The following is a 57671-nucleotide window of genomic DNA, read 5'->3' as shown; positions in this document are numbered from 1 at the left end:
TACTGATACCTTATGGCCCGATTTTGATAAACACGAATTGAATAAGGCTTTGCATTTTTATGCGCAACGAGAACGACGATTTGGATGCACTAGTGAACAACTCGCAGAAATAAATGCTTAAACTTAGAATTTTAACTGCACTTATATTGATTCCTTTAGTTATCGTTGGAATTTTTTACGCATCGACATTTTATTTTAAATTGATTACTGCGGCTATTATGCTACTCGCTGCTTGGGAATGGTCACGTTTGAGTGCTTACAAGGATTTGATTAAGCGTTTTTTATATGTAGGAGTACAAGCAGCAATCTTATTTCTAATTTTACCTTATGTAGCTTACGACTGGCTTTTGAAGCTAGGTTTAGTTTTGTGGCTATTATTAAGCGTTTATTTAATTTGGGCACGTAGTAAACCAGTATTGCCAAGGATAAGTCCTACAATAACAGCTAGCTTAGGTTGGTTAATTATTAGTTTATGTTGGGTTTCCTTACAAAAACTGCAACTGACACCGGTTTATTTAATGTTTATGTTATTGATTATTTGGTTAGCTGATACTGCCGCATATATCAGTGGTCGATTATGGGGACAGCATCTATTGGCACCGACCTTGAGCCCTAAAAAAACCTGGGAAGGTTTTTTTTTCGGATTATTGTTTACTTTTTTTTCAGCAATGCTAATGCTCTATTTTTTTCAAGGGATTAAGCCTTCTTTTTGGCAAATGTGGATACTGGTATTATTGACGAGTTTAGCGGCGGTAACAGGAGATTTATTTGAAAGTCAACTAAAACGACTTCGAGGACTAAAAGATAGTGGCCAATTATTACCTGGTCATGGTGGAATTTTGGATCGAATCGATAGTTTATTAGCTGCAGCGCCCGTATTTACCGGATCTTTATTACTGCTAGGTTTAATAATATGAAATCTTTAAGTATTTTAGGTGCAACGGGCTCTATAGGGGTTCACACCTTAGATGTGATTAGTGAACATCCCACACGTTTTAATGTAATTGCTTTAACGGCACACTACAACATTGATTTGTTATTTCAACAGTGCCTAAAATTTATTCCTACTTATGCTGTCGTTAATAGTAAAAATTTAGCTGAAAATCTTCAGCAACGCCTACGAGCCGAGTCTTTGAAAACCGAAGTGTTATTTGGTAGGGATGCATTAGCTTTTGTTGCCACTCTCGACGAAGTGGATACGGTGATGGCGGCTATTGTCGGTGCCGCAGGTTTATTACCTACTTTAGCGGCCATTAAAGCTAAGAAGCAAATACTATTAGCAAATAAAGAAGCCCTAATTATGGCAGGGCCTTTATTTATAGAAGAGGCGCAATGTGCCCAAATTTCCTTAATACCGGTAGATAGTGAACATAATGCTATTTTTCAATGTTTGCAGGGTCAAGTGACGCCAGGCGATAGCGGTCAGAGTCTTTCGAAAATTATTTTGACCGCATCAGGCGGTGCTTTACGTCATAAGTCCTTAGATCAATTGCAAGCGGCTACACCGGTACAGGCTTGTCAACATCCAAATTGGAGTATGGGGCGAAAAATTAGCGTTGACTCGGCGACACTCATGAATAAAGGTTTTGAAGTCATAGAAGCCTATTTTTTGTTTGGATTGACACTCGATCAAATTGAAGTGGTTTTACATCCACAAAGTATTATCCATTCATTAGTAGAATATTTAGATGGGTCTCTCTTAGCGCAACTAGGGAGTCCTGATATGCGTATTCCTATTTCTTATGCATTGGGCTTCCCAGAACGCATTAATAATTCAGTCGCTTCATTGGACTTATTAAAAATTGGGCGTTTGGATTTTTTATCGATTGATGCGGAACGTTATCCTTGTTTAGATTTAGCTTACCTTGCATTACGTATTGGTGGGACAGCAACAACTATTTTAAATGCGGCGAATGAAATCGCCGTACAAGCGTTTTTAGATGGAAAGATCTATTTTACCGATATTGCTAAGCTAAATCGAGATGTATTGGAAAAAATTCATTCACGGCCTGTTTCTAATCTCAGTGTTATATTGGAGGATGATAATTTAGCCCGCGAGATTGCTAAAGAGATGATTTTAAAGCATTATAGCACGATCAGAAAAAATGCGGTAAAAATCAGTCATCCGTTAGGATGTGTCACAAAAGACACCGGTTAGTTCTTTTGCAAACTTTTTTTATATAATCACAGCAATTGTATTTTTGGTAAGTGCCGCGAAAAGTATAGAGTGTTTTATAAATTGGCTAAAAAATAACGACTATGTTGCGACTTTTATTGAGAGTTTTTTTAATAGGATCATTATCGATCCTTGTTTTTCCCGCTTTGCCCGTGCAAGCATTTCCCATTAATAGGATTGAGATTGAGGGGCTACAGGGGATCAGTCGTGATACGGTTCTGAGTTATTTGCCGGTTAGAGCAGGACAATCTTTTCAATCTTATCAATCCTCTGCGGTCATTAACGCGTTGTATGCGACAGGATTTTTTAGCAATGTCACGTTAGAAGAACAAGGCAATTCCTTGATCATAAAAGTGGTTGAAAGGCCGACTATTAGTGAAGTTGATATTACGGGTAATAAAGAAATTCCTAAGGATAAATTAAAACAAATTGTAAAAAAAATTGGTTTAGTTCGTGGACGTTTGTTCGATAAAGCCACTTTAGATCGTTTTATTGCTCAGCTACGGTCGCAGTACGACAATATAGGTAAATATTCAGCACGGGTAACCCCACTCGTTACACCACAATCTAATAATAGAGTATCGGTACGAATTCTTATTTCTGAAGGGCTTACCGTAGAGATTGCTGATATTGATATCGTCGGTAATCATATTTTTAGTGAAAGAACATTGCGTTCCGCCTTACCATTGGGCACGCATCATTTTTGGTCATTTTTTACTAATAGTGATCAATATAGTCAAGCTCGATTATCGGCTACGTTAGACGCACTACAATCTTATTATATGGATCGAGGTTATCTTAAATTTAAAATAGATTCTACGCAGGTTACTTTAACTCCCGATAGGAAACAGGTTTATCTTATCATCCATGTCACCGAAGGTCCTATTTACAAACTCAGTGGTTATCAACTCACAGGCAATGTCATCATTTCACAAACTAAATTGCAAAAACTTTTAGCCTCGTTGCAAAGTGGTAAGATATTTTCACGTGAAAAAATTGTAGCGGCGGAACAAGGCATCAAAAAAGCTTTAGGTGACTTTGGTTATATATTTGCAACCGTAAATACGGTTCCGCAAGTTGATGAGAAAAATAAAACCGTCTTTTTAACTTTCTATGTTGATCCGGGTAATCGCGTGTATGTACGGCACATCAATATATCCGGTAATCTAAAAACTCAAGATTTAGTATTTCGTCGTTTGTTGCGCCAACAAGAAGCGAGTGTGATTTCAGAATCCGATATGAAGGCATCTTTGAGACAGCTCAATCTTAGCGGTTTTCTTGAAGGGGAGCCACAATTAATACCCATTCCTATTGCCGGATATACTGATCAAGTTGATTTGGATATCAATCTAAATGAAGCGCATGCGGCACAAGCTTTATTTAGCTTAGGTTATGGCACTAACGGCCCTGTAGTCGGTGCATCGCTGAACCAAAATAATGTTTTCGGAACGGGTAATCAATTAGGCTTAAATTTCAATAATACTCGTGCCGCAACGATATATAGTATTAGTTATAACAATCCTTATTATACCTTGGATGGGATACAACGCGGATACGATCTGTTCTATCAGCGATCGACACCCAGCGATTTAAATACTACGACTTACAATACTAATACCTATGGTGGTGATCTTCACTATACTATTCCTTTTGATGAACGTGGGGATAACTTACTGGTTCAAGGTGGATTACAAAGATTACAACTTAATTTGCCACCTACTAATCAACAATCACTGGAAGTACAAAAATTTGTCACAGAACATGGTGTACAATTTAATCAATTTTTATTTACGTTGGGTTGGTTGCGCAATAGCTTAGATCGCATGGTATTCCCTAACAGTGGGATCTATCAAACTGCCAATGCCCAACTCGCTTTGCCGGTGGGTGGTCAGCCTTTATACTATTATAAGGCGAATTACTCAGCGGTCGGTTATTTACCGTTTAAACATAATTTTATTCTGCAAAGTCGTCTAAGCTTAGGCTATGGAAATGGTTTTGCTTCTACTCGGGGATTGCCTTTTTTCTCCAATTACTATGCGGGAGGTATTGGCACCGATGGGCAGGTTAGAGGTTATGAAATCAGTTCTTTAGGACCTAGAGATACGCATGGTTATCCTCTCGGAGGTAATGTGATGACAGTAGGTAGTTTAGCTTTAATTATACCGAACCCAATATCCGATAAATTAAGGACTAGTGTTTTTGTCGATGCAGGTAATACCTATTCTACTTTAGGTGTCACTCATTCGAATCCGCCTCCTCCTAATGTAAGAGGAGGTACGGCCTCGGGACCGTTGCGATATTCCACCGGAATAGATGTAGATTGGCGAGTTCCGGTTTTTAATGTAACATTAAGCTTTAGTATAGCGAAGGCTATAAATCCTCGACCAGGGGATCAAACCCAAGTATTCCAATTTAATATTGGAACAGGTCTTTAATTTTAGCTTATTTAAGGAGCTGATAATGAACAAAGTTTACTTAGTATCTATCGTGGCGTTAATGACGAGTCTGTTGGCTATATCGGCTCAAGCAGCTGAAGTAAAATTAGCAGTCGTTGATATGCAAGCGGTATTACAAAAGGCTCCACAAATTGCCAAAATTAACGAAGCACTAACCCGCCAATTTAAAGGTCGGCAAGATAGTATCGTTAAAGCGCAGAACGAGCTACAGAAAGAAGCAAGCAATTTGCAAAAAAATGCAGCAGTCATGAAAGCTGACGAACGGAATATTTTAGAAAATAAGCTTATGACCGATCAGAATAAAGTCAAATCGATGATCGCCTCTTTTCAAAGTGATTTATCTAAAAAACAAAGCGAATCATTACACAGTTTTAGTCAGCAATTAGACGGCGTGGTTAGTAAAGTAGCGGTGCAATCCGGTTATGATTTAGTCATACAAAAAGGTAGTACCTTATATGCTAAAAATGATCTTGATATTACGCAACAAGTTTTAGATGCTTTAAAAAGAGCTTAAAAGCGCTAAAAAGTTTTTTATAAAGCGTAGAGTTGGATATGCAGCGTCAACATTCATTACAAGAAATTGCCCATTTAATTGATGCTAATCTGAAAGGCGATCCAGATTGTTCCGTCAGCGGTATTATGTCGTTGCAAAGGGCACAACCGGGACAAATTTCCTTTTTAGATAATAAACGTTATCTAAAATATCTAGCGGCAACACAAGCCTCAGCGGTTATTCTACGTGAAGAATGTTTAAAACATGCGCCAAGTAATGCTTTAGTGGTTGCCGATCCTTATCTTGCTTTTGCTAAAGTAGCTAAGTTATTTGAACGAACCTCGCAAGACGTTCGCGAAATTCATGCAACGGCCATCATTGGTGAAAATTCTCGTATTCATCCTAGCGTGAGCATCGGTCCTTACGTTGTGATAGGAGCCAACACGTGTTTAGATGAAGGTGTAGTGATAGGAACTGCGTGTGTGATTGGCGAAAATGTGGTCATCGGTGCCCATACACGTTTAGCGTCGCATGTCAGTGTGTGTGCGGATACGCGAATAGGCGAACGGGTGATTATTCATAATGGTACAGTCATAGGCAGTGATGGTTTTGGTTTAGCCAAAGAAAATAATAAATGGATTAAGATTCCTCAATTAGGAAAAGTACAAATAGGTCATGATGTCGAAATCGGCGCTAATGTCAGTATCGATCGGGGTGCGTTGGATGACACCCTCATTGGTAATGGTGTGAAATTAGATAACCAAATACAGATAGGTCATAACGTTCAAATTGGTGAAAATACGGCTATTGCAGGATGTACTGGGATAGCTGGAAGTACGCATATTGGAAAAAATTGTATGATTGGCGGAGGGGTTTGTATCAACGGGCATATAGAAATTGTAGATAATGTTTATATTACAGGCATGTCGAGTGTGGTGCAGTCTATTTATAATTCTGGAGTGTATTCTTCTACGCATTCGGCTCAACCACACCGAGAATGGCAAAAAAATAGCGCCAGGTTTCGCCAACTGGATCAATTGGCTAAAAGATTGCGAAAAACCGAAGCATTATTGGATAAGAAATCGATCGTTAGTGATTAAAAAAATAGCAATAAAAAAGAAAAGCATACAGCGTGGGTTTTTAGCAAATCGCAACATAACAAAAATTCAAGTGTGGAGTATATGCTATTGAGAAGACCAAGTATTTTTTTAGCTCAATATGGATACTTATTGAGGAACCGAGTGCAGTGGGAAGTACCTGAATACCCGAAATAATTATCCAACGAAGAATAAAACAAAAGATGAAGGTCCTGTAATAGAAAAAATAGTAGGTAAGAAATTTATGAGTGATGTTATGGATATCCAAGAAATACTAACTTATTTGCCCCAGCGTTATCCTATTTTAATGATCGACAAAGTCATTTCAATAATTCCTGGTAAATCGATAGTGGCTATAAAAAATGTAACTGTTAACGAACCTTATTTTTTAGGCCATTTCCCCGGTAATCCTATTATGCCCGGCGTACTTATTTTAGAAACGATGGCGCAAGCGACAGGTATTCTTGCTTTGCATGCGAATAGAGCAAATAAAGAAGGTTTTTTATATCTTTTTGCGGGTATTGATGACGCCCGTTTTAAACGACCTGTCGTGCCGGGAGACCAGTTATTAATAGAAGCTGAAGTCATCAAGGTAAAAGGGAATGTTTGGAAATGCAAAGTCACAGCAAAAGTAGACAGTGAGCTGGCTTGTGAAGCAACGCTCATGGGTGCTGGGAGAAAATGCTAACTATGATACATGCGCTCGCTATTATTGATCCTGCTGCAAAGCTAAGTCTTGATGTGACTGTTGGACCTTGGAGTATTATTGGACCTGAGGTAGAGATAGGTTCTGGTACTATCATTGGTTCCCATGTTGTATTGAAGGGCCCTACACGTTTAGGCGCACATAACAAAATTTATTCTTTTTCTTCGATCGGCGATGATCCTCAAGATAAAAAATATCGAGGAGAAAAAACCTATCTAGAAATAGGCGATCATAATGTTATTCGCGAATATTGCACGATAAATCGTGGCACTGCCCAAGATAAAAGTTTAACTAAAATTGGACACCACAATCTTTTTATGGTGGGTTCTCATATTGCACATGATTGTGTCATTGGCGATCATGCTATTTTTGTCAATAACGTGGCTTTAGCAGGTCATGTTACCATCGGAAACTATGCTATTTTAGGTGCCTATAGTGCGGTGCATCAATTTTGTCATATTGGTGATCATAGTTTTATTGCTGCTTCAAGCATGGTGCGACAAAATGTTTTGCCTTATATTTTGGTAGAAGGTGGGCATGAGGCCCGTGCTTGTGGTCTTAATAAAGAAGGTTTAAGAAGAAATGGTTTCACCGATGAAGCGATTAGTAGCTTACGTTGTGCTTATAAACTCATTTTTCGTAAAAATTTAACCGTGGAACAAGCCTTAGAGGAATTAAAACCTCTAGAGCTCAATTCTCCTCAGGTAAGATTAATGGCAGCAGCACTTAAAAATTCTGAACGTGGCATCATTCGTTAAACTTCCTATTCGTATTGGTATCGTAGTCGGCGAGACGTCAGGTGATTTGTTGGCTGCCGATCTTTGCAAAGAATTAAAACGTAGACAAATTCCATTTAGTGTTTCAGGAATTGCAGGTCCAGCTCTGCAGCAAGAGGGCGCATACTCTTTATATCCTATGGAACGCTTATCTGTTATGGGTATAGGTGAGATCTTTAAACAGTTGCCGCAGCTGCTGCGTTGCCGTCGAGAAATGACTGAATATTTTATAAACCAACCTCCTGACGTATTTATTGGTGTTGATGCCCCCGAATTCAATCTAGATTTAGAAAAAAATTTGAAAAAACAGGGGATACGTACCATACATTATGTTAGTCCCAGTGTTTGGGCGTGGCGTCGCGGGCGTTTAAAAAAAATTGCCAAAGCAGTTAATTTAATGCTATGCCTTTTTCCTTTTGAAAAATATTTTTATCAGCAACATCGAATTCCTGTGCAATTTGTTGGCCATCCTAGTGCAGATGAAATCCCATTAACTATCGATAGTTTAGTTGCCCGTAAAAATTTGGGCTTATCCGAATCTTCACCCATCGTTGCGATACTGCCTGGCAGTCGTCGTAATGAAATTAATTATTTGGGCACATTATTTCTTCAGACAGCCATGCGTTGTTATCAGCAAAATTCTAAGCTTGTTTTCGTTTTGGCTGCCGTGAATGAAGAAAGGGAGCAACAATTTATTAAATTGGCTAAGCAAATAACACCGACTCTTCCTTTCCGCATTATACGCGCTCAATCTCGTCAAGTAATGGCTGCAGCGAATGTGGTATTGTTAGCCTCTGGCACAGCAACCTTAGAAGCGATGCTATTAAAAAAACCGATGGTTGTTGCTTATAGAATGAGTAGATTATCCTATTGGATGGCAAAGCTTTTAATTAAAGTGGATTATATTGCTTTACCTAATTTATTAGCTAAGAAATTATTGGTTCCGGAATTTATTCAAAAAAAAGCTAACGTTGATAATTTATCACAAGCAGTTTTTTATTATTTGAACAATCCAGATATTGTGAGTAAACTAGAAAAAGAATTTTTAGTGCTCCATCAACAGTTACGTTGTCACGCAAGTAAACAAGCAGTGGATGCAATATTAAAAATTTTAAATACGCACGTACGCGCGTCTAATTAAAATAGTTTTTCTAGATGTGATTTAATTTTTTTTAATAAGCTTCTGTCATCATGGAAAAGCAATTGATATACTCTCAGAAATTGGATTTTTGGCAAGGCGTCGTAAAAATGAGCAACCGGAGTGTATTAATATACATGAGGATTGCAAATTGAGCGACAACACAGAAAAAAATTCAAGTGCGAAGAGTATAGCAGGTGTTGACGAAGCAGGACGTGGCCCTTTAGCCGGTCCAGTGTTTGCGGCCGCGGTTATTTTGAATAGCAAAAAATCCATTGCGGGTTTAGCAGACTCGAAACAATTAACCGCACAAAAACGTGAGTATCTTGCGAAAAAAATTCAAGAAGAAGCAAAAGCCTGGGCGGTTGGTCGTGCTGAAGTGGAAGAAATTGATCGCTTAAATATTTTTCAAGCCAGTTTGTTGGCTATGCAACGTGCTGTGTGTGCATTAGCATTAATACCGAGCTTAGTCTTAGTCGATGGGAAATATTGTCCTAAGCTAAATTATCCAACCAAAGCCATTATTAAAGGCGATGAAAAAATTGCCGTCATTAGTGCAGCCTCTATTTTAGCGAAGGTTCATCGTGATGCCAGTATGGTATTGTTAGATGCCGAATATCCAGGTTATGGTTTAGCACAACATAAAGGTTATACCACCCAGCAACATTTACAGGCTTTAAAAAAATTAGGTCCCAGCCCTATCCATCGGCGCTCATTTGCACCTGTTCGACAATATGAGCTAATGGTTTAAGCTATATTTCTTGTTTTGAGCCAGATGATGATACTCCCTATTTTTTTTAGTGCTTTGGTACAAAGGATAAGGGCTAGAACTAACCTTTGTTCTTAGGGGGTTGTTATTTTTAGAGGTTGTTGCTAAAAAAGAAACAGTATTTTCAGGGATAGTAAGATGGTTAGTCTCTGTGACGGAGTTATTTAATTTGTTACTAAACCAGGTATTGCGTATATGCTGTATCAGTGCCCTAAACCAGTTAATAATTTTTTCCATTAGACTTTTCTTTATGGGATTATTGCTTAGATTTTCATTGACGGGGTCTTTATTTTCATAAGTGGATGATTGATCGTTATGACAGCTATTGGGATAATTTATAAATTCTTCAGCGTCAAAAAATTTATCTTCTTCGTCATCTTCACAGGATAGATAATCATCCCTATCTGATACAGTTCTATTGTTTATTTCAATTAATCTTTTTTTGGCCATATTTTTATGATACGTATTTAGTTTCTCCTGTAGCATAGGAATATCGTTATTGAGCAACGCTTTTTTTAACTCCCCGCAGTGGGTGCCATTAAGTTTTAAAAATGCGTTGGCTAAAAAGGGATAGCTGGCATTAGCGACATTAGGAAAGTAATTGTTTATCAGTGTTTCAGTTATTTTCACTAAATCCGAATTTTCATCTAATGTCGATTCCAAAAAATGACCTAAATTATCTAAAAAAATATTAAACTTTAGTTTAGTGATTGACGTAAATTTCTCTAAAATGCGTGTATGAAGTGTCAGTTTCCAGGAAGACAGTTTAGGTATAAAAATAAAATAAGTCAGTTTACTGAAATCTATAAATTCACTCAGTTGCTTTTTAATCTGATTAGGTGTTAAGGATGATTTACTCTCAAGATTAATTTTTGTAACAAGCTCGCTTGCTTTGTTTTGATAGTTTGGATTAATTAACCCTTGAATGACTTCGGAAGTAAGTTGTTGTACTAAGGTATTCTCTTGCTGTAGTTTGGTGTTGATATGCCTTAATAATTCATCCGTAGTGGTTTCTGGTGAAATGAATTCTGATCGATAAAAACTGTATGAATGGTTAATGCTAAATGTTTTTTCGAGTATCTGATAAGTTTCTTGGATGGAATAGGTTGAAATCAGACTGTTTGGCATTTAACAAACCCATTACTTAATTATTTATAGTAAAAAAATTATACTTTATATTTATGTTTATCACCATCATGTATTATCTATATAGTTTCTAAAGTTACGTAGGAATAAACAGAAAAATTAGTGTTATATGGTTAATTTCTTTACCAATTAATGGTATACTAGACCTAGTCTACTTTGATAAAAAAGATAAATTAACTTAAACAATTAATTTATTTCAGAGTACTTAATTTTTCTAGAAAAATATTTAAAAATTTTTAGTGCTTGACAGAAAAGATGTATGAGGTAGAATTCGCGGGCTCTTGAGTTTTTGGCTTGAGGGAGAGAAGAGAAACTTAGGAAGTACTTAGAATAAAAAGCTAAGAAGCGCCAAAGAAAATCTTAAAGAAGTTCATTAACAAATTAAAGCAGTAAGCAAAGTGTGTGGGCGCTTGGCAAGAGCTGATATGAGGGCTATTAGAAGCAATTTTGGTAGTTATAAGTATTAGCAAACCGAGCGCTGAGATTGTGAGAGATCATAATTTGAGTGAGACGGGATTAAACAAAAAAGTGAAGAGTTTGATCCTGGCTCAGATTGAACGCTGGCGGCATGCCTAACACATGCAAGTCGAACGGCAGCACAGTAAAGATTTCGGTCTTTATGGGTGGCGAGTGGCGGACGGGTGAGTAACGCGTAGGAATCTGTCCTGGAGCGTGGGATAACCCGAGGAAACTCGGGCTAATACCGCATGATATCGAGAGATCAAAAGCAGGGGACCGAAAGGCCTTGCGCTCTGGGGTGAGCCTACGTCGGATTAGCTAGTTGGTGGGGTAAAAGCCTACCAAGGCGACGATCCGTAGCTGGTCTGAGAGGATGACCAGCCACACTGGGACTGAGACACGGCCCAGACTCCTACGGGAGGCAGCAGTGGGGAATCTTGGACAATGGGGGCAACCCTGATCCAGCGATGCCGCGTGTGTGAAGAAGGCCTTCGGGTTGTAAAGCACTTTAGGTGGGGAAGAAAGGCAGTTGTTGAATACGCAACTGTTATGACGGTACCCGCAGAATAAGCACCGGCTAACTCTGTGCCAGCAGCCGCGGTAATACAGAGGGTGCAAGCGTTAATCAGAATGACTGGGCGTAAAGGGCGTGTAGGTGGTTAATTAGGTTTGATGTGAAATCCCCGGGCTTAACCTGGGAATTGCGTCGAAAACGGATTAACTCGAGTGAGATAGAGGGTTGTGGAATTTCCGGTGTAGCGGTGAAATGCGTAGATATCGGAAAGAACATCAGTGGCGAAGGCGACAACCTGGATCTTAACTGACACTGAGGCGCGAAGGCGTGGGGAGCAAACAGGATTAGATACCCTGGTAGTCCACGCAGTAAACGATGAGAACTGGCTGTGATGTGTAGGGAGCAATCTCTGCATGACGTAGCGAAGCTAACGCGTTAAGTTCTCCGCCTGGGGAGTACGGCCGCAAGGTTAAAACTCAAAGGAATTGACGGGGGCCCGCACAAGCGGTGGAGCATGTGGTTTAATTCGATGCAACCCGAAGAACCTTACCTACCCTTGACATCCTTGGGAGAAGGCAGAGATGCCTTTGTGCCGAAAGGAACCAAGAGACAGGTGCTGCATGGCTGTCGTCAGCTCGTGTCGTGAGATGTTGGGTTAAGTCCCGTAACGAGCGCAACCCTTATCCTTTATTGCCAACAGGTTATGCTGGGAACTTAAGGGAGACTGCCGGTGATAAACCGGAGGAAGGTGGGGACGACGTCAAGTCATCATGGCCTTTATGGGTAGGGCTACACACGTGCTACAATGGGTCGTACAGAGGGAAGCCAACCCGCGAGGGGGAGCCAATCCTTTAAAACGTCTCGTAGTCCGGATTGGAGTCTGCAACTCGACTCCATGAAGTTGGAATCGCTAGTAATCGCGAATCAGCAAGTCGCGGTGAATACGTTCTCGGGCCTTGTACACACCGCCCGTCACACCATGGGAGTGGGTTCTACCAGAAGGCGGTAGATTAACCTCGCAAGAGGGGATCGCCGACCACGGTAAGATTCATGACTGGGGTGAAGTCGTAACAAGGTAGCCGTAGGGGAACCTGCGGCTGGATCACCTCCTTATGAAAATAAGATAATAAACCCTAAACGCCTAAGCGCCCACACACATTGCTTACTCTTACTAGATGAATCTTCGGATTCTCAAATAAACAGAATAGACATAAAACCGAATTAGTGGGCCGAGTATTTTGATTTGGTTCAAGGCGGACGTGCTTTGAGAAGCAGAGTGTACTGGAAAGTACATGAGCATTCGAAAAGCAAGTCCAACGAAGAAATAAAACAAAAGACGAAGGCCTTAAAAAGATTGAGGGTCTGTAGCTCAGTTGGTTAGAGCACACGCTTGATAAGCGTGGGGTCGGTGGTTCAAGTCCACCCAGACCCACCAGCTTAAGACTAAATTAAAAAAGGGCAAAGGTAGTCTTGGGTACAGAACTAAAAGGCCGAGTATTTTGTTTGAGTTCAAGGCGGGCGAGCTTTGAGAAGCGGAGTGTACTGGAAAGTACATGAGCATTCGATAAGCAAGCGCAACGAAGAAATTAAACAAAAGACGAAGGTCCTACGTATTAAGGGGCCATAGCTCAGCTGGGAGAGCATCGGCTTTGCAAGCCGAGGGTCGTCGGTTCGATCCCGACTGGCTCCACCAATACAGGCCCGAAAAGAATTGAAAGAATATAAGGAAGAGAAGGAAAAAAATAAGAAGCCAGGAAGGTAAAAGGAGATCATAGTCGTCTTTGGCGGCTATAGAGAAGTTCATTAACAAAACAGAAATCTGTAAGAAGGCGCGAAGATATAAAAGAAGTAAAATTTTTTTATGATCTTCCAAGAATGAAATAATGAAATTGTTGTAAAACAATTTCAGGGTATGTTGCATTCAGCGAAAGAACCAGAAAGAGAGGAATCCAACGAGTCAAAGCTTGCAAGCTTTACACTTAAGTTGGCGAGAAGCTTTTATGTTGCTCTTAAAAAAGTGAAATAAAAGCTGATCTAGAAAATCAAGTATTTTAATTTAGTTCGAGGCGGGCGTGCTTAGAGAAGGGAGTGTACTGTAAGGTACATGATCATTCGAAAAGTAAGTCCAACGAAGAAATAAATTAAAAGACGAAGATTGTTCACCGATAAGAGTAACGAGTTGGGTTCTCAAATCAAGTAAATAAGCGCAGAAGGTGGATGCCTTGGCAGTCGAAGGCGAAGAAAGACGTGGAAGCCTGCGAAAAGCTTCGGGGAGCTGGCAAACAAGCTTTGATCCGGAGATATCTGAATGGGGAAACCCGATCTATTTTAGATAGGTCATTGTTAACTGAATTCATAGGTTGACAAAGCGAACCGAGGGAACTGAAACATCTAAGTACCTCGAGGAAAAGAAATCAAATGAGATTCTGCAAGTAGCGGCGAGCGAACGTGGAAGAGCCTTCACGAGCTAGTTAATAGGTTAGCCAAAAGGTCTGGAAAGGCCTGCCATAGAGGGTGAAAGCCCCGTCGGCGAAAATCTGTTAATGAGACTAAGCGTGAAACCAAGTAGGGCGGGACACGAGAAATCCTGTTTGAAGATGGGGGGACCATCCTCCAAGGCTAAATACTCTCGACTGACCGATAGTGAACCAGTACCGTGAGGGAAAGGCGAAAAGAACCCCGGTGAGGGGAGTGAAATAGAACCTGAAACCGTCTGCGTACAAGCAGTAGGAGCTCCGCACTTAAATTACTTTGTAGACCAGTGAATAGAAATATGAAACTGAAAAATAAAGAAGACTATTAGAAGTAGTACTCGCAGCAATGGGATTTTTGACAAGGCGCCGTGAAAATGAGTAACCGGAGTGTATTAACCATACATTAAGATTGCGAATTGAGCGGTAACGCAGAAAAAAATTCAAGTGCGAAAAGTATATTTTAGATAGTACACAGAGTAATTAAAGTGCGGAGTGACTGCGTACCTTTTGTATAATGGGTCAGCGAGTGACTTTTAGTGGCAAGCTTAACCGAATAGGGTAGGCGAAGGGAAACCGAGTCTGAATAGGGCGTTGAGTCGCTAGGAGTCGACCCGAAACCGAGCGAGCTAGCCATGTCCAGGGTGAAGCTTGGGTAACACTAAGTGGAGGCCCGAACCCACATCTGTTGCAAAAGATGGGGATGAGGTGTGGCTAGGAGTGAAAGGCTAAACAAGCTCGGAGATAGCTGGTTCTCCTCGAAAGCTATTGAGGTAGCGCCTCGTGTTAACGACTAGGGGGTAGAGCACTGTTTCGGTAAGGGGGTCATCCCGACTTACTGAGCCGATGCAAACTTCGAATACCTAGTTCGTGATGCACGGGAGACACACGGCGGGTGCTAACGTCCGTCGTGAAAAGGGAAACAACCCAGATCACCTGCTAAAGTCCCAAAAGTTAGGTTAAGTGTGAAACGTAGTGGAAAGGTTTAAACAGCCAGGAGGTTGGCTTAGAAGCAGCCATCCTTTAAAGAAAGCGTAATAGCTCACTGGTCGAATCGGTCTGCGCGGAAGAATGAACGGGGCTCAAACCTAATACTGAAGCAGTGAATGTCATTGGTTTTTGACCGATGATGTGGTAGAGGAGCGTTCGGTAAGCCGTTGAAGGTGACCTGTAAGGGTTGCTGGAGGTATCCGAAGTGCGAATGCTGACATGAGTAACGATAATGCGGGTGAAAACCCCGCACGCCGAAAGTCCCAGGATTCCTGCGCAACGGTAATCGACGCAGGGTGAGTCGGCCCCTAAGGCAAGGCGGAAACGCGTAGTCGATGGGAAACAGGTTAAAATTCCTGTACTTTTATAGACTGTGATGGGAGGACGAAGAAGGCTAGGTTAGCCGGAGACTGGTAGTTCCGGTTTAAGCGAGTAGAGAGAAGCTCTAGGAAAATCCGGAGTTTCGTTAATCTCGAGACGTGATGACGAGTTGTTAACCTCGGTTAATGACGAAGTAATTGATGCCCTGCTTCCAGGAAAACTCTCTAAACTTCAGGTCTATAGGAACCGTACCGCAAACCGACACAGGTGGACAGGTAGAGAATACTAAGGCGATGAGATAACTTGGGTGAAGGAACTAGGCAAATTGGCACCGTAACTTCGGGAGAAGGTGCACCTTTTTTGGTGATTGGGTTTACCCCAAAAGCTGAGGGAGGTTGAAATAATCAGGTGGTTGCGACTGTTTACCAAAAACACAGCACTCTGCGAACTCGAAAGAGGAAGTATAGGGTGTGACGCCTGCCCGGTGCCGGAAGGTTAATTGAAGTGGTTAACTTGCGCTGAGATGGCTTTTGACAATGAATTAGAGAGAAGAATAATTCGAAGAGAAAAGTCAAAAGTCATGTCAGCGCAGGTGAAGCTGCGGATCGAAGCCCCGGTAAACGGCGGCCGTAACTATAACGGTCCTAAGGTAGCGAAATTCCTTGTCGGGTAAGTTCCGACCTGCACGAATGGCGTAACGACAGCCACACTGTCTCCACCCAAGGCTCAGTGAAATTGAAATCGCTGTGAAGATGCAGCGTACCCGCGGCAAGACGGAAAGACCCCGTGCACCTTTACTACAGCTTTACACTGGACTTTGAATTTAACTGTGTAGAATAGGTGGGAGGCGTTGAAGCGAGTTCGTTAGAATTCGTGGAGCCGACCGGTGAAATACCACCCTGTTAAAGTTGAAGTTCTAACCTAGGACCCTGAACGGGTTTGGGGACAGTGTATGGTGGGTAGTTTGACTGGGGCGGTCTCCTCCTAAAGAGTAACGGAGGAGCACGAAGGTACCCTCAGCGCGGTCGGACATCGCGCATTGCGTGTAATGGCACAAGGGTGCTTGACTGCGAGACAAACACGTCGAGCAGGTGCGAAAGCAGGTCATAGTGATCCGGTGGTTCCGAATGGAAGGGCCATCGCTTAACGAATAAAAGGTACGCCGGGGATAACAGGCTGATACCGCCCAAGAGTTCATATCGACGGCGGTGTTTGGCACCTCGATGTCGGCTCATCACATCCTGGGGCTGAAGCAGGTCCCAAGGGTATGGCTGTTCGCCATTTAAAGTGGTACGCGAGCTGGGTTCAGAACGTCGTGAGACAGTTCGGTCCCTATCTGCCGTGGGCGCTGGAGATTTGAGAGGAGCTACGCCTAGTACGAGAGGACCGGCGTGGAGGTACCGCTGGTGGTCCGGTTGTTTCGCCAGAAGCATAGCCGGGTAGCTACGTACCGACAGGATAACCGCTGAAAGCATCTAAGCGGGAAGCCTCCCTCAAGATAAGATCTCCCGAGGATTTATTCCTCCTAAAGGTCCGTTGAAGACGACGACGTAGATAGGTGGGGTGTGTAAGTGCAGCAATGTATTGAGCTAACCCATACTAATTGACCGTGTGGCTTGATTTGAGAATCCAACTGGTTATTCTTAGGAATCCATTTTGGAGCTGAATAAAGCATATCCACACATACTTTTTACAGATTTTTTAGTTTTGATAAAGATTTTCGCTAAGCATTAATTTAGCGAATTAAAAGTAATGAATTGGCGCCGTTGATAAAGGAGCGGTGAATTTTATTTGACATCAAGGCGGGTTAACTTTGAGTAGCGGAGTGTACATGCGAGTACATGAGCAACGGAAAAGTTAATCCAACGAAGAGATCGGATAAAAGACAAGCGACTTGGCGCAAAATGAATGCCTGGCGACCTTAGCGAGTAGGTCCCACCTGATCCCATTCCGAACTCAGACGTGAAACTACTCTGCGCCAATGATACTTTGGGGTTCCCCCATGGGAAAGTAGGGCATCGCCAGGCTACTGTACGACTAAAAACCCGCTAACTGCGGGTTTTTTCTTTATAAGCCGCGGCTTTTTATTTTTTTTCTTTTTATTGTGCTTTATGTTGAAAACTCAATTTTAATAAACTTTAAATTTAAATGCATTCAGATTCCCACCTGATACTCTGACTGAAAACTCAAACTTATCAGGAAAGTCTTCGTTAAATTTTTGCTTAAAAAAAATAGCATAAATATTGGTATCTGCTATATCATCATTTTTGTATAGAATAGAACTCGATGTGTTTTCTTTGTTTCCAGATGTGATGCTAAGTGGTATTGTCTCTTGTTGGTTAGGCATAGTGTTCCTTAGTTAATGGGTAATTAAAAAAATTTATCCTAATGAAGAAAAATGAAGAAAAATGTTTATATCGAATTAAATAAAATGCTAATACTTTTTCTTGTATGGGCATAAGTTCTTCTAAAAATTAAGCATCGTGTTTATCGTATTTTATGTACAAGCTTCAATAATCTTTTTATACTAGCATAACTATTAATTTAGCAGAGAAAAAAATATTTTTTTTAATTTTAATATATGAATTAATTTTTATTTTTATCAGTGTTTTTTACGCGTAAAAAATCAAAATTTGATTTCATTTTCTGATGTCCATGTGCTACTGCTTTTCTAGAATTTGTCTTATTACTTGCGGATAGCTTTAATTAAGATTTGTTAGGCTCTATAATGAACTTTTATTTATTCTTGCGCTTGAGTTTTTATGTCCTTAAAAGAAAATTCAAAGATTAAAGTAGCAGTTCTGTATGGTGGTCGATCCGCTGAACATGAGGTTTCACTGTTATCTGCCGCATCAGTGATTAAGCATTTAGATAAAAATAAATTTACCGTTATCCCTATCGGGATCGATAAACAAGGACGCGGTTATATCAATGAGTATCAGCATCTGTATCTTAATGATGGAATTATGTTAAAGACTAAAAATGCTGAGCGCTTACATAGTTTATCAGAACTAACTCAGCATAAAAAAAATCTTCCTGATGTCGTTTTTCCAGTATTACACGGGACTTTTGGCGAAGATGGTACGATACAGGGTTTATTAGAAATATTAGGTTTGGCTTATGTCGGTGCGGATGTATTAGGCTCGGTAATCGGTATGGACAAAGATGTAGCTAAACGTTTAGCTGATGCCGCGGAGATTCCGGTCGTGCCCTTTTTAAGCTTTAATTCGGGTCTTTGGTCAGTTAAAAAAGAACAGCTAATTCAAAAAATTGAGCAAAAAATACCGTATCCGCTGTTTGTTAAACCAGCGAATTCAGGTTCAAGTTTGGGTGTGAGCAAAGTAAAAAAACCAGATGATCTCGCAGCCGCCATCGAATTAGCTTTCACTTATAGTACTAAAGTATTGTTTGAGCAAGCATTTGAAATCCGTGAAATTGAAATGGCGGTATTAGAAAATCTGCAATGGGGGGCTGAACCATTAGTGAGCCGTGTCGGTGAGATTATACCGAGCCACGAATTTTATTCTTACGAAGCCAAATATTTGGATCCTAAAGGTGCACAATTAATCATTCCGGCCACATTGCAAGAAGGTCAATGGCAACAATTAAAGCATTTAGCGATAAAAGTTTTTAACTGCTTAGATTGCGCAGGGATGGCTCGAATTGATTTCTTTATTGAAAAACAATCGCAAAAAATCTATTTTAATGAGCTTAATACTATCCCGGGATTTACACAGATCAGCATGTATCCCAAATTATGGGAGGCATCGGGCCTTTCCTATCAACAACTATTGACACAGTTAATCGAATTAGCTTTGGCACGCCATCAGCGTCTTTCCTTACTGAAAAGATCGATTTAATGTTAATTTAAATACAAATAGTTTTAATTTAAGCAGCATAAGACTCTAATTTTATTTTTTGAAAAAATTCTGGTATTTGTTGTTGCAGCAGCGCATCGATCTTTAATGCACGTGGCTGATAAGTCCAAGGTCGGCGCGGATAGATTCTATCATTAACCCAATGGACTGACCAATCACTGGTGGTGTTAATGCATGCCGCAGCGAAATTTTTTAAGTGATATTTTTCTTCTATCTCTAAACATCCTGCTAGAAAAATATCGATATAAGATTCGACCAGAGGATAGCGTGCGGATGGTGGAGCCAGCAATTCAGGTTTGAGTTCATAGATCCAAAATTGTCCTTGTGGTAATTTTTTTCCAGTTAACAAGTGAATATTGCTCGGAGCAACCAGGACTCGACAGTAGTATTTTTCTCTTGCATCGTAATGTTTGATTGATTTAGGAGAGCGTAAATTGAAGATGGTGCCATTAAAATGTGCCGTTTTACTTTTAATGACGCCTAGATAAGTGGTACTAAAGCCATCCGATAAACCTTTAGAGAACCAACCCCGTTGATAGTGTGCTATCCAAACCGGTTTATTTTCGCCACTATGCCGATCGGTTGCATTTTTTGAGGCGGTTTCTATTAGTGAACCATAGGCAATAATATATTGTGGGCGATGAGAATTGACTAAAGGATGGCAGGCACAATCATTCTCTGCAAACACCGCGCGATTGAATAATAGGATTACAATAAAGATAAAAGCTTGCTTGACAATCCATTTATGCATATCAATTGCTCATAGGAAATTTTAAATAGAGAAGCTTAAGTTTATTTTAAGCACGGATAGATTGTAAAGTTTATAAGTGCATTATGATTAGCGAATTTAATTTTTTTATAGTGTATTGAAAAGTAAATGCCTAAAATTGTTACGAGGGAGATTATTTTCAAAATTATTGAAAGAATTTTGAGGTGTATTATGTTTAAACTCATTGTTTTTTGGAGATTTTCGAGCAGGAAACAGACATAGAGCAGAGGTAGGGCTAGAAATTTTTTCTGTTGTGTTCGTTAGGGTTGGCTTAAAATTTTCTGAGTATAATTTTTCTGTGTAATTTGAGCAGTGTTTTTTGAGTGTGTTCCAATCGATTTCTTGTTGGTGCCCATGCGTTTGGTTTAACAAAGTAAAAACGTTAACCGAAAATAATACTAATGAAATTATGCAAATTAAAGTAATACTGAGTGTATTTACCGGTAGCATAGCCAGTGCAATAAATGAAACAATCACACTCACAAAAAGACTTAATAATAAAAAGAGGCGGATACGTTCACTGGCTAAAAAAGCGTTAGCACATTCTTTGAGATAATTATTAAGGTTATGCACTAATTTTATAGATTCAGGGGATGCTGAGTTTTCAGCATTGAGGTGGAGAAGGGTAGTTAAAGCTTCTTTGACTAAGTCAATATCGCACCTTAATAAGAAGGATTGAGTAGAAAGTGGCAGCCAATAATATTCCATTTCAATGTACATTTTATTTTCCTTAAATTTCCCAACCTTAATATTTTTTCATCCTAGCATTTATTAAATTCTAGCTCAATCATAAAGAATATTTAGGAAATTTTTTTAAAATAAATCGATTTCTATGGCGCTCATAGTGAACTGCTGGTTAACCTAGCTTCTATTAGATGAGTATAATTTAAGTACATGATGCATTAAGTATAGAATTTTGCCCAGCGAAGGTTGTATACTAGCAACAAAATTGCTCAGGGTAACGAAAAAACGATGTTACAGAATTATTTTCCCATACTGATTTTTATTGCTTTTGGCTTGTTTATCGGTGTGGCAGCTTTATCAATCGGGCATTTAACGGGTTTACAACGTCCAGATCAGGCGAAGTTGTCTTCGTATGAATGTGGGTTTCCAGGTATTAGCGATGCACGATTACCTTTTGATATCCGTTATTATCTCGTCGCTATTTTATTCATTATTTTTGACCTAGAGACTGCCTTTTTATTTCCTTGGGCTGTTTCTTTACGACATATTGGCCTACCCGGTTTAATAGCAATGGGAATCTTCTTGAGTCTATTATTGATAGGTTTTATATACGAGTGGAAAAAAGGGGCCTTACAATGGGAATAGAACCATTATTACAACAACAAGGTTTTGTGACCACATCGTTAGATAAGCTACTTGGCTGGGCGCGTAGTGGATCCTTATGGCCGATGTCATTTGGCTTGGCGTGTTGTGCAGTAGAAATGATGCATTCGGCTGCAGCGCGTTATGACCTGGATAGATTTGGTATCGTATTTCGTCCGAGTCCTCGGCAGTCCGATGTCATGATCGTTGCAGGAACCTTATGCAATAAAATGGCTCCCGCTTTACGTAAGGTTTACGATCAAATGGCAGAACCGCGATGGGTTATATCAATGGGATCCTGTGCGAACGGCGGAGGTTATTATCATTATTCCTACTCCGTAGTCCGTGGATGCGATAGAATTGTACCCGTGGATGTGTATGTTCCGGGTTGTCCACCGACGGCAGAAGCATTAGTGTATGGCGTTATACAATTGCAAAATAAAATAAAAAAAACTCACTTTATTGAGCGTACTTAAGTATGTCAGATGCTGTGCTACCACTCCAAAAAATAAACCAACGTTTTGATTCTGTTATTCAAGAAATAACTGTCGCGTGTGGCGAAATCAGTTTAGAGATTTCTGCTGAAAAGTTACATGAGGTTTGTTTAGCGCTACGCGATGAAGCGGATTTTAAATTTGAATTACTCGTGGATGTTTGTGTGGTGGACTATGCTGAGTATGGCATCAGTGAATGGACGACCGAACGATCAACTTTAACCGGTTTTGAACGGGGTGTAGACACCACCGGTGATCTACATCCGGTGGCTTGGACTAAGTCACGTTTTGCAGTAGTCTACCATTTGTTATCACTCACGCATAATCAGCGTTTACGTTTGCGTGTTTTTGCTAATGGCGAACCACCACAAGTGCCATCGATCATTAAATTATGGCCAGCGGCTAATTGGTATGAACGAGAAGCGTTTGATCTGTATGGGGTTTTTTTTAATGGACATCCTGATTTGCGGCGTTTGTTAACCGATTATGGTTTTGTCGGTCACCCTTTTCGTAAAGATTTTCCGTTAACGGGACATGTCGAGGTACGTTATGATGCAAGCGAGGGTCGAGTTATTTACCAACCGGTCACGGTGATGCCACGAACCTTAGTACCAAAAACCATTCGTAAAACAACAAATGAAGATACCTTAACCTGTTTTAATAAAAAACCAGAGTGAGTGTTGCATGCCTGAAATACGTAATTACACTTTAAATTTTGGTCCGCAGCATCCTGCGGCGCACGGTGTGTTGCGTTTAATCTTAGAATTAGACGGTGAAGTCATCCAATCGGCCGATGCGCACATTGGTTTATTACATCGTGCGACAGAAAAGCTAGCCGAATCTAAACCTTACAACCAAAGTATTGGTTACATGGATCGCTTGGACTATGTTTCCATGATGTGTAATGAACATGCGTATGTTTTGGCGATCGAAAAATTATTAGGCGTGACGCCTCCGAAACGCGCTCAATATATTCGCGTCATGTTTGACGAAATGACGCGACTCTTGAACCATTTATTATGGTTAGGTGCACATGCCTTAGATCTAGGTGCAGTGACGGTTTTTTTATATTGCTTTCGGGAACGCGAAGATTTAATCGACTGCTATGAAGCGGTGTCGGGTTCGCGTATGCACGCCACCTATTATAGACCGGGTGGTGTGTATCGTGACTTACCGGATAAAATGCCGCAATATAAACCTTCACAATGGCATAATGAGAAAGAAACGCGCGAGATGAATGCCAATCGACAGGGAAGTCTATTAGACTTTATTGAAAGTTTTATTACTCGATTTCCTAAACGGATAGACGATTATGAAACCTTACTCACCGACAATCGTATTTGGAAGCAACGAACCGTCGGTATTGGTGTATTATCGGCAGAACGCGCTTTACAATTAGGATGTACCGGTCCTATTTTACGTGCCTCGGGCGTTGCTTGGGATCTGCGTAAGAAACAACCGTATGAAGTGTATGATGAATTAGATTTTGATATTCCAATAGGTAGATTTGGCGATTGTTATGATCGTTATTTGGTGCGAGTCGAAGAAATGCGCCAATCAAATGCTTTAATTAAGCAATGTGTGAGTTGGTTACGGGCTAATCCTGGTCCAGTTACATTGATCGAGCATAAAGTAGTGCCACCGACGCGTTTGCAGATGAAAGAGGATATGGAATCACTGATCCATCATTTTAAACTTTTTAGTGAAGGTTATTGTGTGCCACCGGGTGAAGCCTATGCCGCGATAGAGCATCCTAAAGGGGAGTTTGGAATTTATATGGTATCGGATGGCGCTAATAAACCTTATCGGGTTAAAATACGCGCAGCAGGGTTTCCACATTTGGCTGCTTTAAATGAATTGGTTTCCGGACATATGATTGCTGATTTAGTCGCTATACTGTCCAGTCTTGATATCGTATTTGGTGAAATCGATCGATGAAGAGAGTGACGAATAACAAAAGCGAAATATTGCCCGATGATTTAAAAATCGCTATTGAAAAATGGGCCAAGAAGTATCCGCCTGATCGTAGACAATCGGCGGTGTTACCGGCGTTGACTCTAACGCAGCATTATAATGGAGGCTATTTATCTCAAGATTTAATTGATGCCGTGGCTGATTATTTAGAGATGTCACGCGTGACAGCCTATGAAGTGGCTACGTTTTATACGCTTTATGAACTCAAACCGATAGGTCGGCATAAAATTGGGGTATGTACTAACGTTTCTTGTATGCTGAGCGGTTGCGACAAGATTGTTAAACATTTGCAAAATCGTTTGCAAATTAATCTCGGCGAAACAACCGCTGACGAAAAATTTACTTTACGTGAAGTCGAATGCTTAGGTGCTTGTGCAAACGCCCCGGTAGTGCATATCGGACATCGTTATTATGAAGATTTAACACCTGAAAAAATAGATAAAATCTTGGATAACTTAGATGGCGAATGATATTTGTTTCCGTACCTTACATTTTGACGAGCCATGGAGTCTCGCTAATTATCGGCGCGTGGGTGGCTATCAAGTCTGGGAAAAGATCCTAAAAGAAAAAACGCCTGCGGAAAAAATTATTGCTGAATTGAAACTTTCTTATTTACGCGGTCGTGGGGGAGCAGGGTTTCCGACGGGCTTAAAATGGAGCTTTATTACGCGGGGCGCTCCGGGTCAAAAATACATATTATGTAATTCGGATGAAGGAGAGCCTGGAACCTGCAAAGATCGCGATATTTTACGTTTTAATCCGCATCAAGTAATTGAAGGGATGGCTATTGCCGCTTATGTGATGGGCGCTAGTGTGGGTTATAACTACATACGTGGTGAATACTATGAGCCCTTTGAGCGCTGTGAAACAGCGATAGCAGAAGCGTATGAAGCCGGTTTATTAGGTACTAATATTTTAGATTCCGGATTTGATTTTCAACTGTATAACCATTTAGGTGCCGGTGCTTATATTTGCGGTGAAGAAACCGCTTTAATGGAGTCTCTAGAAGGGAAAAAAGGATTTCCGCGCTTTAAGCCACCTTTTCCGGCGAATTATGGTTTGTATGGGCGTCCGACTACCATTAATAATACGGAAACTTTAGCTTCCGTTCCGGTGATATTACAAAAAGGGGGGCAATGGTTTTTAAAATTAGGGAAACCCAACAACGGCGGTTGTAAATTATTCAGTGTGACAGGTCATGTCAATAAACCGGGTAATTACGAAGTGCCTTTAGGTATTCCATTTAAAGAACTATTAGCACTGGCAGGGGGTATGAAAGACGGGAGAAACTTAAAAGCAGTGATTCCAGGCGGATCGTCTATGCCGGTATTAACCGCAGAGGTGATGTGGAATACAACGATGGATTATGATTCGATTGCTAAAGCCGGTTCGATGTTAGGTTCTGGCGGGGTGATCGTCATGGACGAAACGACTTGTATGGTGAAAATTTTAACGCGTATTGCACATTTTTATAAAGAAGAATCCTGTGGTCAATGTACTCCTTGTCGTGAAGGAACCGGTTGGGTGTGGCGTGTATTACGCCGAATAGAACACGGCCTAGGACGACTGAGTGATCTGGATTTATTAGAGAGTGTGGCAGGAAAGATTATGGGGCATACCATTTGTGCCTTAGGTGATGCGGCGGCGATGCCAGTACAAAGTTTTATTAAACACTTTCGTCATGATTTTATTGAACATATTGAAAATAAGCGGTGTCCAGTCGGTGATCCACATGATTAGACTTCTTTCGAAACGGTGTAATTTCCTCGATTTCACTGTTGAACACCTGGCTTTGGTTCTCATTTACTCGGGTAAACTCCCGTCCTTGCCAGTCGTTCGTCGCGAACTCAAGCAAATTTCTGTGTTTCGAAAGAAGTCTAATAATTGTCGAGAAAAAATATGATAGACATAGAAATTGATGGTCGTACACTACACGTCGGACAAAATGCCACCATTATAGAAGCGGCTGATAAAGCAGGTATTTATATTCCGCGTTTTTGCTACCATAAAAAACTTTCCATCGTTGCTAATTGTCGTATGTGTTTGGTCGAGGTTGAAAAATCTGGAAAACCATTGCCGGCTTGCGCTACTCCGGTAACAGCCGGTATGAAAGTTTTTACTACATCAGCAAAAACTAAAGAAGCACAACGTTCGGTGATGGAATTTCTATTGATTAATCATCCCTTAGATTGCCCTATTTGTGATCAAGGCGGCGAATGTGAATTACAAGATCTTTCCTTAGGTTATGGTTCCTCACTGTCACGGTTTACTGAAGGTAAACGTTCAGTCAAAGATGATAATCTTGGTCCCTTGATTTCAACTGAAATGACACGCTGTATCCAATGTACCCGTTGTGTACGTTTTGGTCAGGAAATTGCTGGAATTAAAGAATTAGGGACACTGAATCGTGGCGAAGATTTGCAAATCAGCACGTATATCGAACATAGTTTGGAATCGGAATTATCGGGGAATATAATTGATCTTTGTCCTGTGGGGGCATTGACGTCAAAACCCTTTCGATTTACTGCACGTGCTTGGGAATTACAACAATCCGCTTCAATAGCACCGCATGATTGCTTAGGCTCTAATATTTATTTACATACCCGTCGTGGACAGGTGATGCGGGCAGTGCCATGTGAAAATGAAGCCATCAATGAAACGTGGATATCGGATCGCGATCGATATAGTTATCTGGGTATTCATAGTAAAGAACGATGGACAAAACCGCATATTAAAGAAAATGGACAATGGTTTATTGTCGATTGGGAAACTGCATTAGCAAAAGTGGTGACTGAGTTTAAAAAAATTCTGAAAAAACAAGGCCCTCACGTTATCGGGGGTTTAATTTCACCTTCTAGTACGACAGAAGAATTTTATTTTTTTCAAAAATTATTGCGTAGCTTAGGGTCATCGCATATTGATCATCGTTTGCATCAAACCGATGTGTCTGATCAAATGCAGGCAACGCTTTGCCCGCCAGGGATCACGCTATCTGAATTCGAGAAGGCTAATTTTGTTTGGTTGGTGGGTTCTAATATTCGGCGTGAACAACCGATAGCTGCACATCGTTTACGCAAAGCAAATCTAGCTGGAACAAAAATTGCCAGTCTCCATTGTGTGGATATCAGTGTTCCTTTTACATTACATGAAAATCTGTGCGTGAGTCCTGATGCATTGATACCGACTTTATTAGGTATTGCGAAAGACTTGGCAGATGAAAAATCGATCGCAGCGTTTCCAGCGATTACGTCCAGTCTCGTGCAAAGTGATTTAGCTGAACAATTAAAAGCGTCAGAAAATTCCGTGATCGTTTTAGGTGCTTTAGCGCATAATCATCCGCAAGCGAGTTTAATTAGAACATTAACGCAGTTTATTGCTGCCCAAACGGGTGCACGCTGTGTGACTTTTACCGAAGGTGCGAATAGTGCCGGGGCTTGGTTAACCGGTGCGGTACCACATCGTTTGCCAGGGGGTGTTTCCGTTGCTGAACCTGGTTTATCCGCCGCTGAGATGATCAATGCCGATTTACGCGCATTTATTTTATTGAATATTGAACCCACTTTAGATTGTGCTAATCCGCAACGTGTTACTCAGGCATTAAAGCAAGCCGATTTTGTCTTGGCTTTATCACCTTTTAAAGCGAAATCGTTGTTAGATCATGCGCATGTCATTTTACCGATGGCAACATTTGCTGAGATTGAAGGCAGCTTTATCAATATGGCGGGTTGTTGGCAAACCTTTTCAGCAGCAATGCCACCGCTAGGTCTAGCACGTTCTGCATGGGAAATTCTGCAAACTTTAGGCAAGAGTTTGGAATTAGCCCACTTTAGTCGATCTGATCATGCCTTTATTCGCGAAGAATTGGAACCCACATTACTGGAATATCTTGGATTAGCGTCTATTGCCGCTAAACTTGATAGTAAACAAAAACTAATTATCGACTTACGTGGCAACACAGACAAAAATTCAAATGCGAAACGTATTCTGCGTATTAGTGAATGGCCTATTTATGGTATTGATAGTTTGGTACGTCGATCAGTCGCATTACAGGCTTCAGCAACGAATGCTTCCGTTACTGTTGCGATGAACTCCGCATTAGCCAGTGAATTAAATTTTACTTCGGGTCAATTAATTCGTATCGAACAAGGATTAGGGCAGGCTTTATTACCTTTGTCGATACAAGCAGGACTACCTGATCATTGTGTTTATATTGCTGCGGGTTGTGAAGAAACCGCCGCTTTGGGCGAGTCATTTGGCGAGGTTAAACTCTATGCTGAATGATTTAGCGTTATTAATTTGGATCTTGATTAAGATCATTGTCATTACCATCCCTTTACTGTTTACCGTAGCGTATTTAACCTTTATTGAACGTAAGGGCATCGGTTATATGCAAACTCGGATAGGACCGAATCGGGTGGGACCTTTAGGTTTTCTACAACCGATTGCCGATGTCGTTAAACTCATTACCAAAGAAATTATTGTTCCTACAGCATCAAATCGTTATTTATTTATTTTAGCCCCGATTATTACGATCGCACCGGCGTTAGCCGCTTGGGCCGTTATCCCATTTAGCGAAGGGTTGGCATTAACGCAAATTAATGCGGGTGTACTTTATTTGTTTGCGATTACATCTTTGGGTGTGTATGGCATTTTAATAGCAGGTTGGGCGACGAATTCTAAATATGCTTTGCTAGGTTCGTTACGGGCAGCGGCGCAGACTATTTCGTATGAAATTGCTATGGGCTTTTCATTTGTCGGTGTTTTATTAGCGGCGGGTAGCATGAATCTACATGATATTGTGTTGCGTCAGCAGGGAGGTATTTGGCATTGGTATTGGTTACCGCTATTACCACTTTTCGTATGCTATTGGATTTCCGGAATTGCTGAAACCAATCGTGCCCCTTTTGATTTGGCAGAAGGAGAATCTGAAATCGTTGCTGGTTTTCATGTTGAATATTCAGGTGTGAGTTTTGCTTTATTCTTTCTCGCTGAATATATGAATATGATTTTGATTTCAGCGATTGCTAGCTTATTGTTCTTAGGCGGCTGGTTATCACCTTTTCAAGGCATCCCCTTTTTAGATAAGGCATTGATTTGGGTTCCTGGCATCATTTGGTTTTTTATCAAAATGGCTAGTTTTTTAGGTCTTTTTATTTGGTCGCGAGCGACTTTTCCACGTTATCGCTACGACCAATTAATGCGTTTAGGTTGGAAAGTGTTAATTCCAGTGACTTTACTTTGGATATCAATCGTGGCATTAGCGGTACAATTTAAATGGGGCCCTTGGTTTAACGCATGAACTTGTTAAGAAAAATAGTACAGCTTATTAAAACCTTTACGCTCTGGGAACTTTTTAAGGGACTGAGCTTGACCGGCCGACATTTTTTTAAGAAAAAAGTGACGATCCAATTTCCCGAAGAAGAAACGCCACGTTCAGTCCGCTTTCGCGGTTTACATGCTTTACGACGTTATCCCAATGGTGAGGAGCGCTGTATTGCGTGTAAATTATGTGAAGCAGTCTGCCCAGCGTTAGCCATTACGATTGAAGCAGAGCCACGTGATGATGGCTTGCGACGCACGACCTTATATGAAATTGATTTATTTAAATGTATTTATTGCGGATTTTGTGAAGAATCCTGCCCGGTAGATGCCATCGTCGAAACCAATATTCCACATTATCATTTTGAAAATCGTGGTGAGGAGATTATGACCAAAGAAAAATTGCTGGCCATCGGTGATCGGTATGAAAAACACATAGCACAAGAAAGGGAAGAAGATGCCCCTTACCGTTAAAACCAAAATCGTTGCTTTTTGTTTAATTTCCTTGTTAGATTTTAAAATAGTTAAAGCGTTATTATGATCATTCCTATTCAATCCTGGGCATTTTATTTTTTTGCTATATTGCTAATTGCTGCGGCTTTAATGACGATCATTTCGCGTAATCCGGTTCGCTGCGCCTTGTTTTTAGTGTTAGCTTTTTTTTCCGCCGCTGCTTTATGGATATTATTAGAGGCGGAATTTTTAGGTCTAATCTTGGTTTTAGTGTATGTGGGTGCGGTCATGACATTATTTTTATTCGTTATTATGACCTTAAATATTGATGACGCTAAAAAACAATACGGCTTCGTGCGTTACGTGTTCTTTGCTGTAATCAGCGTACTGATTTTATTGGCATTACTTATCTATACGGTATTTCCGCTTTCAGGCACAGCAGGGCTGCTGCCATTATCTGCGCAAGCGAGTAATACACAAGCCTTAGGCGATGTACTGTATACACAGTATGTCTATCCATTTGAAATTACCGGTGTTTTATTGCTCGTAGGTATTATTGCGACCATCGCCTTAAGTTTTCGTGAAAAGCGTTTGAATAAAGCGATCGCACCTGAATTGCAACTTAAGGTTAAGCCTTCGGATCGATTACGAATTATAAAAATGCCAGCGGAGAGAAAAAAATGATTCCGTTAAATTATTACTTAATACTTGCCGCTATCCTATTTAGCTTGGGTTTACTAGGGTTGCTGATTAATCGGAAAAATATCATTATTTTACTGATGTGTGTCGAACTACTATTATTGGCCGTGAATATGAATTTTGTCGCATTCTCGCATTTTTTTGCAGATTTATCCGGCCAAGTGTTTGTGTTTTTTGTGTTAGCTGTGGCAGCCGTTGAAGCCGCTATCGGTTTAGCGATACTAATTGTTTTATTCCGCACCCGACATAGTGTACAAGTCGATGCCTTAAATCGTTTAAAGGGGTAGTTGGTAATGAGTCATTATCAGTTAATCAATCTGGCATTGGTATTATGCCCTTTAGCAGGAGCCTTGTTTGCAGGCTTAGGTGGCCGACGTGTCAGTGACAGGTTGGCACATTCAGTCACTATTTTAGGGGTCGCCATTTCATTTGTTTTATCGCTGTATTTTGCTTATCAACTCTTTTTTTTACATGGTGCGACGTATGATGAAAATCTTTATTTATGGGATTTCACCGGTAAATTTCGCTTTAATATCGGGTTTTTAGTTGATCCATTAACGGTGGTGATGTTTCTTATCGTGACATTTATCTCGTTGATAGTACATATTTATAGTGTCACTTACATGGCCAGGGATCCAGGTTATAAGCGTTTTTTTAGTTATATGTCGGCATTTACATTTGCGATGTTGATGCTGGTGAGTGCAAATAATTTTCTCCAATTGTTTTTTGGCTGGGAAGCAGTGGGTTTAGTTTCGTATTTGTTGATTGGTTTTTGGTTTAAACGTGAAGCAGCAAATGCCGGAGGTTTAAAGGCTTTTCTGGTTAATCGAGTCGGTGATTTTGGTTTCTTTTTGGGTCTTGCTTTATTATTTAATTATTTTGGTAGCTTAGATTATTTCCAAGTTTTTCATGCTGTGCCTGCACTGAAAGCTGCGAGCATCAGTATTTTTCCACACACTTCTTATTCAGTAATTGCTGTTATTTGTTTTCTATTATTTATTGGTGCAATGGGAAAATCTGCTCAAATACCGTTACATGTTTGGCTGCCTGAATCGATGGAAGGTCCTACACCTATTTCAGCGTTGATTCATGCCGCTACGATGGTTACAGCCGGTGTTTATTTAGTGGCACGTCTTTCGCCTTTATATGAATATGCGCCGAGTGTGTTAAATCTTATTTTAATTTTAGGTGCTACCACGGCTTTATTTATGGGTTTAGTGGCGATGGTACAGAATGATATTAAGCGCATCATTGCTTATTCCACCTTATCGCAACTGGGCTATATGATGGTTGGTTTAGGCGCTTCGGCATATGCAGCAGGTATGTTTCATTTAGTGACGCACGCTTTTTTCAAAGCCTTATTATTTTTAGCGGCAGGCTCAGTCATTTTAACGATGCATCATGAACAAGATATTCGTAAAATGGGTGGCTTAGCGAAAGTGATGCCTATCACCTATGTTTGTTTTTTAATCGGTGCCTTAGCATTGGCGGCATTACCTCCTTTTTCAGGTTTTTATTCTAAGGATGCTATTATCGATGCGGTTCATGCATCAACTTTACCCGCAGCGCCTTATGCTTATTATTGTGTCTTAATCGGTGCATTGGTTACGGCATTTTATATTTTTCGTGCCTTTTTCTTAGTATTTCATACTCAAGCTCGCGTACCTATTAAACATTATCAAAAAACCACCACGATAGTTAAATTTAGTTTAATTGTATTAGCCATTCCATCTGCCATTGCAGGGCTTTTATTAGCACAGTCTTTTTTAAATGTGCCAGGTTTACTCGCTGGAAGTCTTAGTGTGTTGCCCAATCATAACAGGATGGCAACTGAGCACCTGTTAAGTGCCGCAACTATTTTTTCTGCCATAGGTATCGTTTTGGCATGGTTTTTTTATCTGCAATTTCCTGCTATTCCTGCCTGGATGAAAAAACATTTTGCTTGGTTGTATCGTGTTTTAATCAATAAATATGGTTTTGATGCATTTAATCAGACCGTATTTGCCAATGGTGGCCAACGTTTAGCAAAATTATTTTTTAATATTGATGCGAATGTACTCGACGAGAAACTGATTGACGGGTCAGGAAGATGTATTAGTTGGATATCCAGCGTATTGCGTCGTCTTCAATCAGGTTATCTTTATCAATATGCATTCATTATGGTGTTTGGAATTATTATTTTTTTATTGGCTTATTCCTTGTAAATTAGTTGTAGTATAAGAATGTTATTAACTTTAGTTTATCAATTCGCGTTGTTCATACACAACCATTTATTAAGTTTACTTATCTGGTTGCCAGTGCTTGGTGGTGTGTTGGCAATTGCATTTAATGGCGATCGTTACCCCCAACGCGCGCGTGTTATCGCTTTAATCACTTCATTGATAACGTTGCTATTGTGTGTACCGTTGTATTTGGGTTTTAATCCTGCTTTAAGCAGTATGCAGTTTCAAGAAAATATCCCTTGGATTACTGTTTATAATATTAATTATGCTTTAGGTGTCGATGGTATTTCTTTACCACTCATTTTATTAACAGTATTTACTACTTTACTGGTTATTTTGGCGGCTTGGCGCAGTATCAATCTACGAGTTGCTCAATATATGGCGGCGTTTTTACTCATGCAAGGGATGATGGTAGGAACATTTGCTGCGACTGATTCAATCTTATTTTATGTGTTTTGGGAAGCAATACTCATTCCTATGTATTTGAGTATAGGGGTGTGGGGTAGTGATAACCGTTCGTATGCCTCGATAAAATTTTTCTTATATACCTTTTTCGGTTCGGCATTGATGTTGATTGCATTACTGTATCTCGGTGTACATAACCCAACGCATGATTTTTTGATTGCCCATTTTTATCCGATACCACTCAGTCTGCCTGTGCAGATATGGGTCTTTATCGCTTTTTTAATTGCGTTTGCAGTCAAGATTCCGATGTGGCCTTTACATACCTGGTTACCTGATGCGCATACCGAAGCACCCGCGGGCGGATCAGTGGTATTAGCGGCATTAATGTTAAAGCTAGGAGGCTATGGTTTTCTGCGCTTTACGTTACCGATAGTTCCGGATGCCAGTCGTTTATTAGATGGTTTTATGATAGCGCTGGCCTTGATTGCTATCGTCTATATTGGCTTGGTCGCTTTAGCGCAAGTGGACATGAAACGTTTGATTGCTTATTCTTCGATCGCGCACATGGGCTTTGTGGTGTTGGGTTGTTTTATGCTATTTCCCATCATGACACATAACCATAATACACTAATGGCGTATATGAGCTTAGAAGGCGCGATGGTACAGATGATTTCCCATGCTTTTAGTTCAGGGGCGATGTTTTTAGCGGTGGGGATGTTGGCGTACCGATTTCGGAGTCGTCTTATCAAAAATTATGGTGGTCTTGCTACCAGTATGCCTTTATTGGCGTCTTTTTTCATGTTGTTTGCCATGTCGAATGTCGGTTTGCCAGGTACGGCGGGCTTTGTTGGTGAATTTATGATCATCTTCAGTGCGATGCAAGCCAGCTTCTGGATTACCACGCTTGCTGCAAGCACGTTAATTATTAGTGCGGCTTATACACTCTATATGTACAAGCGCGTATTTTTTGGTGAAATAACGAATCCCTTGGTCGCTAAAACGAGTGATATCCATGGCTTTGAAAAATTAGTGTTTATTTTATTAAGTTTGGCAATTATTTTTATCGGTATTTATCCGGCTCCTTTATTGACGATCATGCATGCTTCGATAGACTCAATTTTACATTGGAGTTTGCAAACTAAATTATGATGACATTACAACAATTACTTCAATTTCCTGCACTTCCTGAAATCGCTTTATTGTTGATGACCTGTGTAGTTCTGTTACTTGATTTATTTGTGCAACAGAAATCCAATTTGATTACCTATAGTGCGACTCAAGTGAGTCTAGTGATTACATTGGCATTGCTTATCCATTTACATCACGTTCCGGCACAATTTTTGTTTCACCAACATTTTACTTGGGATCTGGTCGCTTATTTTGTTAAGTTGTGCATTTTGATCTTCAGCTTATTTGCTTTTGTCTATGCACGTGATGCGATTAAAACTCTTCACATTCATGCGGGGGAATATTATTTATTAGGTTTATTCTCAATACTAGGCATGTTGATATTGACGTCGGCGAATAGTTTATTAACCCTTTATCTGGGTTTAGAACTTTTATCCTTCCCGCTGTATGCGATGGTGGCTTTACAACGCCAATCGAGTCAAGGGGCCGAAGCCGCGATGAAATATTTTATTTTAGGCGCGCTGGCATCTGCTTTATTTTTATATGGTCTTTCTTTGCTGTATGGCGCTACTCATTCCCTGATCTTACCTGCTATCCATCAATCTTTACTCACAGGAGGACAATCCAGTGTATTACTTAGCACGGGACTTATTTTCATCCTGGCGGGTATCACATTTAAAATTGGTGCGGCACCTTTCCAGTTTTGGGTTCCAGATGTCTATCAAGGTGCGCCCACGCCGGTTACTTTGTTTATCAGTGCGGCACCGAAAATAGCTGGTTTAGCACTGGCAATCCGGTTATTAGTTGATACCATGCCCAGCTTACTCAGTTATTGGCAGCCCTTATTAGCCGTTATTGCTATTTTATCCTTCAGTTTGGGCAATCTAGTGGCTATCGTGCAAAGTAATTTAAAGCGCATGTTGGCTTACTCGGCTATAGCCCATATGGGTTATGGCTTACTCGGCTTAGTTGCGGGCACGGCCATGGGATATGCCATGAGCCTCTTTTATATGCTGGCGTATGGGCTAATGGCTCTGGCCGCATTTGGTTTATTAGTCGTGATGAGTCAATCAGGTCAGGTTGAGCAAATCAGTGACTTAAGAGGGTTGAATGCGCGTAATCCTTGGCTAGCGTTAATGATGTTGTTAGCGATGTTTTCTATGGCGGGAATTCCACCGACTATCGGCTTTTTTGCTAAATTAGGTATATTAGAATCTCTAATTTCAGCCCATTTACTATGGATAGCCACTTTGGCTATTATTTTTGCTATTATTGGTGCTTATTATTACATTTATATCATAAAAGTGATGTATTTTGAGGAGCCTGAACCCACTATACCCCGTTTAAGCGTAGCCTCTGATGCCTACCTTGCACTGAGTATTAATGCTATACTACTCCTCGTTCTCGGTTTATTTCCCAGTCAGTTAATCTGGCTGGCCAAAGCGGTTTTTTTTACTATTAACCACCCTGTTTATTAGAGGCGAGAAAACGAAATGAAAAAAATTTTTATTATTTTAATCCTATCATTGGGATTACAAGGTTGTCTGGCAGGTGCTTTTGTAGCCGGTAGTGCAACGACCGGCAGTTTGGTGACCGATCCGCGTCCTATTAATAGGATTAAAGCCGATGAGGAAATAAACTTTAGGGTTAATAGAAAACTGGCTAATGATCCGGTACTCAATGCCGAAACACATATTTCCGCGGTGAGTTATAATCGAGTGGTTTTATTAACAGGTCAAGCCTATGATGAGGCCTTAAAAGCTAAGGCAGAACACTATGCCAAGAGTATTCCGAAAGTCCGACGTGTATTTAATGAAATTGTTCTAGGGATACCCACAACCGTTTACCGACGTGCTCAAGATGTGGGCATCACTTCAGAAGTTAAGGCTAAGATGTTTGCTAATAGAGCGCTTAAATCGAATAATTTTAAGATAGTCACTGAAGACGGCGTGGTGTATATATTGGGGATTGCGACGCCGAAACAAGCTGATTTAGCTGTAACGATAGCAAGAGAGTCTTCGGGTGTGAAAAAAGTGGTTAAGTTAATAGAATATAAAGAAGAATAAGAATTAAATTTTATAAATGAACTTTAAGTTCAGCAAACTGACTATACTAAAAGTGACTATTTAGGATAGGCTTAAAATATAAAGAGGTTACTGTGGGAATATTATACGGTGTATTAAATTTATCTTTTTGGGGATATGTCGTTGCCTTATTAATTTTAACGCATATCACTATTGTGGGTGTCACGGTGTATTTGCACCGATCTCAAGCGCATCGTGCTTTAGAGCTGCATCCCGCCATTAGTCATTTCTTCCGATTTTGGATCTGGTTGACCACGGGTATGGAAACCAAAAAATGGGTTTCTATTCACCGTAAACATCATGCTAAGTGTGAAACGGACGAAGATCCACATAGTCCGCAAACTCGAGGCATTAAAAAAGTTTTTTTTGAGGGTGCTGAGTTGTATCGTGACGAAGCTAAAAATCAAGATACGATGGACCGTTATGGTCAAGGGACACCAGATGACTGGTTAGAACGACATGTCTATACTAAGCATAGCGCGGCAGGTATTGGATTGATGTTTATTATTGATCTGATTTTATTTGGTATTCCTGGGATTACCATTTGGGCTTTACAGATGGCTTGGATACCTTTCTTTGCTGCGGGTGTGGTGAATGGTATCGGCCACTATTGGGGCTATCGAAACTTTGAATGTCCTGATGCGGCGCGAAATATTATTCCTTTAGGCGCCTTTATTGGTGGTGAGGAATTGCATAATAATCATCATACCTTTCCAACTTCAGCTAAGTTCTCGGTCAAATGGTGGGAATTTGATTTGGGTTGGGTTTATATTCGCTTATTACAATTTTTAGGTTTATCCAAGGTAAAACGAGTTTCACCCAAACTTGAGAATATTCCAGGAAAATCACTGATTGATTCAGATACTTTAGCCGCATTGATTACGAATCGTTTTCAAGTGTTGGCGCGCTATAGTCGTGAGGTGTTATTACCGGTCTTACATGAAGAAAAGCTAAAAGCGAATACTAGCAGTAAAGCGTTATTAAAGCGGGCTAAGATCGCATTAATTCGTACTGAGTCTTTATTAAACGAAGAAGGTAAACAGCAAATAGCTGAAGTGATAGATAATCATCATATGTTAGCGTTAGTTTATCAGTACCGTCTTAAACTACAGGCGATTTGGGGCCGTACCACAGCAACGCAGCGCGAGTTATTAGAAGCCTTACAGGATTGGTGTAAACAAGCCGAGGCAACGGGTGTGCATGCGTTACGGAAATTTGCGATAAGTTTAGCCGGATTTTCGACGCAAAAAAAATTAACTTAAAATAATAAATAGGACCTATAAAAAATAATTTTTCTGTTCATATTATTTTCTTTATGTTTGAAACGGCACCCATTATTCAAAAAATCAAAGAACTTGAAAACCGTAGTAGTGAATTACGGAGGTACCTTTGACTATCCAAGTAAACTTGAAAAACTCCAAGAGTTAAATCATGAGTTACAAGATCCGACTCTCTGGAATGATCCTGGAAAAGCTCAACAATTAGGCAAAGAGCGCGCGCAATTGCAGCAAATTGTCGAGATCTTTCAGCAATTGAAAAAGGGTCTTAGCGATATCAAAGATCTGCATGATTTAGCTGTTAATGAAGGGGCTGATGATTTATTAGCTACACTGCCTCAAGAATTGAAATTATTAGAAACCCGTCTAGAACAACTCGAATTTAGACGAATGTTTCCACATGAATTAGATAAAAATTCTGCATATTTGGAAATACAAGCCGGCTCAGGGGGTACTGAAGCGCAAGATTGGGCAGAAATGTTATTACGTATGTATCTACGTTGGGGAGAACAAAATTATTTTAAAGTTGATTTAATAGAAGTCTCTGCCGGCGAAGTTGCAGGAATAAAAAGTGCCACGATTAAATTTGAAGGTGAATGTGCTTATGGTTGGTTGCGTACCGAAACCGGCGTGCATCGCTTAGTCCGTTTATCGCCTTTTGATGCGAACAAACGCCGTCATACGTCCTTTGCAGCAGTATTTGTATCACCCGAAGTTGATGAGTCCATCGATATAGAAATTAATGCAGCAGATTTACGTATTGATACCTATCGTGCTAGTGGTGCAGGTGGACAGCATGTTAATCGTACCGATTCGGCAGTGCGTATCACACATATTCCTAGCGGTGTAGTGGTGCAATCACAAAGCGATCGATCACAGCATAAAAACCGTGATCAAGCAATGAAGCAATTACGTGCAAAATTATACGAACTGGAATTACGAAAACGCGCTGAAGAAAAGCAAAATCAAGAGTCTTTGAAACGCGATATTGGTTGGGGTAGTCAGATACGTTCCTATATATTAGATGATGCGCGAATTAAGGATCTTCGCACGGGGGTTGAAACAGGTAATACCCAAGCGGTATTAAATGGTCATCTTAATCCTTTTTTGATAGCCAGTTTAAAGGCAGGATTATAATATACGCTTCGCTATGAGTATATATTGCTGGGAATAATTACTTTTTTCTTGCTATCATCTGCTAAACTAGGACAGATTTAAAATCTGTAAGTTTGGAAAAATTTATCATGAGCCATGAAAAAATAACGATCTCCCATAATACTGAAGATTTATTTTCGCAACGTCTGGCGAAATTAAACGATTTACGACAAATTTCTGATGCTTATCCGAATACTTTTCGTCGCGATAGCTTGGCAGCTGATTTATATATCCAATTTGAACAAGCGAATGCTGAACTATTACAGCAAAAGAATTTCTCTGTCCGACTTGCGGGTCGCGTTATGTTAAAACGTGATATGGGTAAAAGTTTATTTCTCGATATTCAAGATATGTCAGGGAAAATGCAAGTATATGTCAAACAAGACAATATTGGACTAGAAGATTTTGAAATGATTAAACGTTTAGATTTGGGTGATATTGTTGGCATTGTTGGTGTCCTATTCCGTACTAAAACCAATCAACTTTCTATAAAAGCAGAAAAGGTTTATTTATTAAGTAAATCCTTACGTCCATTACCAGATAAATTTCATGGTCTTTCTGAGTCGGATAAAGAACAACGTTATCGACAACGGTATTTAGATTTGATTAGCAACGAAAAAACTCGAAAAACATTTCAAATTCGTTCCCAACTGATCAATGGACTTCGTCAGTTTTTAAATCAGCGTGGTTTTGTTGAAGTTGAAACACCGATGATGCATGTTTTGCCTGGCGGTGCTTTAGCACGACCTTTTATCACCCATCATAATGCCTTAGATATGGAATTGTTTTTACGTGTGGCGCCAGAGTTACATTTAAAACGTTTAGTCGTGGGTGGTATGGAAAAAGTTTTTGAAATTAATCGTAATTTTCGTAACGAGGGGCTTTCGACTCGACATAATCCCGAGTTCACGATGTTGGAATTTTATCAAGCTTATGCCGATTATCATGATTTAATGGATTTAACTGAACAATTAATTCGTGAATTAGCACAAACTATTTTGGACACTGAACAGTTGACTTATCAAGGAGAAACCTATGATTTATCCAAGCCATTTAAACGTTTAAGTGTGATTAATGCCATACTTGAATATAATCCGCAGTGGCAGTTGAAAGATGTGACTGAATTGAGAGCATTACAAAAAATTGCCGCTGATTTAAAGATTCCAGCGAGTGAGTCTGTCGGGCAATTACAGTTTGCTGTATTTGAAGAAACCGTTGAGCAAAAATTAAAACAACCCACGTTTATTACTGAATATCCGATTGATGTATCGCCTTTAGCTAGACGTAATAATGACGACCCACAATTAGCGGAGCGTTTTGAGCTTTACATCGGAGGACGAGAATTAGCAAATGGGTTTTCTGAGTTAAATGATCCAGAAGATCAAGCAGCACGCTTTAAACAACAAAGTCGATCGAAATTGGCGGGTGATTTAGAAGCAATGCCCTATGATGAAGATTATATTTTAGCACTGGAATATGGTTTGCCACCCACTGCTGGTGAGGGTATTGGTATTGATCGATTAGCGATGTTATTTACTGATTCAGCGTCAATTCGAGACGTTATTTTGTTTCCGTTAATGCGTCCAGAAACTAAAAGTGAATAGCGTCTAGCAAGAACACAAAAAAGCCTGCTCGCAAATGGAATCATTTGGGCAGGCTATTAATAGTTTTAACTATTTAATTTTATCTTCTTCAAACACTTCATGTTTGCGAGTGATAGGATCATATTTTTTAAATTTTAATTTATTCGGTGTAGCTTTCTTATTTTTACTAGTCGTGTAGTAGTAGGCACTCGCTGTAGATTTTAATTTAATTTTATCACGCATGATATAATGCTTCCCGGTTTAGACTTTTTCGCCACGCTGACGTAGCGTAGCGAGTACTTTATCAATGCCTTGCTTTTCAATAACCCGTAAACCATGAGCAGTTATTCTTAATTTCACAAAGCGTTTTTCGGCAGCTACCCAAAGGCGCCGAACGTGGAGATTAATCTGAAAACGACGTTTAGTTTTTCGGTTTGAGTGAGATACATTGTGCCCCACCATGGGCTTTTTACCCGTTACCTGACAGACCCTAGCCATAATAGTCCCCAATGCGATTGATTATATAGAATAATGTCCGCTTTTATACCAAAAATGCAGCAGATTGTCAAAAAATTTACAATAAACCTTGACTAGCAAAAGAGGTCATACGGCCTTCTCCGATAATGATATGGTCTAATAGGCGCACATCAATGGCCGTTAAAATGGTTTTAATTTCTTGTGTAATCCTTTTATCTGCTTCACTGGGTTTAGCAATACCAGAAGGGTGATTGTGTGCCAAAATGACCGCCGCGGCATTATGTTGGTATACTTGCCGGATGAGCTCACGAGGGTAGACAGCTGCTTCGTTAATGCTTCCATGAAAGAGCTCTTTAAAATGAATAAAGCGATGGGCATTATCTAAAAATAAACAGCTAAAGACTTCGTAAGGATAGGATTGCAACTTGTGCGTTAAATACTCATAAACATCCTGTGGGTTTTCGAAGGTGTTACGTTGTTCGAGATTTTCTTGTAAACAGCGTGTTGCTAGCTCTTTTGCGGCTTGGATCTGGACATATTTAGCGAGACCTAATCCCAGCGATTTTGTGAACTGTTCCAAACTGGCCGCAACGATGTAACGTAAGCCACCAAATTGCATGAGAAGTTCACGACTAATATCCAGGGCAGTTTTTCCACGGACACCGGTACGAACGAATAGTGCTAACAATTCTGCATCAGATAAGACGGAGGCGCCATGAGAGAGTAATTTTTCACGGGGACGTTCTTTTGCAGGCCAATCAGTAATAGACATATTTACTTTTCCTTAAGTAGATTATTATTTTTATATATATTCTGCGCACTGGAATTTAAGCATTCCTTCCTTCACTATAGTACGTTGTTAAAATCCAATATTTGTGAGGTAGTTATAGACTCTTCAAGTAAGTATGCTAAGCATATCTTATGCTTGATATGAGTAGAGATTATTATAGTAAATACCTATAATTTTAAATAGAGGTAGAATGCTTAAATGATGTTATTGACGGCATTCTTTTGCCATAATATGTTGCCACTCAAGTGTTGTGATCGGCATAACGGATAAGCGGTTACCTTTTTGTAATAAACGCATTTCTTTTAATTCAGGTTGAATTTTTAAATCTTCTAAAGAAAGGATCGATTTGAAAATTCTTATTAATTGTACATCAACACTATACCATCGCGGCTTACTGAGTGTGCTTTTAGGATCATAATGATGATCACTTACCTGCAAGGCTGTTTTATCTGGATAAGCAGTGTTAACTATTTTGATCATCCCAACGATTCCAGGCTTAGGACAGCTCGAATGATAAAAAAAAGCCAGATCACCTTTTTTCATTGCTTGTAGAAAATTTCGTGCTTGATAATTTCGTACACCATCCCAAGGTTCAGTTTGATGAGGTCGTTTGTCTAGATCTTGAATGCTAAAACAAGTGGGTTCAGATTTCATTAGCCAATAATTCACTTATTTTCCTCTTGTTTTGGATAACTATTAAATAATTTTTATGGAATTAATTTTTTTTGTAAAAAATTAATGATGTCATGATCGGGTAACAAATGCTCATTTTTTTCGGTTCGTGCTTTGTAGGCGATGACTTTCTCTTGTAAGGTTTTTTCACTAATGACTAAACGATGGGGAATACCAATGAGATCATTATCCGCAAACAGTAAACCGGGACGCTCTGCTCGATCATCGAGTAAGACGTCTATGCCTGCATCGCTCAATTGCTGATAGAGTGTATCGGCCGCATGGTTAACTTGTTTCGATCGATGATAGGCAATGGGCACTATCACCACTTGAAACGGGGCCATCGCTTGTGGCCAAATAATACCTTGTTCATCATGATTTTGTTCGATGGCTGCGCCAACAATACGGGATACACCAATTCCATAACACCCCATTTCCATGGGCAATAAACTTCCATCTTCGGTCGTGATGCTGGCATCCATAGCGAGAGAATATTTATTACCTAATTGGAAAATATGACCCACTTCGATACCACGTTCCATTTTTAAATGTCCTTTCCCATCCGGACTGGGATCACCGATTTGCACTTGGCGTAAATCGGCGACCTGCGGAAGTGGGCAATCGCGCTTCCAATTAACATGTGTATAGTGAAAACTTTCTTCATTAGCACCACAGACAAAGTCTGCAAGCACGGCAGCAGAACGATCAACAATTAAAGGGATAGATAAACCAATGGGACCTAAATAACCGATACCAACGCCGGTTATGGCTAAGATATCGGTTTCTTCAGCAAATGTTAAAGGATGAGCGATTTCGTCTAATTTTTTAACCTTAGTAGGATTTAATTCATGATCACCACGTAATATAAGACCCACTAAAGGTTGTTGTTTTCCTTTAACGACTAATAATTTTATACATTGTTGTGGCGATATTTTTAAATAGTTACTCACCGCTGTAATAGTTTTTGTACCGGGTGTTTTTTCTTTTTTGAGTGGTGCCATGGGAGCAGGGCGTTGATTAATGACTAGGCTTTCTGCCAGCTCAGCATTTGCGGCATAATCACTGCTATCACTATAAAAAATTCGATCTTCGCCGGTTTGTGCTAATACTTGAAATTCTTGGGATTGACTCCCACCGATATTTCCTGTATCAGCTAAGACTGCACGAAATTTTAATCCTAAGCGCGTGAAAATTCGGCAATAGCTTTCATACATGTTCTGATAGGTGGCTGCCAACGATGCTTTATCTCGATGAAAAGAATAAGCATCTTTCATGATAAATTCGCGTGCGCGCATCACCCCAAAACGTGGACGAATTTCATCACGAAATTTAGTTTGTATTTGGTAAAAAATAAGGGGTAATTGTTTGTAACTACGTACTTCGTTACGCACTAAAGAGGTAATGACTTCTTCATGTGTCGGACCAAGGCAAAACCAACGTTGATGTCTATCAGTAATACGGAGTAATTCGGGTCCATAGGCATCCCAGCGTTCGGATTTTTGCCAAAGCTCGGCCGGTTGTAGATTGGGCATCAGTACCTCTTGACCGTGGATGCGATTCATCTCTTCGCGCACGATAGCTTCGACTTTGCGTAATACACGCAAACCTAATGGCAGCCACGTGTAAACTCCAGAAGCAAGTTTACGAATCATGCCAGCCCGCAACATCAGTTGATGGCTTTTTATCTCGGCATCGGTGGGTGCTTCTTTGAGTGTGGGTAAATAGAGATGGCTGCTACGCATAATGGATCATGTCAATGGTTATTTAATAGCTAGAGCTTACTATAGAATAGACCTTATGCAAAACCAGCGGGATAATTTCTTTTAAATTTTTATCGGCTGTTTTTTATGAAGGCTAAACCTATTATTTTAGTGAGAACATAACTGATTAACGATATTTCTCTTTTATTTTTTACTTAAACCTCGCTTTGCTGAGAACACTCACGAAAAAGATAGTAAGCGCACGCTGGCCAAAGTGTAAACACTGGATTAAAATGCCGGTTAATATTGTGAGTCGCGCAGGCTATCTTTAGCCCCATCCGTCGGCGCACAATTTAAACGCCAATATCTGAATGAATGCAAAAAAACTGAGGAGTACTATGCCTATCTATGAATATGCATGTAAGGTCTGTGGCCATAAGTTTGATACTATACAAAGCTTTAGTGAAGAGCCTTTGATCGATTGTCCAGTATGTAAAGAACCGGCCTTGAAGAAACTTGTTTCGGCTTCGGCTTTTCATTTAAAGGGCAGTGGTTGGTATGTGACCGATTTTAAAAATCCATCAGTTAAAGCGGATAGCACAGAAAAAAATAAAGCTGAAAACGCAAGCAAGCCGGTAGAACCGAATAAAGAAGTCAATAAAGCTACAGAAGCAAATGCCAAAGACACCGTCGCCGCAAAACCCGTGGATAAAGCCAGTAAAACCGATAAATCGGGCGAAAAGTCCTCTTAAATTCAAACTATTATTATGCAAAGAACACATTATTGTCATCAATTAAATCAAAACTTAGTTAATGAAACTGTACAAGTTTGTGGTTGGATTCATCATCGCCGTGATCATGGCGGCATAATTTTTATCGATGTACGTGACCGCAGCGGTCTTTTGCAAGTGGTATTTAATCCAGAACAGACCGATCTGTTTAAGCAAGCGGAAACATTACGTAATGAATATGTAGTGCAAATTAGCGGAAAAATACGTTTACGTCCTAAAGGGACTGAAAATGCACATTTAAAATCTGGAACGATAGAATTACAGGCTACGCAATTAAATATTTTAAATACTTCAGCACCGTTACCGATTTCTATCGATGCCTATACCCCGGTAAGTGAAGAGGTCGCATTGCGTTATCGTTATTTGGATTTGCGGCGGCCTGAAGTTCAGGAGCGTTTTCGCTTACGCACAGAAGTAGTGAAATTGATTCGACGTTTTTATGAAGATAAAGGATTTTTAGATATCGAAACACCGGTGCTGACGAAAGCGACGCCAGAAGGTGCTCGTGATTATTTAGTACCGAGTCGTGTCCATCCTGGTGAATTTTATGCCTTACCGCAATCACCTCAATTATTTAAGCAATTATTAATGATGTCAGGATTTGATCGTTATTATCAAATCGTGCGTTGCTTTCGTGATGAAGATTTACGTGCTGATCGTCAACCTGAATTTACGCAGCTGGATATGGAGATGTCTTTTTGTAATGAAGAAGAGATACAAACACTCAATGAATCCTTGATTCGTTATTTATTTAAAGAATTATTAGAGGTTAGTTTACCTGATCCTTTTCCGCGCATGACTTATGCAACAGCCATGCAACGTTACGGTAGTGATAAACCGGATTTGCGTATTCCACTTGAATTAGTTGACATTGCGGATTTGGTTAAGGACATTGAATTTAAAGTTTTTTCTGGACCGGCGAATGATACACAGGGACGAGTGACTGCCTTACGCGTTCCTAAAGGCGCTGATTTGAGTCGTAAAGCAATTGAAGATTACACGCAATATGTGACTATCTTTGGTGCTAAAGGCTTGGCTTATATTAAAGTCTCGGATTCTGCATTGGGACTGGAAGGTTTACAGTCGCCAATCTTAAAATTTATTCCGGAAGCAACGGTTCATGCAATATTACAACGCGTGGAGGCAAAAAAGGGCGATATTATTTTTTTTGGTGCCGGTACAGCAAAAATGGTCAGTGAATCCTTGGGTGCTTTACGTGTTAAATTGGGTCATGATTTTAACTGTGTTAAGAATGAATGGTCACCTTTGTGGGTAGTGGACTTTCCGTTATTTGAATTCGACGCACAAGAAAAACGTTGGCAAGCCTTACATCACCCTTTTACTGCACCTAAAGTTAATGATATTTCTGAGTTACAGGCTAATCCAGAATCGTGTCTATCCAGAGCTTTTGATATGGTATTAAACGGTTGCGAAGTTGGTGGCGGATCAATCCGTATTCATGATACGACGATGCAATCGGTGGTGTTTGATTTATTAAATATTAACGAAGCAGAACAGAAAGAAAAATTTGGTTTTTTACTCGAAGCACTTAAATTTGGTTGCCCACCACATGGTGGGTTGGCCTTTGGATTGGATCGTTTGGTGATGTTGATGACGGGAGTAAAATCGATACGTGATGTCATTGCTTTTCCAAAAACACAGACTGCTCGCTGTCCGTTGACGAGTGCTCCGAGCCCCGTTTCCGAGCAACAATTAAAAGAGTTATCATTAGCGATTCGTAAAAAATAACCGATATTTGCTCTATTTAAGGTGAATGACTATCAAATTACTTTTGTAAGGAGTAGGTTTAATTTGCTTGTTGTCAGAGATAGCGTTATTGATAGCCATTCATCAGTATCAGCATATTTTTTTGGATAATTATTTAGCTTATGTCTAACTCTATACCACCGAATTTTTTCAAAGCTGCCAGTGGTGACTATCGTATTCCGATTAAAGCGATCTTTTTGGAGGCTTGGTATCGAGTAAAAGGTATGAAAGTCTCTTATTGGGGGGGCTTTCTTTACTTTATATTGGTGATGGCGTTGGCCTGCCTGGTATTAGGATTAGTATTGGCGTTATATGATGTGTTTGTATTGCCATTGGCTACCGCCCATAACGCCATCGCTTTATATGACTTAAAACTAGGTCTTAAATTTATTGTCGTTGGGATCGTCGAAATTTTACGTTTTTTATTAACTGCCTCGTTAGCGTTTATGGCCTTACAGCACCTACGCAATGAACCTATCCATGCGAGTATGGTTTTTTCTTTTCGTCATGCTTGGCGCCCTTTATTGATTATTGCATTGTTACTCTATCTATTTAATAGCTTTATTATCTCTAGCACCAATATACTATTGCATAGCGTATTATTTAAACAACAAATGGTTTATTTAGGATCGATTGTTGGTAGTATTTTTTTATTTGTTGTTTTTATAATTGGTTTCTTTTTATATTTCTATTTTTCAATCTTAGTGTTTATGACCGTGCTGCTTATTTTAGATCAAAAAATGACCAGTAAACAAAGTTTACGTTTGGCGTTTCAATCAATAAACCAACATTTTTTAAAAAATATCACTTTGATTATCGTCACTAGTATCGTATTTGGTCTTTTAACCTTGATGAGTTTAGGTATAGGTTTAATTTGGTTATTACCAATGACATCATTAGTCACGGCTATCCAATATAATCAAATTTTTTGTGAAGGTAGTTTATAGTTTAAGTAGTTTAGTATACTCACAGCAACGGGATTTTTGGCAAGTGCCGTGAAGAAAGATTGCGCATTGAGCGACAACACAGGCAAAAATTCAAGTGCGAAGCGCATAAAAAGAGAGTGTTATGGCCGGACATAGTAAATGGGCAAATATACAGCATCGAAAAAATAAACAAGATGCGAAGCGGGGTAAATTATTCACTAAATTGATTCGTGAGATTACCGTGGCTGCTAGGATGGGTGGCGGTGATTTAAATAGTAATCCACGTTTGCGCTTGGCGGTTGATAAAGCATTATCTGCTAACATGACTCGAGATACTATCGATCGTGCTACTAAGCGCGGTGCCGGTGGTTTAGATGGTGCACAAATGGAAGAAATCCGCTATGAAGGATATGGACCTAAAGGAGTCGCTGTTTTAGTGGATACCTTAACTGATAATCGCAATCGTACCGTTGCTGAAATAAGGCATGCGTTTAGTAAATTCGGTGGAAATTTAGGCACGACGGGATCGGTCGGTTATTTATTTAGTAAAAAAGGAGTCATTACTTTTCCACCCGGATCTGAAGAAGAGCGTATTTTTGAGATTGCTTTAGAGGCAGGTGCGGAAGATGCTATTACTTATCCGGATAATAGTATTGATATCTGGATTGAAGAAAGCCAATTAGCGAGCTTAACTCAACGCTATCAAGAAAAAAATTTAAATCTAGCGAATAGTGAAGTGACTTGGTTGGCTAGTACTAAAGTTGAACTCAATGATGAGGATCAAGAAAAATTGGAGCATTTAATTGAACTGCTAGAAGATTTAGATGATGTGCAAAATGTCTATACTAACCAAGCCTAATGCTGAATCAGGAAACCACTAACTTAAGTAAAAATGCAATTATTTTAGGTATTGATCCAGGTTCTTGCATCACGGGTTATGGCATTATTCAAATTGAAGGTTCACAATTAAGCTATCTGGATAGTGGTTGTATTAAAGTCTCAAGTGCAGTTTTTTCTGAACGCTTAGAAAAAATATTTACTGGTTTACAAACGGTAGTGCAACAGTTTGCACCGAACGAAGCGGCAGTCGAACAAGTATTTATGCATATTAATCCGAATGCGGCGCTGAAATTAGGTCAAGCTCGGGGCGCTGCATTAGTGGCTGCCGCTTTAGCTAAATTAATTATTAGTGAATATTCCGCTAGGCAAGTCAAACAATCGGTAGTCGGTTATGGAGCCGCTAATAAGCAACAAGTACAACATATGGTACGATTGTTATTAAATTTAGATCGAACACCACAAGCCGATGCGGCCGATGCATTAGCCATTGCGATTTGCCATGCACAAGCTCGACAATTGGAAGGACGAGGACTTAAACAAGGGTTTCGCCGAGGTAGAAGACGATGATCAATCGACTGCGAGGCATATTAATTGAAAAACAGCCGCCCTATTTATTGGTGGAAGTGGCCGATGCATTTACTTACGAAGTACAAGCCTCTATGCATACTTTTTATCAATTGCCAGAGTGTGGAAAAAAGGTTTTTTTATACACACAGTTTATTGTACGAGAAGATGGACATTTTTTGTATGGTTTTAGCACGTCCGATGAGCGAGCATTATTTACGCAATTATTAAAAGTAAATGGTGTGGGTCCTAAAGTGGCTTTAGGTATCTTATCAAAAATAGAAGTAGCCGAATTTATTGGCTGTGTTGAACAACAAAATGTCAGTGCATTACAAACGGTTCCAGGTATTGGTAAAAAAACCGCGGAACGTTTAATCATCGAAATGCGTGATCGTTTAAAAAGTTTATCCCATAACCAGTATAAGACATCTGATAAAAATAACGTCCGATCTTTACCGCATTTCCAACAAGATGCTATTGCGGCATTAGTAGCCTTGGGTTATAAAAATCAAGAGGCGAGTCGCGCTGTTCTTCAGATTAAAGACAGTACACTGTCTTTAGAATCGTTAATCCGACAAGCCTTAAATAAAGTTAGCTAATTTTATTTAATATCTTATGATTATATTTAGGAAAATCCAATGATACTTTTTGTTTTCTTAAACAAGAATTAACGTTATTATTTTAGTGCTATGCATAGCTAAAAAATTATTTAGTTGCAGTGAAACTAGATGTAGAGTTTATACTATTTGTATCATTTTGATTTCCTGCAGGACAGTAGAAATTAGCAGAATAAACGGTTCGGCTTGTACCTGGTATTGATGGCATGGAGGATACTTGTGTTTGAGTAGCGCTTTGAAAAGGATGCACTTTACTCTTAAAAATAGTATCGGCTTCTTCAATCGTTCTTAATTCCGCTTGAACAGTGAATAATATTTCTGTCAGTTTTTTAGCAGCTTTTCTATTATTAAAAAATAAATCCATCAACACCCAAGCAAAAATAACTAGGGGGATAACAGCTAAAACGGGAGAGGCGGTTGCCATAAGTGCGCTTATAAGTAGGATAAAACCTAGCATACTGCTGGTGTTATCTGGAATGATATTTAAAAAATCCTTGATTCGCGGATAGCGTTCACAACTTGTTGTATATTTTTTAAGATGTTCTATAAGCGATTTAATAGTTTCGTCGACGTAGTTTTTTTCTTTATTATTATTAAAAAAGTTCCTTTCAACTAATTCATCTAATTTTTGAATGAATTTTAGACAATCTTGCACTAATTTAGTGCGACAGCCTTTTATCTGCTTAATACTGGCTAAATCTAATTTATTTTCATTTTCATCTGACCAGCTGAGCTGTTCAATATAGCCTAATTGTGCTTTTAGTAATGTGGCCGTTCCGTTAGAAAATTCTATTAACATTTTTAAATCTCCTTTTTGATTTATTATTAGAATAATAAGACTATTCTATTTTTTTTATAAGCTCAATGATTATTAATATTAGATAATGAAAAATAAATTGCTTAAATCGAGTAAGCATTTCCAATGCTTTCGATGCTTGCTAAAAATTGAGTAATTAGCTAATAATAGAACTACTCGCCATTGGGAGTGCATTTAACTTATTTTTATCGGTTTATCTCCGATCCTTATTTATGCAAATCTCTGATCGCTTAACGTCAGCTAAAAAAAATGCTGAAGATGAAAAAATCTATCCACGCATTCGCCCACTCGCTTTAGCGGATTACTTAGGACAAGCATCGGTTTGTGAACAAATGGGTTTGTTTATTCATGCGGCACGTGCTCGAACTGAAGCTTTAGATCATGTGTTAATTGTAGGGCCTCCGGGTTTAGGTAAAACGACATTGGCCCATATTATTGCTCATGAAATGAGTGTCGGTCTCAAACAAACTTCAGGACCGATTTTAGAAAGAGCCGGCGATTTAGCCGCATTATTAACCCATCTTGAAGCAAAAGAAGTGTTGTTTATTGATGAAATCCATCGTTTAAGTCCAGTGATTGAAGAAATACTTTACCCGGCCTTAGAAGATTATCAACTGGATATCATGATAGGCGAGGGGCCGGCTGCACGTTCGATTAAATTAGATTTACCGCCATTTACACTAATTGGTGCTACCACGCGCGCGGGGTTGTTAACGTCACCCTTGCGGGATCGGTTTGGTATTGTACAACGCTTAGAGTTCTATAGTGTCGCTGATCTTTGTCGTATAGTGACCCGCTCAGCTGGAATTTTAGGTGTGGTAATCGATCGAATGGGTGCAAACGAAATTGCTAAACGTGCGCGCGGCACACCACGGATAGCTAATCGTTTGCTACGCCGAGTCAGAGATTTTGCTGAAGTAAAAGCCGATGGGAAAATTGACCAATGTTTAGCGGCACAAGCTCTCGATCTATTAGAAGTAGATAAAGAAGGTTTCGATCAACAAGATCGAAAATTATTATTAACACTCATTGAAAAATTTGATGGGGGACCCGTCGGTTTAGATAGTTTGGCGGCAGCTATCGGTGAAGAACGCGATACGATCGAAGAAGTGATAGAACCGTATTTAATTCAGCAAACATTTATAATGCGTACACCACGGGGTCGGGTTGCTACGAAAAAAACTTATTTACATTTTGGATTGACGATGCCAATTCATCTCAATGGACAAAAACAACTCAGTTGTGATTTTTCTGATAAAATAAACTAAAGTTAAATGTATAATTACAGCACTGGGATTTTTGCAAGTCACGAAGCAAGTTGAACGGTAACACAGACAAAAATTCAATCCGAAGCAAGATGAGGTAGGTAATGCCAACGGTCGATCCATCACTGTGGAGTTATTTTTCCGCTGCCAGCGGAATAGTCAAATTTGTCATGTTAATCTTGCTTGCCGCATCTATCGTATCCTGGTCGATGATTTTGCAGCGCGGATTTATGTTAAGACGCTCAAGAAAATTACTGGCTCAATTTGAAGACAAATTTTGGTCAGGTATTGATCTCAGTAAACTGTATGCGGATTTAAATCGTGAACAGGATCAACACAGTGGTCTAGCCAGCATTTTTCATGCTGGCTTTCGTGAGTTTATGCGTTTACATCAACAAGTGGGGGATATGCCGGTTATTATTATGGAAGGTGTGCAACGTTCGATGCGTATTGCTTATTCCGAACAACACCAACAATTGGAAAAACATCTCGATTTTTTAGCCACGTTAGGTTCTACGAGTCCGTATATTGGATTGTTTGGTACCGTCTGGGGTATCATGACCTCTTTTCAAGCATTGTCGGCTTCGCAACAGACTGCCACTATAGCGATGGTCGCACCAGGTATTTCTGAAGCTTTAGTTGCCACGGCGATGGGTTTGTTTGTCGCTATTCCTGCAGTAATTTTTTACAATCGATATTCGCATCAAATTCAACATTTACTACATAATTATCACCGCTTTCAAGAAGAGTTTTCGAATATTTTGTATCGTCAGGTTCACGGTAATACAGGTAGTCATGTTGTATAATCCTTATCAATTTCCCCCGCAACGACGTAAAGGACCTTTATCTGAGATCAATGTTGTTCCCTACATTGATGTCATGTTAGTGTTATTAGTGATTTTTATGGTTACAACGCCTTTATTATCACAAGGCATTAAAGTGAATTTGCCGCGAGCACAAGCGCAAACCATAGTGCCGGCACAGGAACCGATTATTGTATCCATTGATGACAAAGGACTTTTTTATTTAAATACCACTACTCATCCTGAAACCGCTTTAGATGCTCATCAATTAAGCCTAGAGGTCAGTGAACAAATACGCAATGCCGAACAAAAAAAAGCACCACGCCAAGTGTTTGTTAAAGGTGATAAAAAAGTTGATTACGGCAAAGTGGTATCAGCGATGGTTTTATTACAACAAGCGGGTGCCATCAATATTGGTTTGTTAACTGAGTCACCGCCTACACAAGCGGTTTAAATCGTGATATCTATTCACAGCAATGGAGTTTTTGAAGCCTACTGCGAGTTGAGCGGCAATGCAGACAAAAATTTTAATGCGAAGCGACTATGTTGAGTCGAGTTAATACAGAAGATTATCGCTACTCGCTAGTCGTTGCGATTTTCTTGCATATTGTCTTATTTTTAGCTTTATTCTTAACACTACGGCATAGTACAAAATTGTTATTTTTAGCGCCGCCGCCTTTACAAGTGATCCATGCAACAGCGATCTCGATGGATGCATTGGCTCAGAAATCGACGCCTGCTATAGAAAGAATAAAACCGTTACCCACCGCCGTTGCAAAAACGCTGTCGAAACCGTTATTACTGAAAAAAAGTCCCGTGCTATTATCGATTAAGGAAAAAAAAGTGGCTAAAACCAAGCCGGATAAAATGACTCCGGTGAAGGCACCAAATAAACAGCCATCATTAGTAAAAAAAAATATGCCGGCTAAAGCTAAACCAACCAAAATTGTGGTGAATAAATCAAAAAAAGTTACGCATACCCATCTAAAACCGTCCAAGGAATCATTAAAATTAGTTGAAAAAAATATCCAACAATTACTTGATCAAGAAATGAAATCGCTGGCAAAACAACAGATTATTGCCGCGCGTAATGCGGCAACAACAGATAAATATCGACATCTCATTTTACAAGCGATTGCACAACAATGGATTATTCCACCGGAAATGAATAAGCATTTAGAAACTAAATTAGCTGTGCATTTGGCGCCGGGAGGTATGGTATTAGAAGTAAGTATTGTCAAAAGCAGTGGTAATTTGGTCTTGGATCGTTCGGCACAAACGGCAGTCTATAAAGCATCACCTTTGCCAGTGCCAAAAAATAGAGGTTTGTTTCATACCTTTCGTCGAATCAATCTGACCGTACGGCCAGAAGGAGTTATCACACAATAATCTTTAGTGGTTAAGTAAATAACATCGTAAGGGTTTGAGTGAAACGTAGATTAGTTTCAATAGTTTATCCCATAACCAATTTTTGAAATAACACTTTTAAATTATCATTTATTTGCATGATTAAAAAAGCATACTATTAAGCATGCTTTTTTATGTATTATGTACAAGGTAATTAAATCGTTTTTAAAAAATAGTAAAAAACGATTTATATCGTGCCAGATTTAGTTAACGAATTCAATTCGTTTAAGTCAAGAAGTTGCTCCTGACTACCTCTGCCTTTAGGAAGAGTAGAAAGATTAGAAGGAAAATTTTTTCTCCGGGTATCGGGTTGAGAATTTAATTGATTCATGTAGTGCTCAATTTCAGTTTTTGGATTTTCTTGTTTTGCTAATTGAATGATCTGATCGAATATTGATTGGTTGGTTTCATCGATCAATAATCTATTTAAATAATCCTTGAATTGGCTCCATAATATATGATTAGCATCATCGCTAAATAAAAATCTGTTATCTGGGTCATCAAGCTGGCTAAGATTGGCAGATGTTAACAGATTGGTTTTATTTAAAGCGACTAAAACAATAGCTATATTGGCAGCGTAGTTAGGTTTTTTAATAATATAATCGAAATTTTCTTGATTTAAGCAATCACCGTCGCTGAGAGCATTCACTGCACTCACAATGTAATTAAACACTATTAAAATATTTTCTTGAGTTGTTTCGAAAAAATTACCGATAGCATCAAAATTAGCAGGGTTTAGAAGTTGATTTTTGTTGAATTGTGTTAGTAGATTATTAAGTAGTTGAAAATGATTTATTTTTAGTTTATTTAATTTTTCTAGGTTTTTTGGTGTAATAAGTTTAGCTATATAGAGTTGATCCATAGCTTGATGAACAGCATTCAAATCTAGATTATCTAAAAAAATCAATACGGCTTGATAAACCTGATAGGAAGCTTGTGTGGGTTTTGGTAAATTTTCAATAAAGCACTGATAAATTTTTAAAAAATTAGCTTGTTCAGCATCCCTTAGTGTGCGTAATGTTCGTATTGCGGCTTGATCACGACGGAAGAGGCGTCGCCAGAAACCTTTGTTATTATCATAGACTTGCAAGGCACTTTGTATTTCTGTAGGTATTGGCATAATAACTCCTTGTTATTGCTTGTTTGGTAGGAAAAAAATTTTCAAACTAAAAGTAGATTATCTATTATAGTGTATCTACACTTAAATAGTCATGTTTTTTTGACAAAAAAATGGTTTTTAATTTCTAAATTTTATTTTTTAAATGCTCTATTGATCCTGCTCCGGAACTTGTTTTTTTTCTATGAAGGGATGAGTTAAAGTATGGGGAAATAGCAAAACGAATTAGCAATCGCATAGACAAAATTTTTTTCACTGTTTACTATATATTGTTCGACCCTGTTGTCAGGGAAGTGCGAAGAAAATCCTAAAGTAAGGGAATACTGGGCTTAATAATAGCCTACACAGGGATAGGTGTGGGAAAAGAGACTTACTTATCCTGTTTTAGTTTTAACTTAGTTTGAGATTGCTAAAAATGTCGAATAATCGTTTTATCAATAGATGTTTACAACACACTTATTATCCTTGGCTAGTTTGGGGTTTGGCGGCGAGTGCGTTTTTTATCGAATACTTTGTCAGAGTAGCGCCGGGTGTGATGGTTGATTCGTTAATGCACGATTTTAAGGTGCAGGCCTTAGCTTTGGGAAGTTTATCGGCTTTTTTCTATTATACCTATGTCGGTATGCAAATCCCGGTCGGTATTTTAGTTGACCGGTTTAGTTTGCGTTGGTTATTGACCAGCATGATTTTTCTTTGTGGTTTATCCAGTCTTATTTTTGCAATGACAACGCATCTTGAAATTGCTGCGTTTGCCCGCTTAATGATGGGCTTTGGTGCCGCCTTTGCTTTTGTCAGCGCATTAAAAGTAGCAGCAGTGTGGTTTCCAGCAAAAAAATTTGGTTTGTTAGCGGGCTTAACGCAAGCCTTGGGTATGTTGGGTGCTGCCGTAGGTCAAATGCCGCTGGCTTATTTAGTAGAAAATTTCGGTTGGCGAAACGCTTTAATTTTTATTGCAGGCTTAATGATTTTCTTGTCACTATTGGTGGCGTTATGGGTCCGTGATCCGATCTTACCCGTTGCACAAGCTAAAAATAAAAAAATTTTAACCCATTCGCCTTGGTCAGGTTTAATGCGGGTATTGCGAAATCCGCAAAGTTGGTGGAATGCTTTATTGGCGGGCTTACTTTTTGCACCCACGGCAGCTTTGGCAGAATTATGGGGTGTTAAATTTTTTCGCCAAACCTACGATTTAAGTAATGAAGTTGCCGCGATGGGTATTGGTTTAATCTTTATCGGTTGGACGATCGGCGGCCCTTTAATGGGTTGGATTTCAGATAAAATTCAACGGCGCAAGCTGATACTCATTTTATCGGCAAGTTTTAGTTTATTATTTGCTAGTCTAGTTATTTTAGTGCCTGGCTTACCTTTAGGTATTTTATTTAGTTTGTTATTTTTATATGGATTTTCAAATACGGGTGTTGCTACCGCTTATGCCGTGGCATCAGAAATTAATCCACAATCGGTGGCTGGAACTTCAGTTGCATTCGCGAATATGGCATCGGTTATTATCGGTGCAGGCTTTCAGCCGCTAATAGGTTGGTTATTGCAAAAAAATTGGGATGGTGTGATGGTGCAAGGTGTACCGTATTATTCTAATAGTAACTTTCGTTCGGCTTTATTGATCTTGCTCGCCAGTTTATTGTTGGCCATATTCGTAGCTTGTGGTATTAAAGAAACCTATTGTCGACGTGTCAATTAAAAACCATAATTTAAATAAACCCATTAGCATAACATTCATTATCTCACTATTTTTTTGATTAAAATAAATTAAAAGTCATTCATTGACTCTATATACTTTAAATTTTATTAACTTGAGTTGTTTTATGATGTTAAAAAATACGGTAGCAGTTTATGGTGTTATCGCTAAATTTTTTCATTGGTTTATGGCAGCGTTGATTATCGGTATGTTTATGCTGGCTTATACCATGATTAATATTCCTGCATCGCATTTTAGTGATCGTTTATATAGTCTTCATAAAGCGACCGGTTTGTTTTTATTCGGTTTAGTGATCTTAAGACTCCTTTGGCGTTTTATAAATATTGAGCCGAAATTACCGCCATCGGTTCCTCTTTGGCAGCGTCAATTAGCTAAATTGAATATTATCGCGTTGTATCTATTAATGCTGGCGATGCCATTAACAGGATTTTTAATGTCAACCTTCGGTAATCACATAATTAGTTTTTATGGTATTTTTACGGTATCACCCTTAGCTGATAATCCGCTGGTTTCTAATTTTTTTGCTAAAGCACATCAAATCTTGTCTTATTTATTGATTGCAGCATTTACATTACATGTGATCGGTGCATTTTATCATCCTGTATTACAAAGAATGTGGGTGTTTCCTAAAAAAAAGAGTAATGGAGAATAACAAATGAATGGTTTGCGCTTAGAAAAGTCGTGTCATACGAGAAAAAAATTTCTTTTCATACTGATTAGTAGTTTGTTTTCTATATTATTAAGCGCTAGCGCCCAAGCAGCGCTGAATCTTGAATTAACTCAAGGTGTCGCTAATCAACTACCGATTGCAGTTGTTCCTTTTACGAGTACGGTAGCGTTTGCAGCGGAAAACAATATGAGTGAGGTGATTCAGTCTGATTTAAGCCATAGTGGTCAATTTAAAGTCATGATGATGAAAACTCATGCACTCCCACAACCTTATACTAGCGATAAAATTTCTGTGGCTTATTGGCGAGCTCATCATATTGATGATGTTATATTGGGGAAAATAAGTGATCTAGGACAGGGAGAATATCAAGTGCATGTGAATTTAGTGAATGTTGCCCAAGGCCGTAAACAAATTTTAGCACAACGAGAATATACAGTGAAATATCCGCAATTA

At 39.5% G+C, this 57671-nt stretch carries 53 protein-coding genes, 2 tRNA genes and 3 rRNA genes (2 of these 58 only partly in view); 47 read left to right on the top strand and 11 right to left on the bottom strand.

Features of this window, described 5'->3' with window-relative positions:
• The 10 genes from ACICP9_RS03640 to rnhB all read left to right on the top strand — a co-directional run.
• Positions 1 to 121, top strand: partial view of an isoprenyl transferase gene (locus ACICP9_RS03640; RefSeq protein WP_395496866.1) — the 3' portion only. The gene continues 629 nt to the left of window position 1, outside the view; the window shows 121 of its 750 coding nt (coding positions 630-750); the start codon falls outside the window, past its left edge; it ends in the stop codon at positions 119 to 121.
• The gene (locus ACICP9_RS03635) at positions 114 to 917 is read left to right on the top strand and encodes a phosphatidate cytidylyltransferase (RefSeq protein WP_395496864.1); all 804 of its coding nucleotides are present in this window, start codon (positions 114 to 116) and stop codon (positions 915 to 917) included. The genes ACICP9_RS03640 and ACICP9_RS03635 overlap by 8 nt, the downstream gene beginning before the upstream one ends.
• Positions 914 to 2158 carry a 1-deoxy-D-xylulose-5-phosphate reductoisomerase gene (gene ispC / locus ACICP9_RS03630; RefSeq protein WP_395496862.1) on the top strand — a complete coding sequence of 415 codons (1245 nt, stop codon included), beginning with the start codon at positions 914 to 916 and terminating at the stop codon, positions 2156 to 2158. The genes ACICP9_RS03635 and ispC overlap by 4 nt, the downstream gene beginning before the upstream one ends.
• A gap of 101 nt (positions 2159 to 2259) precedes the next feature.
• The gene (gene bamA, locus ACICP9_RS03625; RefSeq protein ID WP_395496860.1) at positions 2260 to 4611 is read left to right on the top strand and encodes an outer membrane protein assembly factor BamA; all 2352 of its coding nucleotides are present in this window, start codon (positions 2260 to 2262) and stop codon (positions 4609 to 4611) included.
• A gap of 25 nt (positions 4612 to 4636) precedes the next feature.
• Positions 4637 to 5146, top strand: a complete 510-nt coding sequence (locus ACICP9_RS03620; protein ID WP_071661842.1) for an OmpH family outer membrane protein — start codon at positions 4637 to 4639, stop codon at positions 5144 to 5146.
• A 38-nt stretch (positions 5147 to 5184) separates the two neighbouring features.
• Entirely contained in the window at positions 5185 to 6225 is a 1041-nt protein-coding gene (gene lpxD, locus ACICP9_RS03615) for a UDP-3-O-(3-hydroxymyristoyl)glucosamine N-acyltransferase (protein ID WP_395496857.1), read from the top strand.
• Positions 6226 to 6466: 241 nt separating this feature from the next.
• Complete coding sequence (fabZ, locus tag ACICP9_RS03610; RefSeq protein ID WP_071661844.1) at positions 6467 to 6910, top strand: 3-hydroxyacyl-ACP dehydratase FabZ; 444 nt, start codon at positions 6467 to 6469, stop codon at positions 6908 to 6910.
• A gap of 2 nt (positions 6911 to 6912) precedes the next feature.
• Positions 6913 to 7686 carry an acyl-ACP--UDP-N-acetylglucosamine O-acyltransferase gene (gene lpxA / locus ACICP9_RS03605; RefSeq protein WP_071661845.1) on the top strand — a complete coding sequence of 258 codons (774 nt, stop codon included), beginning with the start codon at positions 6913 to 6915 and terminating at the stop codon, positions 7684 to 7686.
• Complete coding sequence (lpxB, locus tag ACICP9_RS03600; protein ID WP_395496855.1) at positions 7670 to 8845, top strand: lipid-A-disaccharide synthase; 1176 nt, start codon at positions 7670 to 7672, stop codon at positions 8843 to 8845. Before lpxA ends, lpxB begins: the two co-directional genes overlap by 17 nt.
• 148 nt (positions 8846 to 8993) lie before the next feature.
• The gene (gene rnhB / locus ACICP9_RS03595; protein WP_245756761.1) at positions 8994 to 9593 is read left to right on the top strand and encodes a ribonuclease HII; all 600 of its coding nucleotides are present in this window, start codon (positions 8994 to 8996) and stop codon (positions 9591 to 9593) included.
• Here the strand turns inward: rnhB and ACICP9_RS03590 are convergent.
• The gene (locus tag ACICP9_RS03590) at positions 9582 to 10739 is read right to left on the bottom strand and encodes a hypothetical protein (RefSeq protein ID WP_395496853.1); all 1158 of its coding nucleotides are present in this window, start codon (positions 10737 to 10739) and stop codon (positions 9582 to 9584) included. The two genes, rnhB and ACICP9_RS03590, sit on opposite strands and share 12 nt — an antisense overlap.
• A 543-nt stretch (positions 10740 to 11282) precedes the next feature.
• Here ACICP9_RS03590 and ACICP9_RS03585 point away from each other — a divergent pair.
• The 5 genes from ACICP9_RS03585 to rrf all read left to right on the top strand — a co-directional run bounded on the left by ACICP9_RS03585 (position 11283) and on the right by rrf (position 17539).
• A 16S ribosomal RNA gene (locus ACICP9_RS03585) occupies positions 11283 to 12843 on the top strand.
• A 245-nt stretch (positions 12844 to 13088) separates the two neighbouring features.
• Positions 13089 to 13165 (top strand) — tRNA-Ile (locus tag ACICP9_RS03580).
• Positions 13166 to 13347: 182 nt separating this feature from the next.
• Positions 13348 to 13423: transfer RNA gene (locus ACICP9_RS03575), tRNA-Ala, on the top strand.
• Between the two features lie 497 nt (positions 13424 to 13920).
• Positions 13921 to 17136, top strand: a 23S ribosomal RNA gene (locus ACICP9_RS03570).
• Positions 17137 to 17423: 287 nt separating this feature from the next.
• A 5S ribosomal RNA gene (rrf, locus tag ACICP9_RS03565) occupies positions 17424 to 17539 on the top strand.
• The 16S, 23S and 5S rRNA genes sit together here with 2 tRNA genes alongside, the layout of an rRNA operon.
• Before the next feature lie 101 nt (positions 17540 to 17640).
• Here the strand turns inward: rrf and ACICP9_RS03560 are convergent.
• Entirely contained in the window at positions 17641 to 17859 is a 219-nt protein-coding gene (locus ACICP9_RS03560; protein WP_395496851.1) for a hypothetical protein, read from the bottom strand.
• Positions 17860 to 18274: 415 nt separating this feature from the next.
• Here ACICP9_RS03560 and ACICP9_RS03555 point away from each other — a divergent pair, with 415 nt between their 5' ends.
• On the top strand, positions 18275 to 19372 hold the full coding sequence (locus ACICP9_RS03555; protein WP_395496849.1) for a D-alanine--D-alanine ligase family protein: 1098 nt from the start codon (positions 18275 to 18277) through the stop codon (positions 19370 to 19372).
• A gap of 28 nt (positions 19373 to 19400) precedes the next feature.
• On the opposite strand, the gene ACICP9_RS03550 is transcribed toward ACICP9_RS03555, so the two are convergent.
• On the bottom strand, positions 19401 to 20141 hold the full coding sequence (locus ACICP9_RS03550) for a hypothetical protein (RefSeq protein ID WP_395496847.1): 741 nt from the start codon (positions 20139 to 20141) through the stop codon (positions 19401 to 19403).
• A gap of 105 nt (positions 20142 to 20246) precedes the next feature.
• Positions 20247 to 20879, bottom strand: coding sequence for a hypothetical protein (locus tag ACICP9_RS03545; RefSeq protein WP_395496845.1), 633 nt, complete (start codon positions 20877 to 20879; stop codon positions 20247 to 20249).
• A gap of 252 nt (positions 20880 to 21131) precedes the next feature.
• Here ACICP9_RS03545 and ACICP9_RS03540 point away from each other — a divergent pair, with 252 nt between their 5' ends.
• From ACICP9_RS03540 to lysS, 18 genes are all read left to right on the top strand, one after another.
• A complete protein-coding gene (locus ACICP9_RS03540) occupies positions 21132 to 21488 on the top strand; it encodes an NADH-quinone oxidoreductase subunit A (protein WP_071662194.1) in 357 nt (118 codons plus the stop codon).
• On the top strand, positions 21479 to 21961 hold the full coding sequence (locus ACICP9_RS03535; RefSeq protein WP_071662195.1) for an NADH-quinone oxidoreductase subunit B family protein: 483 nt from the start codon (positions 21479 to 21481) through the stop codon (positions 21959 to 21961). Before ACICP9_RS03540 ends, ACICP9_RS03535 begins: the two co-directional genes overlap by 10 nt.
• A 2-nt stretch (positions 21962 to 21963) precedes the next feature.
• On the top strand, positions 21964 to 22656 hold the full coding sequence (locus ACICP9_RS03530; RefSeq protein WP_395496842.1) for an NADH-quinone oxidoreductase subunit C: 693 nt from the start codon (positions 21964 to 21966) through the stop codon (positions 22654 to 22656).
• A gap of 7 nt (positions 22657 to 22663) precedes the next feature.
• Positions 22664 to 23917 (top strand): NADH-quinone oxidoreductase subunit D, encoded by a 1254-nt coding sequence (locus ACICP9_RS03525; RefSeq protein WP_395496840.1) that lies wholly within the window; start codon positions 22664 to 22666, stop codon positions 23915 to 23917.
• On the top strand, positions 23914 to 24423 hold the full coding sequence (nuoE, locus tag ACICP9_RS03520) for an NADH-quinone oxidoreductase subunit NuoE (protein WP_395496838.1): 510 nt from the start codon (positions 23914 to 23916) through the stop codon (positions 24421 to 24423). The genes ACICP9_RS03525 and nuoE overlap by 4 nt, the downstream gene beginning before the upstream one ends.
• Complete coding sequence (nuoF, locus tag ACICP9_RS03515) at positions 24413 to 25693, top strand: NADH-quinone oxidoreductase subunit NuoF (protein WP_395496836.1); 1281 nt, start codon at positions 24413 to 24415, stop codon at positions 25691 to 25693. The genes nuoE and nuoF overlap by 11 nt, the downstream gene beginning before the upstream one ends.
• A 159-nt stretch (positions 25694 to 25852) precedes the next feature.
• Positions 25853 to 28234, top strand: a complete 2382-nt coding sequence (gene nuoG / locus ACICP9_RS03510) for an NADH-quinone oxidoreductase subunit NuoG (RefSeq protein ID WP_395496834.1) — start codon at positions 25853 to 25855, stop codon at positions 28232 to 28234.
• Complete coding sequence (gene nuoH / locus ACICP9_RS03505; RefSeq protein ID WP_395496832.1) at positions 28224 to 29252, top strand: NADH-quinone oxidoreductase subunit NuoH; 1029 nt, start codon at positions 28224 to 28226, stop codon at positions 29250 to 29252. Before nuoG ends, nuoH begins: the two co-directional genes overlap by 11 nt.
• Positions 29249 to 29746 carry an NADH-quinone oxidoreductase subunit NuoI gene (nuoI, locus tag ACICP9_RS03500; protein ID WP_395496830.1) on the top strand — a complete coding sequence of 166 codons (498 nt, stop codon included), beginning with the start codon at positions 29249 to 29251 and terminating at the stop codon, positions 29744 to 29746. Before nuoH ends, nuoI begins: the two co-directional genes overlap by 4 nt.
• 66 nt (positions 29747 to 29812) lie before the next feature.
• Complete coding sequence (locus ACICP9_RS03495) at positions 29813 to 30409, top strand: NADH-quinone oxidoreductase subunit J (protein ID WP_395498914.1); 597 nt, start codon at positions 29813 to 29815, stop codon at positions 30407 to 30409.
• Positions 30406 to 30711, top strand: a complete 306-nt coding sequence (gene nuoK / locus ACICP9_RS03490; protein ID WP_395496828.1) for an NADH-quinone oxidoreductase subunit NuoK — start codon at positions 30406 to 30408, stop codon at positions 30709 to 30711. The genes ACICP9_RS03495 and nuoK overlap by 4 nt, the downstream gene beginning before the upstream one ends.
• A 6-nt stretch (positions 30712 to 30717) precedes the next feature.
• Complete coding sequence (gene nuoL, locus ACICP9_RS03485; protein WP_395496826.1) at positions 30718 to 32628, top strand: NADH-quinone oxidoreductase subunit L; 1911 nt, start codon at positions 30718 to 30720, stop codon at positions 32626 to 32628.
• An 18-nt stretch (positions 32629 to 32646) separates the two neighbouring features.
• Complete coding sequence (locus ACICP9_RS03480; RefSeq protein WP_395496824.1) at positions 32647 to 34200, top strand: NuoM family protein; 1554 nt, start codon at positions 32647 to 32649, stop codon at positions 34198 to 34200.
• Positions 34197 to 35657, top strand: coding sequence for an NADH-quinone oxidoreductase subunit NuoN (gene nuoN / locus ACICP9_RS03475; RefSeq protein ID WP_395496822.1), 1461 nt, complete (start codon positions 34197 to 34199; stop codon positions 35655 to 35657). Before ACICP9_RS03480 ends, nuoN begins: the two co-directional genes overlap by 4 nt.
• 15 nt (positions 35658 to 35672) lie before the next feature.
• Positions 35673 to 36245 (top strand): BON domain-containing protein, encoded by a 573-nt coding sequence (locus ACICP9_RS03470; protein WP_071662207.1) that lies wholly within the window; start codon positions 35673 to 35675, stop codon positions 36243 to 36245.
• Between the two features lie 98 nt (positions 36246 to 36343).
• A complete protein-coding gene (locus ACICP9_RS03465) occupies positions 36344 to 37525 on the top strand; it encodes a fatty acid desaturase (RefSeq protein ID WP_395498912.1) in 1182 nt (393 codons plus the stop codon).
• A 53-nt stretch (positions 37526 to 37578) separates the two neighbouring features.
• A protein-coding gene (gene prfB, locus ACICP9_RS03460; RefSeq protein ID WP_395496820.1) for a peptide chain release factor 2 occupies positions 37579 to 38677 on the top strand; the annotation gives its coding sequence in 2 pieces (ribosomal slippage) (positions 37579 to 37653 and positions 37655 to 38677; 1098 coding nt in all).
• A gap of 107 nt (positions 38678 to 38784) precedes the next feature.
• Complete coding sequence (gene lysS, locus ACICP9_RS03455; RefSeq protein ID WP_395498888.1) at positions 38785 to 40299, top strand: lysine--tRNA ligase; 1515 nt, start codon at positions 38785 to 38787, stop codon at positions 40297 to 40299.
• A gap of 69 nt (positions 40300 to 40368) precedes the next feature.
• Here the strand turns inward: lysS and rpmG are convergent, their stop codons facing one another.
• From rpmG to ACICP9_RS03430, 5 genes are all read right to left on the bottom strand, one after another.
• Positions 40369 to 40521 (bottom strand): 50S ribosomal protein L33, encoded by a 153-nt coding sequence (rpmG, locus tag ACICP9_RS03450; RefSeq protein ID WP_071662210.1) that lies wholly within the window; start codon positions 40519 to 40521, stop codon positions 40369 to 40371.
• 18 nt (positions 40522 to 40539) lie between these two features.
• Entirely contained in the window at positions 40540 to 40776 is a 237-nt protein-coding gene (rpmB, locus tag ACICP9_RS03445; protein ID WP_395498886.1) for a 50S ribosomal protein L28, read from the bottom strand.
• 76 nt (positions 40777 to 40852) lie between these two features.
• Positions 40853 to 41527: a DNA repair protein RadC gene (gene radC / locus ACICP9_RS03440; RefSeq protein ID WP_395498884.1), complete on the bottom strand. Its 675-nt coding sequence runs from the start codon at positions 41525 to 41527 to the stop codon at positions 40853 to 40855.
• A gap of 222 nt (positions 41528 to 41749) precedes the next feature.
• On the bottom strand, positions 41750 to 42214 hold the full coding sequence (locus ACICP9_RS03435) for an EVE domain-containing protein (RefSeq protein ID WP_071662213.1): 465 nt from the start codon (positions 42212 to 42214) through the stop codon (positions 41750 to 41752).
• A gap of 38 nt (positions 42215 to 42252) precedes the next feature.
• The gene (locus ACICP9_RS03430; RefSeq protein WP_395498882.1) at positions 42253 to 43959 is read right to left on the bottom strand and encodes a proline--tRNA ligase; all 1707 of its coding nucleotides are present in this window, start codon (positions 43957 to 43959) and stop codon (positions 42253 to 42255) included.
• A gap of 356 nt (positions 43960 to 44315) precedes the next feature.
• Between ACICP9_RS03430 and ACICP9_RS03425 the strand changes: the two genes are divergently transcribed.
• The 6 genes from ACICP9_RS03425 to ruvA all read left to right on the top strand — a co-directional run bounded on the left by ACICP9_RS03425 (position 44316) and on the right by ruvA (position 49404).
• Positions 44316 to 44669, top strand: a complete 354-nt coding sequence (locus ACICP9_RS03425; protein ID WP_395498880.1) for an FmdB family zinc ribbon protein — start codon at positions 44316 to 44318, stop codon at positions 44667 to 44669.
• Positions 44670 to 44684: 15 nt separating this feature from the next.
• Positions 44685 to 46457, top strand: a complete 1773-nt coding sequence (gene aspS / locus ACICP9_RS03420; protein WP_395498878.1) for an aspartate--tRNA ligase — start codon at positions 44685 to 44687, stop codon at positions 46455 to 46457.
• Positions 46458 to 46597: 140 nt separating this feature from the next.
• Complete coding sequence (locus ACICP9_RS03415) at positions 46598 to 47422, top strand: hypothetical protein (RefSeq protein WP_395498876.1); 825 nt, start codon at positions 46598 to 46600, stop codon at positions 47420 to 47422.
• Between the two features lie 121 nt (positions 47423 to 47543).
• Positions 47544 to 48260: a YebC/PmpR family DNA-binding transcriptional regulator gene (locus tag ACICP9_RS03410; RefSeq protein WP_395498874.1), complete on the top strand. Its 717-nt coding sequence runs from the start codon at positions 47544 to 47546 to the stop codon at positions 48258 to 48260.
• The gene (ruvC, locus tag ACICP9_RS03405) at positions 48260 to 48808 is read left to right on the top strand and encodes a crossover junction endodeoxyribonuclease RuvC (RefSeq protein WP_071662219.1); all 549 of its coding nucleotides are present in this window, start codon (positions 48260 to 48262) and stop codon (positions 48806 to 48808) included. The genes ACICP9_RS03410 and ruvC overlap by 1 nt, the downstream gene beginning before the upstream one ends.
• Complete coding sequence (gene ruvA, locus ACICP9_RS03400) at positions 48805 to 49404, top strand: Holliday junction branch migration protein RuvA (protein WP_071662220.1); 600 nt, start codon at positions 48805 to 48807, stop codon at positions 49402 to 49404. Before ruvC ends, ruvA begins: the two co-directional genes overlap by 4 nt.
• A 106-nt stretch (positions 49405 to 49510) precedes the next feature.
• On the opposite strand, the gene ACICP9_RS03395 is transcribed toward ruvA, so the two are convergent.
• Positions 49511 to 50221 (bottom strand): hypothetical protein, encoded by a 711-nt coding sequence (locus ACICP9_RS03395; RefSeq protein WP_395498872.1) that lies wholly within the window; start codon positions 50219 to 50221, stop codon positions 49511 to 49513.
• 230 nt (positions 50222 to 50451) lie between these two features.
• Here ACICP9_RS03395 and ruvB point away from each other — a divergent pair, with 230 nt between their 5' ends.
• The 4 genes from ruvB (at position 50452) to tolA (ending at position 53696) form a co-directional block, all read left to right on the top strand.
• Positions 50452 to 51507 carry a Holliday junction branch migration DNA helicase RuvB gene (ruvB, locus tag ACICP9_RS03390; protein ID WP_395498870.1) on the top strand — a complete coding sequence of 352 codons (1056 nt, stop codon included), beginning with the start codon at positions 50452 to 50454 and terminating at the stop codon, positions 51505 to 51507.
• A 101-nt stretch (positions 51508 to 51608) separates the two neighbouring features.
• The gene (gene tolQ / locus ACICP9_RS03385) at positions 51609 to 52310 is read left to right on the top strand and encodes a protein TolQ (RefSeq protein ID WP_395498868.1); all 702 of its coding nucleotides are present in this window, start codon (positions 51609 to 51611) and stop codon (positions 52308 to 52310) included.
• Positions 52300 to 52761 carry a protein TolR gene (tolR, locus tag ACICP9_RS03380; RefSeq protein WP_395498866.1) on the top strand — a complete coding sequence of 154 codons (462 nt, stop codon included), beginning with the start codon at positions 52300 to 52302 and terminating at the stop codon, positions 52759 to 52761. Before tolQ ends, tolR begins: the two co-directional genes overlap by 11 nt.
• Positions 52762 to 52850: 89 nt before the next feature.
• Entirely contained in the window at positions 52851 to 53696 is an 846-nt protein-coding gene (gene tolA / locus ACICP9_RS03375) for a cell envelope integrity protein TolA (RefSeq protein ID WP_395498864.1), read from the top strand.
• 205 nt (positions 53697 to 53901) lie between these two features.
• Here the strand turns inward: tolA and ACICP9_RS03370 are convergent, their stop codons facing one another.
• On the bottom strand, positions 53902 to 54834 hold the full coding sequence (locus ACICP9_RS03370) for a hypothetical protein (protein ID WP_395498862.1): 933 nt from the start codon (positions 54832 to 54834) through the stop codon (positions 53902 to 53904).
• Between the two features lie 412 nt (positions 54835 to 55246).
• Here ACICP9_RS03370 and ACICP9_RS03365 point away from each other — a divergent pair, with 412 nt between their 5' ends.
• From ACICP9_RS03365 to tolB, 3 genes are all read left to right on the top strand, one after another.
• Positions 55247 to 56530 (top strand): MFS transporter, encoded by a 1284-nt coding sequence (locus tag ACICP9_RS03365; protein WP_395498860.1) that lies wholly within the window; start codon positions 55247 to 55249, stop codon positions 56528 to 56530.
• A gap of 124 nt (positions 56531 to 56654) precedes the next feature.
• Complete coding sequence (locus tag ACICP9_RS03360; protein ID WP_395498858.1) at positions 56655 to 57200, top strand: cytochrome b; 546 nt, start codon at positions 56655 to 56657, stop codon at positions 57198 to 57200.
• Between the two features lie 3 nt (positions 57201 to 57203).
• Positions 57204 to 57671 carry the 5' portion of a Tol-Pal system beta propeller repeat protein TolB gene (gene tolB, locus ACICP9_RS03355; protein ID WP_395498856.1) on the top strand. It continues 882 nt past the right edge of the window, so only the first 468 of its 1350 coding nucleotides appear in the window; the start codon lies at positions 57204 to 57206; its stop codon lies beyond the right edge, outside the window.

This window comes from Rickettsiella endosymbiont of Litargus connexus, assembly GCF_964277335.1.
Taxonomy (GTDB): Bacteria; Pseudomonadota; Gammaproteobacteria; order Diplorickettsiales; family Diplorickettsiaceae; genus Aquirickettsiella; species Aquirickettsiella isopodorum.
Note: the sequence above shows the minus strand (reverse complement) of the source record. Positions and strands in the feature narration are given on the sequence as shown.

Bases quoted from the DNA above. Each gene is read 5' to 3' on its own strand.
- ACICP9_RS03635 (WP_395496864.1), top strand. From the start codon at position 114: ATGCTTAAACTTAGAATTTTAACTGCACTTATATTGATTCCTTTAGTT.
- ispC (WP_395496862.1), top strand. From the start codon at position 914: ATGAAATCTTTAAGTATTTTAGGTGCAACGGGCTCTATAGGGGTTCAC.
- bamA (WP_395496860.1), top strand. From the start codon at position 2,260: ATGTTGCGACTTTTATTGAGAGTTTTTTTAATAGGATCATTATCGATC.
- ACICP9_RS03620 (WP_071661842.1), top strand. From the start codon at position 4,637: ATGAACAAAGTTTACTTAGTATCTATCGTGGCGTTAATGACGAGTCTG.
- lpxD (WP_395496857.1), top strand. From the start codon at position 5,185: ATGCAGCGTCAACATTCATTACAAGAAATTGCCCATTTAATTGATGCT.
- fabZ (WP_071661844.1), top strand. From the start codon at position 6,467: ATGAGTGATGTTATGGATATCCAAGAAATACTAACTTATTTGCCCCAG.
- lpxA (WP_071661845.1), top strand. From the start codon at position 6,913: ATGATACATGCGCTCGCTATTATTGATCCTGCTGCAAAGCTAAGTCTT.
- ACICP9_RS03590 (WP_395496853.1), bottom strand. From the start codon at position 10,739: ATGCCAAACAGTCTGATTTCAACCTATTCCATCCAAGAAACTTATCAG.
- ACICP9_RS03560 (WP_395496851.1), bottom strand. From the start codon at position 17,859: ATGCCTAACCAACAAGAGACAATACCACTTAGCATCACATCTGGAAAC.
- ACICP9_RS03555 (WP_395496849.1), top strand. From the start codon at position 18,275: ATGTCCTTAAAAGAAAATTCAAAGATTAAAGTAGCAGTTCTGTATGGT.
- ACICP9_RS03550 (WP_395496847.1), bottom strand. From the start codon at position 20,141: ATGCATAAATGGATTGTCAAGCAAGCTTTTATCTTTATTGTAATCCTA.
- ACICP9_RS03545 (WP_395496845.1), bottom strand. From the start codon at position 20,879: ATGTACATTGAAATGGAATATTATTGGCTGCCACTTTCTACTCAATCC.
- ACICP9_RS03540 (WP_071662194.1), top strand. From the start codon at position 21,132: ATGTTACAGAATTATTTTCCCATACTGATTTTTATTGCTTTTGGCTTG.
- ACICP9_RS03535 (WP_071662195.1), top strand. From the start codon at position 21,479: ATGGGAATAGAACCATTATTACAACAACAAGGTTTTGTGACCACATCG.
- ACICP9_RS03530 (WP_395496842.1), top strand. From the start codon at position 21,964: ATGTCAGATGCTGTGCTACCACTCCAAAAAATAAACCAACGTTTTGAT.
- ACICP9_RS03525 (WP_395496840.1), top strand. From the start codon at position 22,664: ATGCCTGAAATACGTAATTACACTTTAAATTTTGGTCCGCAGCATCCT.
- nuoE (WP_395496838.1), top strand. From the start codon at position 23,914: ATGAAGAGAGTGACGAATAACAAAAGCGAAATATTGCCCGATGATTTA.
- nuoF (WP_395496836.1), top strand. From the start codon at position 24,413: ATGGCGAATGATATTTGTTTCCGTACCTTACATTTTGACGAGCCATGG.
- nuoG (WP_395496834.1), top strand. From the start codon at position 25,853: ATGATAGACATAGAAATTGATGGTCGTACACTACACGTCGGACAAAAT.
- nuoH (WP_395496832.1), top strand. From the start codon at position 28,224: ATGCTGAATGATTTAGCGTTATTAATTTGGATCTTGATTAAGATCATT.
- nuoI (WP_395496830.1), top strand. From the start codon at position 29,249: ATGAACTTGTTAAGAAAAATAGTACAGCTTATTAAAACCTTTACGCTC.
- nuoK (WP_395496828.1), top strand. From the start codon at position 30,406: ATGATTCCGTTAAATTATTACTTAATACTTGCCGCTATCCTATTTAGC.
- nuoL (WP_395496826.1), top strand. From the start codon at position 30,718: ATGAGTCATTATCAGTTAATCAATCTGGCATTGGTATTATGCCCTTTA.
- ACICP9_RS03480 (WP_395496824.1), top strand. From the start codon at position 32,647: ATGTTATTAACTTTAGTTTATCAATTCGCGTTGTTCATACACAACCAT.
- nuoN (WP_395496822.1), top strand. From the start codon at position 34,197: ATGATGACATTACAACAATTACTTCAATTTCCTGCACTTCCTGAAATC.
- ACICP9_RS03470 (WP_071662207.1), top strand. From the start codon at position 35,673: ATGAAAAAAATTTTTATTATTTTAATCCTATCATTGGGATTACAAGGT.
- lysS (WP_395498888.1), top strand. From the start codon at position 38,785: ATGAGCCATGAAAAAATAACGATCTCCCATAATACTGAAGATTTATTT.
- rpmG (WP_071662210.1), bottom strand. From the start codon at position 40,521: ATGCGTGATAAAATTAAATTAAAATCTACAGCGAGTGCCTACTACTAC.
- rpmB (WP_395498886.1), bottom strand. From the start codon at position 40,776: ATGGCTAGGGTCTGTCAGGTAACGGGTAAAAAGCCCATGGTGGGGCAC.
- radC (WP_395498884.1), bottom strand. From the start codon at position 41,527: ATGTCTATTACTGATTGGCCTGCAAAAGAACGTCCCCGTGAAAAATTA.
- ACICP9_RS03430 (WP_395498882.1), bottom strand. From the start codon at position 43,959: ATGCGTAGCAGCCATCTCTATTTACCCACACTCAAAGAAGCACCCACC.
- ACICP9_RS03425 (WP_395498880.1), top strand. From the start codon at position 44,316: ATGCCTATCTATGAATATGCATGTAAGGTCTGTGGCCATAAGTTTGAT.
- aspS (WP_395498878.1), top strand. From the start codon at position 44,685: ATGCAAAGAACACATTATTGTCATCAATTAAATCAAAACTTAGTTAAT.
- ACICP9_RS03415 (WP_395498876.1), top strand. From the start codon at position 46,598: ATGTCTAACTCTATACCACCGAATTTTTTCAAAGCTGCCAGTGGTGAC.
- ACICP9_RS03410 (WP_395498874.1), top strand. From the start codon at position 47,544: ATGGCCGGACATAGTAAATGGGCAAATATACAGCATCGAAAAAATAAA.
- ruvC (WP_071662219.1), top strand. From the start codon at position 48,260: ATGCTGAATCAGGAAACCACTAACTTAAGTAAAAATGCAATTATTTTA.
- ruvA (WP_071662220.1), top strand. From the start codon at position 48,805: ATGATCAATCGACTGCGAGGCATATTAATTGAAAAACAGCCGCCCTAT.
- ACICP9_RS03395 (WP_395498872.1), bottom strand. From the start codon at position 50,221: ATGTTAATAGAATTTTCTAACGGAACGGCCACATTACTAAAAGCACAA.
- ruvB (WP_395498870.1), top strand. From the start codon at position 50,452: ATGCAAATCTCTGATCGCTTAACGTCAGCTAAAAAAAATGCTGAAGAT.
- tolQ (WP_395498868.1), top strand. From the start codon at position 51,609: ATGCCAACGGTCGATCCATCACTGTGGAGTTATTTTTCCGCTGCCAGC.
- tolR (WP_395498866.1), top strand. From the start codon at position 52,300: ATGTTGTATAATCCTTATCAATTTCCCCCGCAACGACGTAAAGGACCT.
- tolA (WP_395498864.1), top strand. From the start codon at position 52,851: ATGTTGAGTCGAGTTAATACAGAAGATTATCGCTACTCGCTAGTCGTT.
- ACICP9_RS03370 (WP_395498862.1), bottom strand. From the start codon at position 54,834: ATGCCAATACCTACAGAAATACAAAGTGCCTTGCAAGTCTATGATAAT.
- ACICP9_RS03365 (WP_395498860.1), top strand. From the start codon at position 55,247: ATGTCGAATAATCGTTTTATCAATAGATGTTTACAACACACTTATTAT.
- ACICP9_RS03360 (WP_395498858.1), top strand. From the start codon at position 56,655: ATGATGTTAAAAAATACGGTAGCAGTTTATGGTGTTATCGCTAAATTT.